Source organism: Rhizobium grahamii CCGE 502, assembly GCF_000298315.2.
GTDB lineage: Bacteria > Pseudomonadota > Alphaproteobacteria > Rhizobiales > Rhizobiaceae > Rhizobium > Rhizobium grahamii.
On record NZ_AEYE02000021.1, the window covers coordinates 57,213 to 114,883 of the forward strand.

Annotated in this window: 46 protein-coding genes and 2 pseudogenes (1 of these 48 only partly in view); 14 read left to right on the forward strand and 34 right to left on the reverse strand. The window is 57.6% G+C overall.

Annotation, left to right across the window (positions count from 1 at the left end; genetic code table 11):
• Positions 1-388 precede the first annotated feature (388 nt).
• Entirely contained in the window at positions 389-1,168 is a 780-nt protein-coding gene (locus tag RGCCGE502_RS17805; protein ID WP_341875037.1) for a helix-turn-helix domain-containing protein, read from the forward strand.
• A 95-nt stretch (positions 1,169-1,263) separates the two neighbouring features.
• Here the strand turns inward: RGCCGE502_RS17805 and RGCCGE502_RS17810 are convergent, their stop codons facing one another.
• The 4 genes and pseudogenes from RGCCGE502_RS17810 to RGCCGE502_RS17830 all read right to left on the reverse strand — a co-directional run bounded on the left by RGCCGE502_RS17810 (position 1,264) and on the right by RGCCGE502_RS17830 (position 4,355).
• Positions 1,264-1,521, reverse strand: a complete 258-nt coding sequence (locus RGCCGE502_RS17810; protein WP_040674961.1) for a DUF982 domain-containing protein — start codon at positions 1,519-1,521, stop codon at positions 1,264-1,266.
• 928 nt (positions 1,522-2,449) lie between these two features.
• The gene (locus RGCCGE502_RS17820; protein WP_040674965.1) at positions 2,450-2,779 is read right to left on the reverse strand and encodes a hypothetical protein; all 330 of its coding nucleotides are present in this window, start codon (positions 2,777-2,779) and stop codon (positions 2,450-2,452) included.
• Between the two features lie 267 nt (positions 2,780-3,046).
• A pseudogene (locus RGCCGE502_RS35430) lies at positions 3,047-3,628 on the reverse strand (sodium/glutamate symporter); the annotation flags it as partial.
• A 319-nt stretch (positions 3,629-3,947) separates the two neighbouring features.
• The gene (locus tag RGCCGE502_RS17830) at positions 3,948-4,355 is read right to left on the reverse strand and encodes a hypothetical protein (RefSeq protein ID WP_016555582.1); all 408 of its coding nucleotides are present in this window, start codon (positions 4,353-4,355) and stop codon (positions 3,948-3,950) included.
• 435 nt (positions 4,356-4,790) lie between these two features.
• Here RGCCGE502_RS17830 and RGCCGE502_RS17835 point away from each other — a divergent pair, with 435 nt between their 5' ends.
• Positions 4,791-4,991, forward strand: coding sequence for a hypothetical protein (locus RGCCGE502_RS17835; protein WP_016555583.1), 201 nt, complete (start codon positions 4,791-4,793; stop codon positions 4,989-4,991).
• Positions 4,992-5,058: 67 nt separating this feature from the next.
• On the opposite strand, the gene RGCCGE502_RS17840 is transcribed toward RGCCGE502_RS17835, so the two are convergent.
• Complete coding sequence (locus RGCCGE502_RS17840; RefSeq protein WP_016555584.1) at positions 5,059-6,276, reverse strand: MFS transporter; 1,218 nt, start codon at positions 6,274-6,276, stop codon at positions 5,059-5,061.
• Between the two features lie 321 nt (positions 6,277-6,597).
• Here RGCCGE502_RS17840 and RGCCGE502_RS17845 point away from each other — a divergent pair, with 321 nt between their 5' ends.
• Positions 6,598-7,908, forward strand: coding sequence for a phenylacetate--CoA ligase family protein (locus tag RGCCGE502_RS17845; RefSeq protein WP_141652367.1), 1,311 nt, complete (start codon positions 6,598-6,600; stop codon positions 7,906-7,908).
• Between the two features lie 71 nt (positions 7,909-7,979).
• Here RGCCGE502_RS17845 and ligD read toward each other — a convergent pair whose 3' ends face one another.
• The gene (ligD, locus tag RGCCGE502_RS17850; protein WP_016555586.1) at positions 7,980-10,607 is read right to left on the reverse strand and encodes a DNA ligase D; all 2,628 of its coding nucleotides are present in this window, start codon (positions 10,605-10,607) and stop codon (positions 7,980-7,982) included.
• 363 nt (positions 10,608-10,970) lie between these two features.
• On the opposite strand from ligD, the gene RGCCGE502_RS17855 reads away from it, so the two are divergent.
• Positions 10,971-11,351 (forward strand): GFA family protein, encoded by a 381-nt coding sequence (locus tag RGCCGE502_RS17855; RefSeq protein WP_016555587.1) that lies wholly within the window; start codon positions 10,971-10,973, stop codon positions 11,349-11,351.
• Between the two features lie 252 nt (positions 11,352-11,603).
• Here RGCCGE502_RS17855 and RGCCGE502_RS17860 read toward each other — a convergent pair whose 3' ends face one another.
• The 6 genes from RGCCGE502_RS17860 to RGCCGE502_RS17885 all read right to left on the reverse strand — a co-directional run bounded on the left by RGCCGE502_RS17860 (position 11,604) and on the right by RGCCGE502_RS17885 (position 18,173).
• The gene (locus tag RGCCGE502_RS17860; protein ID WP_016555588.1) at positions 11,604-11,960 is read right to left on the reverse strand and encodes a hypothetical protein; all 357 of its coding nucleotides are present in this window, start codon (positions 11,958-11,960) and stop codon (positions 11,604-11,606) included.
• A 137-nt stretch (positions 11,961-12,097) separates the two neighbouring features.
• Positions 12,098-15,097, reverse strand: a complete 3,000-nt coding sequence (locus tag RGCCGE502_RS17865) for a DEAD/DEAH box helicase (protein WP_016555589.1) — start codon at positions 15,095-15,097, stop codon at positions 12,098-12,100.
• Between the two features lie 460 nt (positions 15,098-15,557).
• Positions 15,558-15,839: a hypothetical protein gene (locus tag RGCCGE502_RS17870; RefSeq protein WP_016555590.1), complete on the reverse strand. Its 282-nt coding sequence runs from the start codon at positions 15,837-15,839 to the stop codon at positions 15,558-15,560.
• Between the two features lie 31 nt (positions 15,840-15,870).
• Complete coding sequence (locus RGCCGE502_RS17875) at positions 15,871-16,941, reverse strand: DNA topoisomerase IB (RefSeq protein WP_016555591.1); 1,071 nt, start codon at positions 16,939-16,941, stop codon at positions 15,871-15,873.
• Positions 16,942-17,115: 174 nt separating this feature from the next.
• A complete protein-coding gene (locus RGCCGE502_RS17880; RefSeq protein WP_016555592.1) occupies positions 17,116-17,463 on the reverse strand; it encodes a hypothetical protein in 348 nt (115 codons plus the stop codon).
• Between the two features lie 422 nt (positions 17,464-17,885).
• Positions 17,886-18,173 (reverse strand): hypothetical protein, encoded by a 288-nt coding sequence (locus RGCCGE502_RS17885; protein ID WP_040674971.1) that lies wholly within the window; start codon positions 18,171-18,173, stop codon positions 17,886-17,888.
• Positions 18,174-18,422: 249 nt separating this feature from the next.
• Between RGCCGE502_RS17885 and RGCCGE502_RS17890 the strand changes: the two genes are divergently transcribed.
• The gene (locus tag RGCCGE502_RS17890) at positions 18,423-18,659 is read left to right on the forward strand and encodes a DUF6894 family protein (RefSeq protein WP_040674974.1); all 237 of its coding nucleotides are present in this window, start codon (positions 18,423-18,425) and stop codon (positions 18,657-18,659) included.
• Between the two features lie 842 nt (positions 18,660-19,501).
• On the opposite strand, the gene RGCCGE502_RS17900 is transcribed toward RGCCGE502_RS17890, so the two are convergent.
• The 3 genes from RGCCGE502_RS17900 to RGCCGE502_RS17910 form a co-directional block, all read right to left on the reverse strand.
• Positions 19,502-21,001, reverse strand: coding sequence for a DegQ family serine endoprotease (locus RGCCGE502_RS17900; protein WP_016555596.1), 1,500 nt, complete (start codon positions 20,999-21,001; stop codon positions 19,502-19,504).
• 383 nt (positions 21,002-21,384) lie between these two features.
• A complete protein-coding gene (locus RGCCGE502_RS17905) occupies positions 21,385-23,439 on the reverse strand; it encodes a hybrid sensor histidine kinase/response regulator (protein WP_016555597.1) in 2,055 nt (684 codons plus the stop codon).
• Complete coding sequence (locus RGCCGE502_RS17910) at positions 23,423-24,928, reverse strand: ATPase domain-containing protein (protein ID WP_016555598.1); 1,506 nt, start codon at positions 24,926-24,928, stop codon at positions 23,423-23,425. Before RGCCGE502_RS17910 ends, RGCCGE502_RS17905 begins: the two co-directional genes overlap by 17 nt.
• Before the next feature lie 787 nt (positions 24,929-25,715).
• Between RGCCGE502_RS17910 and RGCCGE502_RS17915 the strand changes: the two genes are divergently transcribed.
• Complete coding sequence (locus RGCCGE502_RS17915) at positions 25,716-25,961, forward strand: DUF982 domain-containing protein (protein ID WP_016555599.1); 246 nt, start codon at positions 25,716-25,718, stop codon at positions 25,959-25,961.
• A 39-nt stretch (positions 25,962-26,000) separates the two neighbouring features.
• On the opposite strand, the gene RGCCGE502_RS17920 is transcribed toward RGCCGE502_RS17915, so the two are convergent.
• From RGCCGE502_RS17920 to RGCCGE502_RS17930, 3 genes are read right to left on the reverse strand one after another with little or no spacing between them, the layout of a single operon-like run.
• The gene (locus RGCCGE502_RS17920) at positions 26,001-27,044 is read right to left on the reverse strand and encodes a glutathione synthetase (protein ID WP_016555600.1); all 1,044 of its coding nucleotides are present in this window, start codon (positions 27,042-27,044) and stop codon (positions 26,001-26,003) included.
• Entirely contained in the window at positions 27,045-28,931 is a 1,887-nt protein-coding gene (locus RGCCGE502_RS17925) for a flavohemoglobin expression-modulating QEGLA motif protein (RefSeq protein ID WP_016555601.1), read from the reverse strand.
• A complete protein-coding gene (locus RGCCGE502_RS17930) occupies positions 28,928-29,749 on the reverse strand; it encodes an N-formylglutamate amidohydrolase (protein WP_051158696.1) in 822 nt (273 codons plus the stop codon). Before RGCCGE502_RS17930 ends, RGCCGE502_RS17925 begins: the two co-directional genes overlap by 4 nt.
• Before the next feature lie 715 nt (positions 29,750-30,464).
• Here RGCCGE502_RS17930 and RGCCGE502_RS17935 point away from each other — a divergent pair.
• The 3 genes from RGCCGE502_RS17935 (at position 30,465) to RGCCGE502_RS17945 (ending at position 35,468) form a co-directional block, all read left to right on the forward strand.
• Positions 30,465-31,637, forward strand: a complete 1,173-nt coding sequence (locus RGCCGE502_RS17935) for an efflux RND transporter periplasmic adaptor subunit (protein ID WP_016555603.1) — start codon at positions 30,465-30,467, stop codon at positions 31,635-31,637.
• Positions 31,634-34,795: an efflux RND transporter permease subunit gene (locus tag RGCCGE502_RS17940; RefSeq protein WP_016555604.1), complete on the forward strand. Its 3,162-nt coding sequence runs from the start codon at positions 31,634-31,636 to the stop codon at positions 34,793-34,795. Before RGCCGE502_RS17935 ends, RGCCGE502_RS17940 begins: the two co-directional genes overlap by 4 nt.
• Before the next feature lie 184 nt (positions 34,796-34,979).
• The gene (locus RGCCGE502_RS17945; RefSeq protein WP_016555605.1) at positions 34,980-35,468 is read left to right on the forward strand and encodes an RrF2 family transcriptional regulator; all 489 of its coding nucleotides are present in this window, start codon (positions 34,980-34,982) and stop codon (positions 35,466-35,468) included.
• 6 nt (positions 35,469-35,474) lie between these two features.
• Here RGCCGE502_RS17945 and RGCCGE502_RS17950 read toward each other — a convergent pair.
• From RGCCGE502_RS17950 to RGCCGE502_RS17965, 4 genes and pseudogenes are all read right to left on the reverse strand, one after another.
• A pseudogene (locus RGCCGE502_RS17950) lies at positions 35,475-36,435 on the reverse strand (mechanosensitive ion channel family protein).
• 79 nt (positions 36,436-36,514) lie between these two features.
• On the reverse strand, positions 36,515-36,922 hold the full coding sequence (locus tag RGCCGE502_RS17955) for a cupin domain-containing protein (RefSeq protein WP_016555608.1): 408 nt from the start codon (positions 36,920-36,922) through the stop codon (positions 36,515-36,517).
• A gap of 66 nt (positions 36,923-36,988) precedes the next feature.
• Positions 36,989-37,741, reverse strand: a complete 753-nt coding sequence (locus RGCCGE502_RS17960; RefSeq protein ID WP_016555609.1) for an SDR family oxidoreductase — start codon at positions 37,739-37,741, stop codon at positions 36,989-36,991.
• 57 nt (positions 37,742-37,798) lie between these two features.
• Positions 37,799-38,278, reverse strand: a complete 480-nt coding sequence (locus RGCCGE502_RS17965) for a carboxymuconolactone decarboxylase family protein (RefSeq protein ID WP_016555610.1) — start codon at positions 38,276-38,278, stop codon at positions 37,799-37,801.
• 129 nt (positions 38,279-38,407) lie between these two features.
• Here RGCCGE502_RS17965 and RGCCGE502_RS17970 point away from each other — a divergent pair, with 129 nt between their 5' ends.
• Positions 38,408-39,307 (forward strand): LysR family transcriptional regulator, encoded by a 900-nt coding sequence (locus RGCCGE502_RS17970; protein WP_016555611.1) that lies wholly within the window; start codon positions 38,408-38,410, stop codon positions 39,305-39,307.
• A 57-nt stretch (positions 39,308-39,364) separates the two neighbouring features.
• On the opposite strand, the gene RGCCGE502_RS17975 is transcribed toward RGCCGE502_RS17970, so the two are convergent.
• Genes RGCCGE502_RS17975 through RGCCGE502_RS18010 form a run of 8 tightly spaced genes read right to left on the reverse strand, consistent with a single transcriptional unit; the run spans position 39,365 to position 48,783 of the window.
• The gene (locus RGCCGE502_RS17975) at positions 39,365-40,144 is read right to left on the reverse strand and encodes a TIGR04290 family methyltransferase (RefSeq protein WP_040674941.1); all 780 of its coding nucleotides are present in this window, start codon (positions 40,142-40,144) and stop codon (positions 39,365-39,367) included.
• A 4-nt stretch (positions 40,145-40,148) separates the two neighbouring features.
• On the reverse strand, positions 40,149-41,183 hold the full coding sequence (locus RGCCGE502_RS17980) for a UDP-glucuronic acid decarboxylase family protein (RefSeq protein WP_016555613.1): 1,035 nt from the start codon (positions 41,181-41,183) through the stop codon (positions 40,149-40,151).
• On the reverse strand, positions 41,183-42,310 hold the full coding sequence (locus RGCCGE502_RS17985; protein ID WP_016555614.1) for a CgeB family protein: 1,128 nt from the start codon (positions 42,308-42,310) through the stop codon (positions 41,183-41,185). Before RGCCGE502_RS17985 ends, RGCCGE502_RS17980 begins: the two co-directional genes overlap by 1 nt.
• On the reverse strand, positions 42,307-43,398 hold the full coding sequence (locus RGCCGE502_RS17990) for a CgeB family protein (RefSeq protein ID WP_016555615.1): 1,092 nt from the start codon (positions 43,396-43,398) through the stop codon (positions 42,307-42,309). The genes RGCCGE502_RS17985 and RGCCGE502_RS17990 overlap by 4 nt, the downstream gene beginning before the upstream one ends.
• Entirely contained in the window at positions 43,395-44,525 is a 1,131-nt protein-coding gene (locus RGCCGE502_RS17995; protein WP_016555616.1) for a CgeB family protein, read from the reverse strand. Before RGCCGE502_RS17995 ends, RGCCGE502_RS17990 begins: the two co-directional genes overlap by 4 nt.
• 3 nt (positions 44,526-44,528) lie before the next feature.
• Positions 44,529-45,644 carry a glycosyltransferase family 4 protein gene (locus RGCCGE502_RS18000; RefSeq protein WP_016555617.1) on the reverse strand — a complete coding sequence of 372 codons (1,116 nt, stop codon included), beginning with the start codon at positions 45,642-45,644 and terminating at the stop codon, positions 44,529-44,531.
• Entirely contained in the window at positions 45,641-47,680 is a 2,040-nt protein-coding gene (locus RGCCGE502_RS18005; RefSeq protein WP_016555618.1) for an NAD-dependent epimerase/dehydratase family protein, read from the reverse strand. The genes RGCCGE502_RS18000 and RGCCGE502_RS18005 overlap by 4 nt, the downstream gene beginning before the upstream one ends.
• Positions 47,677-48,783 carry an NAD-dependent epimerase/dehydratase family protein gene (locus RGCCGE502_RS18010; protein WP_016555619.1) on the reverse strand — a complete coding sequence of 369 codons (1,107 nt, stop codon included), beginning with the start codon at positions 48,781-48,783 and terminating at the stop codon, positions 47,677-47,679. The genes RGCCGE502_RS18005 and RGCCGE502_RS18010 overlap by 4 nt, the downstream gene beginning before the upstream one ends.
• Before the next feature lie 468 nt (positions 48,784-49,251).
• Here RGCCGE502_RS18010 and RGCCGE502_RS18020 point away from each other — a divergent pair, with 468 nt between their 5' ends.
• Together RGCCGE502_RS18020 and RGCCGE502_RS18025 are read left to right on the forward strand one after the other, a co-directional pair.
• A complete protein-coding gene (locus RGCCGE502_RS18020) occupies positions 49,252-50,235 on the forward strand; it encodes an MDR/zinc-dependent alcohol dehydrogenase-like family protein (protein WP_016555621.1) in 984 nt (327 codons plus the stop codon).
• Complete coding sequence (locus RGCCGE502_RS18025; protein WP_016555622.1) at positions 50,235-51,272, forward strand: Gfo/Idh/MocA family protein; 1,038 nt, start codon at positions 50,235-50,237, stop codon at positions 51,270-51,272. Before RGCCGE502_RS18020 ends, RGCCGE502_RS18025 begins: the two co-directional genes overlap by 1 nt.
• A 62-nt stretch (positions 51,273-51,334) precedes the next feature.
• Here the strand turns inward: RGCCGE502_RS18025 and RGCCGE502_RS37340 are convergent, their stop codons facing one another.
• The 3 genes from RGCCGE502_RS37340 to RGCCGE502_RS18040 all read right to left on the reverse strand — a co-directional run bounded on the left by RGCCGE502_RS37340 (position 51,335) and on the right by RGCCGE502_RS18040 (position 53,179).
• Positions 51,335-51,493, reverse strand: a complete 159-nt coding sequence (locus RGCCGE502_RS37340) for a hypothetical protein (RefSeq protein ID WP_176705708.1) — start codon at positions 51,491-51,493, stop codon at positions 51,335-51,337.
• Positions 51,494-51,758: 265 nt separating this feature from the next.
• Complete coding sequence (locus RGCCGE502_RS18035) at positions 51,759-52,286, reverse strand: DUF1003 domain-containing protein (RefSeq protein ID WP_016555624.1); 528 nt, start codon at positions 52,284-52,286, stop codon at positions 51,759-51,761.
• A 698-nt stretch (positions 52,287-52,984) separates the two neighbouring features.
• A complete protein-coding gene (locus RGCCGE502_RS18040) occupies positions 52,985-53,179 on the reverse strand; it encodes a hypothetical protein (protein ID WP_016555625.1) in 195 nt (64 codons plus the stop codon).
• 719 nt (positions 53,180-53,898) lie between these two features.
• On the opposite strand from RGCCGE502_RS18040, the gene RGCCGE502_RS18045 reads away from it, so the two are divergent.
• Both RGCCGE502_RS18045 and RGCCGE502_RS18050 read left to right on the forward strand, forming a co-directional pair.
• The gene (locus RGCCGE502_RS18045) at positions 53,899-54,606 is read left to right on the forward strand and encodes a Crp/Fnr family transcriptional regulator (RefSeq protein WP_016555626.1); all 708 of its coding nucleotides are present in this window, start codon (positions 53,899-53,901) and stop codon (positions 54,604-54,606) included.
• Positions 54,607-54,934: 328 nt separating this feature from the next.
• Positions 54,935-55,231, forward strand: a complete 297-nt coding sequence (locus RGCCGE502_RS18050) for a PRC-barrel domain-containing protein (protein WP_016555627.1) — start codon at positions 54,935-54,937, stop codon at positions 55,229-55,231.
• A gap of 378 nt (positions 55,232-55,609) precedes the next feature.
• Here the strand turns inward: RGCCGE502_RS18050 and RGCCGE502_RS18055 are convergent, their stop codons facing one another.
• Positions 55,610-57,671, reverse strand: partial view of an error-prone DNA polymerase gene (locus RGCCGE502_RS18055; RefSeq protein ID WP_016555628.1) — the 3' portion only. The gene runs 1,202 nt beyond the window's last position; only the last 2,062 of its 3,264 coding nucleotides appear in the window; the start codon falls outside the window, past its right edge; the stop codon is at positions 55,610-55,612.

The following is a 57,671-nucleotide window of genomic DNA, read 5'->3' on the forward strand; positions in this document are numbered from 1 at the left end:
CAGTGAGCGGTCAGCGAGGTTCAGGGTGATGACGAGTGAAAGCCTGACGACAGATGACCCGTTGGACGGGCAGGATATCGACGAGAACGTTCTGTTGCTTGATCGCGTAGCCGGGGACGCACTATCGGTCGCTAGTCTCAGGTCGCCTTTGACTTCCTATGATTTTTCGACCGCCGGTCTTGCCCGAGGCGACCAGTTTGCCATGTGGCACGACAATTTCGCCCCCATGGTGGAGCTCTCTGAAATTGCTCCAAGGACTGCCACCTTTACCGGCCGACAAAAGCTTTGGGATCTCGGCAGTCTTGTGCTTGCCGAAATCGACACGGACCGCCTCGCTTTCTCAAGCCTGCCCGGACATGTTCGACGTGATCCCGTCGATCATTGGACAATGACCGTCCTGCTGAATGGAAAAACTCACACGCAAACGACCAGAGATGCCTTTAGCGGAGGTCCGGGCGAGGTCCAGATTCATTCTCTCGGTCGCTCATTTGACGGCGTGGTCGCCGAAAGGAGCAAAGTGCTGATTCTCTTCGTGCCCCGCGATCTTTCTTTTGAAATTGCGGCAACGCTTGGTTCGGCAGAGTTTTCGACAATAGCGACAGGGATGGGACGGCTGTTTTCTGACTATTTGGTCGACGTTGCTCACCGTTTGCCGATGCTTGCGCAGGCCGATCTCCCAAGCCTTGCCGGGGCTACCCGGGCGATGATTCTTGCTTGTGTTTCTCCTTCTACTGACCATGCGGACGCGGCTAAAGGCCCTATCGCAAACGTTCTCCGCGAACGAGCCCGCCGGTTGGTGCACGCCCGGCTGCTTGACCCGAAGCTCAGCAGCGAGCTGGTGCGGAAGGAACTCGGCGTTTCCCGAACGCGGCTCTACAACCTTTTCGAGCCCCTCGGCGGAGTGATGCATTACATCCAGCACCGTCGCCTACTCAGCGCTTACGCCGCATTGACCGATCCAAGTGATCGGCGTCTCATTTTTCAGATTGCCGAGGAGCGCGGCTTTAGCGACGGCGCCGAATTTGGGCGGGCGTTCAAGCGGACCTTTGGCTACAGTCCGAGTGAGGTGAGGAATCGCGGCGGCGGTGGAATGCCTCTCCGCTCTGACCTTGCAGACTGCCCGTCGGTGGAACGATTAGGACTGCTTTTGCGACGGTTGCAGGGATAGCAGCCTCGGCAGATCCTGTGGCTGGAAGCGCTCTCTCCTTGTCTAGGGCCAAGAGGCCTTTCCCTGCCGGCTTCTCCAAACCAGGTGCCGAGCAGTTAAGCCAAGACTTTTGCCTCCGCCGCAGCCGCAATAAATGCTTCCCTGGCAATTTCCGGATGTCTGAGATTGTTCACAGCCTCGATACAGCGCCGACGCGCAGCCTCATACTGGGCGCCTTCATGTTGTGGCCACCTGTGCTCCAGATAGTCTATCGCCTCATCGGGTCCGTGAATGAACTCCGGTGACCTTTTTCCAATGCGTATTGCCACGGGCGAGGTCCATTTTGCCTTTCTGATGTCTATTGCGGCACTCATGAGATCCTCCGAGTTTGACCTCCAAACTTCACCCAACCGTCTCGAGCAGGAGATGTTTCCGATTAACTTTGGTCGATGCTTTCCCGACTTTCGCGCAATGGCAAAAACCGCGTACATTTCGCTCATTTTGGTTTTTAATCGAGAGGGAACCTTCCTCTCCTTCCCGTTCCTCCGCAGCGCTCCGTTAGATACGCACAGGCTCATTGCGAACTGGTCTTCCACCCAGTGTAGGTCGTCCACCACCGCAGCGTAAATTTTTCATCCATATTAGGCTCTGACTTTCTGAGGATCGTTGCAACCAACCTCTGCGCGGCGCGTTCCTTCCGTGCGAAATCTGAGGATCCATCAATGAAAATCATCCTGTCTGTTGCGGCCGTAACCATGGCTTTGTCAGCTGGGGCGACCTTTGCCCAGCAGCAAAGCGACGCGCCGTCTCCTGCACCGAGCACTACCACCGGGGCGCCCGGATCCACTCCACCAGCTCAGCAAACAGTGACACCCTCGGATGAGGGCCGCACGCGCGCTGATTGGCGTAGGGAACGGGGTGATCGTCCGTTGGCGCACCCAAGGGCCGCGCGTTTTTACGTCCAGGATGGAGATGTCAAGATCAGCATCAAGTGTGCTGATGACGAACCGACAAAGGTTTGCGCCGACCTCATGTTGCAAGTGCTGGACAGATTAGCGGGGTCGTCATCGTCCGGACGTGATCGTGATCGTGACCACCGCCGGGAAAGTGACCGCGCCAGTGACCGCGATAGTGACAACGATAGTGATGATTAACGGCAAGGCATGTTACAGATCCGAGTCAAAGACCCTCAGCCAGCGTAAATGCGCAAAAGCCGAGCGCAAAAACCCGCCAGCGTTTCGCGCTGGCGGGCTTAAATCTGCTCACGTGGTCGCCTTGGTTGGCTGCCCGTAGCATTGCCAACTAGAAATTAAAATACACGCTCGCACCTGATCTTTGATGATGGGGGTAATAGTCGCGATAGCCGTACCGGGGATAGCCATAGGATCGGGGATAGCCGTAATACCGCGGACGGTAGCACGAGCCGTAATAACGGCAGTCGCGATAAGCGTAGCGCCGGTTCTTCCAGTGGCCATACGCATGTCCATTGGCATGGCCCTTGTATTTGACATGTTCGACGTCGACGGTTTGCAACGGTTCCGCATTCGGCACGACGATCGGCGTGGCGTTCAGCGGCATTGCGAAAGACGCAGCCAGAACCGTGGCTGCAAGTGCGGAAAAAAGCCTCTTCATCATCTGCGCATCCTTTTCAGACTCCCAGTCTGGGTTAATGAGCATTAACCTCCGATGAACGGCCGCTTCTGAAAAAACGGGCCGGAGCGGTGCTTGTGTAGAAGGAACTGGTGACGCAACGGTCACGGGTGTAAATCGCGTTACGTCATGTCGGCCGGCGCATTGTCGCGCTTCGGACTACGGCGATTATCAGACCAAGGACTCTTAATCGTCGCCCCGGCAAACGTCCTATGCCAAAGCCAGTTCATTGCACCTGGCTCCTGGTTGATGTGCCGCGATTTCTTCACGCGACACTCCGATCGTCAGTCCCTCGTCCTTGCGGCCGCTCAGGCGGTAGCGGGTGATGAGGAACTGGGCAATCGCGCCCCACCGATCAAACTGGCGACGACCAACCCAAGTGTCGCGTTGGCAATGCCGACCTCCAGGGCGTTCGTAAGCCCGAAACGGTTTGTGATGATGGGGGCCCAGACGATTGTGGTCCCTTGACCGCCGATGAGAGATGTTGATCCTGCCATCACGATCATTTTTCCGCTGATCCAGAATGCGACTGCCATCGCGTCGGGTTACTTGCTCGGCCTTCCGCCAGGAATGTCATTGTTGCTGAATCCCACTCCCGTTAAGAAATAAAGGAGCGGCATGTCGCGTGCAGCGGGGGTGAAATTTATCTCCACGGCGAAAAACTCGTAGGCAATAAGTGTTGCCGTCGCAGCCAGGAGCCCACCCGTGACTGCCTCTGGAATGCTCCAGTGGGCAAGGGGACGGGGATCATACGGTTTAGATTGGCACAAGCAAAAAAACAAGAATCGCAATTGGGAAGGACAATAGTCCCGGAACACCTATCACCGACATGTGTCGCCCCTACTGATAGCGCGGCCCCCGCCGCGTAAGTGGTTGTAAGAATCACTTTGGCACGCGCTTTTAAGTTCGACCAGCGCAAACAACAAATGTCGACGCGTGCCACGGTCAGAGTCTCGAGGCAACGACAATGGGTTTGATCGGATTGAGACAACGCCTCAGCGATCCCGGTTCTTTCGGCAAGATCCGCTTCGATTTTTGATCGTACCGGATCGCGGCGGCAGTCTTCGTATTTGCTTTACTGGCAGGGGCGCAGCGGTAAATCCGCCGCGCCAAGTCAGTCATTACGACAAGTAATGTGAAGCTTCACCTGCTACAGGCGATCGCGGAGCCTTTCGAACAAATCCCGAATGTCGTCGAGCGTGCGGTCATAGCGTGATTTTTGGGGAACCGGTCTCGCCCCAACGACAAACGCCACCGCGGCGGCTACGGTCGCAACAGCAACAAGACTGGAAACCGGATAGAGCTTCACTGTTGCTTCTGTCTGCCTGGCAGCTTGGCGTGCGCCTCCCTTCACAGCCTGCACGGCATCGGATACCTGCTGGCGGAGTCCTTCCAATTGCTTGCGCAAGGCGCCAATTTCCTCATAAGCGTCAAAGTCTGCACTTGGTGGAATGCCGACCGACGACGTGTTGGTATCGATGATCCCGATTGGCACTGGTTCGCCAATCTTGGCGCTGTCCTGCCCGAGCGTTGTAGTGTCGGTTTTGCGGGGTGGCATGTGCTTCTCCGTTGTGAAATTCATTACTATCAACTGGAGCAGTTCTCGATCGAGGCAAGCCGCAACGGAGCGGCTCCTAGGCAAAACGAAGATCTCGACTTGGACACCCTTTTAAAAAAGACTTTTCTCTCAATGGTAGAAAATGAATTCGGATCGAGAATGCGGCTGCCCTAGGGCTGGTGGTTGACAGCGGCGTCGGCTTTAACCGGCAGGGCAAATCAATTTTCCTGGTGCCAGCAAGGTCTAATTATCCGCTTGCCTATGTTGCTTGCGCGGTGGCAGTTGCCGCTTAGCAGCGCACACGAGCACAAACCTGATTACCTTCAGGGCGCCCGAGATTGACATATGGATCTCGATTTGCATTAGTTCGATCTAAATAACGACATCTTGGGTTCCATCACCTCGCATGGCGGGGTCCTAAGCATCGAGGGAGTCATGGGCATTTTTGACAATGTCATTTCCGGCCTGTCTGCGCTGGAGGCAAGCATTGCTGCGATCAATGCAAAGCCGCTTGAGGCGAAATCGGAACCGGTAACGCATACATTTGCGAGGTTAGTTCCACTGAAAACCAAGAGCGTCGCACGACGCGGTGTAAAGAAGGCAAAGTTGACCTCCAAAACGCTTGCCGCCAACTAGCCCTTAAGCAATCACGGTCGCCGGCAGGGGACATGCGGCCGGCCGCATCAGACGAGTTCCACATTTTCTATCTTGCAAGGGTGCCTGGCCCATGCCGCGGTTCCCGATCACTTGCCAACAACATTGAGATGCCCGCTGCGATCGCGGCAATTAGGGCTGCGGCGAGATAAATCCCGCCAAAACTCTGGGTAGAGGTCTTTATAAGGCCCCCGAGGAAGTTTCCCGTGGTGCCGCCGATTCCTTGGAGCACTGTACAGATGCCCATGACCGTTACAGCGACGTGTGGTCCGGCGCGGTACGCGACATAAGAAGGAAGCAAACCATAGATCGGATAAAAGCCGAGGGAGAAAGACGCCACGGCAATGATGGAAAGTTCTACCGAGGTGTCGATGTGCATGAGAACACCCCCCGCAACAAAGCAAGTGTAACACACGACCATGGCTGACCGCGATCCGAACCGTGACGCTACCGTGCCCAAAACAAATCCAGCTCCTATACCGACTGCTCCGATCGTTGCCCAGAGCACTGAAACGGCACCAACGGTATAACCTCGCTCCTCGCGAAGGAGCGGCGACAGATAGGTCAGATATGGGAAAGGCATGACACCGTTGAGAAAGCCAAGGACGAAGATGAGGAAAACCCAAGGTGTGATCGAGCGCAGTTTCGATGGCCAGCCTGCGAAGCCGTCGGTATTCCGGCTTGGAGGGTCCCCTGACAGACCGGCGCGTTCGAAAAGGATACAGGTGGCGACGGCAAGCGCGATGGAAATCGCTCCGGTTGTGTACCAAGCAATCTGCCAATGGCCGCTCCCAGCGAAGGCTGCAACAAGGGCACTGTTTATGACTACGCCATAGGAGGGCGCACTGGATATCAGGCTCATTACGAAGCCACGGCGATCGGGCTTGACGACCCGGGAGGCGATATCGATCATCGGTACGAACGTCGATGCACCTGTCGAGCCGGCCATCATAAGCAGAGCCGCGAGCACGTAAACATTACTGGCGACTGGAATGCTCAACAGGCATAGCCCACACAGCGTTACCGAACCTACCACCGTTCGCGCCGCGCCGATGCGATGGACGAGCCAAGTGCTGATCAATGCTGACGCTACCGATGAAAGCTGGACAAGTCCGGTCACCGTGCCGACAAATGCGTAGTCAAATGCCAGATCCCTTCTCATGTCGGGGATGATCTGCGGAAACAGGCTCAGGCCGAAACCGTAGCATGTGGCAACGCAAGCGATCATGACGGTAACCAGGAGGCCCTGAAGATGATTGCTCGCCATGACCGGGCCCTGCTTGAACGAAAACTGATCGTACCCGGGAAAACTGGCGTGTGGAAGTTAGACAGTGGCGCATTAGATTTGTCGAATAGGAGCGGCTCATGATAGCCAGTTGTTGTCAGGGCATCATCTACCAAGGGTCGTCCGCGTTGATGTCGGCACGCTGCCCGCAGTCGAGCTCATCAAAATCGAAATGGTCATAGCTTTTTTCTTCCGAGGCGCTTCTTTCGATCCGCCGGCAACAAATCGGGACTTTTGGCGATGTCAGGAATGCAGAGACTGACAACATTGGATCCTCATTTACTCTTGCGGCACGCAAATGAAGTGGAAGACCGTCTTGGCTGGCCAAGGCAAGAGCTATTGGCCTATCAGGAGCGTAAGCTGGCATCGGCGCTCCAGCATGCCGTCGGTTCCTCTCCTTATTATCGCGACACGATCGCCGCGCTCGTAGCGTCTGGCGCTGCACTCGAAGAATTACCCATTCTTACCAAACATGCGCTGATGCAAAACTTTGATCGGGTCGTGACCGATGCGCGGTTGGACCGAGCTTTGCTCGAGCATCATCTTGAGGGCGAAGACCCCGGGGCTCTGCTGTTTGGCGAATTTCGCGTGGCTGCGACGGGTGGAACGACGGGTGAAAAAGGAATTGCAATATTCGATGATCGCGCATGGCTTGAGGCGATCGCAAATACACTACGATTCCAGAAGATCGTAGGGATCGATGAGAAGACTCGTAGCATGGGTATCTTCGCATCGTCCGCGATCCACATTTCCTCTCGTATCGGAGCGGAGGTACGGGCGATCCGTCCACCCGCACCAAGGCTGAATGTCTTGATGCCAATCGAAGATATCGTCGCTCAACTGAATCTGTACAGCCCCGAAGTCGTTTCCACCTATCCTTCGTTCGTGCGAGTGCTCGGCAATGAACAGCGAGCTGGTCGTCTGTCGATCAAGCCGAGATTGATTCGTACGAGCGCGGAAACGCTGTCACAGGACGTACGAGATATCGCGGCCGAGGTGTGGGGAGCGACTGTTGCCAACAGCTATACCTGTACCGAAGTCGGCGCTATGGGGCACGAGTGCGAAATGGCCGACGGCCTTCATCTGGCCGAAGACTCCTTCGTTTTTGAGGTCGTCGACATCAACAATAAACCGGTTCCAAATGGAACCGCCGGTGCAAGGTTGCTCGTCACCACACTTACCAACCGTATCCTGCCCCTGGTTCGCTACGAAATTTCCGACATCGTCACCTTGGCGACCGAGCCCTGTCGGTGCGGTTTGCCACTCTGGCGGATCTCATCGATCGAAGGCCGCCGAGAGGAGATGCTGCAGTTTTCAAGAAAGGGAGGCGGCATCGTTGAGGTCCACGCTCATCGGCTGCGTTCCTCTCTCACGCGGACAGGCGGCGTTCGGCAGTTTCAATTTTCCCAATTGCCCGATGGCCTTGAGATCACGATTTCCCTGTTTGCTGATTTCGACCATCGGATGGTTGCCCAATCAGTTGAGGACTCTCTTCGAGAAACATTGGCGAACGCTGGCGCCGAGCCCCGTCGGATTGTTGTCAGGGCGGTTCAGTCGATCGAGCGCAATGGGCCTGGCGCCAAGGAGAGGCTAGTGGTGGCACGAGCTCCATAAGGAGGTGCCGGATATCGGCAGGTACATGAAAGACACAAGCACCAAGCGAGTTCCCCAGCCGGTCAGCACCCCTATATTGATTTGCCTAGCCTCTTTATCGCAGCTTCAAGCGGACGCTGCCCATCGCAGTAGTCCTTCCACGCTGAACTCTTCTTGATGAGCTCAGGGACCGTCCGCACTGTGAAACGCTTTGGGTCTAGATCGGATTTGACTTGCGCCCAGGTTAACGGCATGGAAACGGTTGCACCGGGCCGTACACGTGGCGACAATGGGCCGACCGCTGTCGCCATGCGGTCATTGCGGAGATAGTCGAGAAAAATACGCCCGTTCCTCAGGCTTTTCGTCATCTTGATCAGATAAAGATCCGGGTTGTCTCGAGCCAATTGCTGACAGACGTCATGCGCGAATTTTTTGGCCTCGCCCCACGAGAGCGGCTTGCGCTTATTGACGGCGAGCGGCGTGACCACATGCAATCCCTTTCCGCCCGTGGTTTTGCAGAAGCTGATAAGCCCGAGTTCTTCAAGGCGGTCGCGCATTTCGCGGGCAGCGGCCACGACGGTTGAAAACGGCACATCCGGTCCGGGATCCAGATCAAACACCAGACGACCAGGGACCTCCGGTCGGTACGGTTCGCAGTTCCATGGATGCAGTTCGACACCACCAATCTGCGCGATCGCCGCGAGGCCTTCGACTCGGTCGACTTGGAGGTATGGCTTCTTGTCGCCAAAAACCTTCACCAGCTCAAGCAGGTTCGAAGTCCCAGGCATTGCGTGGCGTTGGAAAAACTGTTCACCACCTATGCCATCTGGTGTGCGAATGATCGAACATGGCCTGCCCTTTATGTGATCGATCAGCCACCCGCCAACAGATTCATGATAGTGGGCCAGATCTTCCTTTGTAACCGGCTGGCCATCGCCTGCGTTGGGCCATAGCGGTTTGTCCGGATGAGAAATCAAGACACCCATCACCTCGGCCTTGGCTCCGCCTCGACGGGCCGTCCGCGTTTTCGCTGCCGGTTGCGGCTCGGGTGTTTCCGTCCGTTCCGGCGAAGCGGCGTTTTCCGCTTGGACCTCGATTGCCGGTTTGTCTTCGCGCAGACCCTTGAAGGAGGCCTGTCGAACAAGTCCGTCGGATGTCCAGCCGGCGAATTCGATCTCGGCAACGAGTTCCGGTTTTAGCCAGACCACTCCACTTTCGATCTTGGGCGCACCCAGGCCGGTAAACAGCGATTTCGATACCGTCTCGACCGCCTTCAGCTTCGTCATGAGAGCATCAACCGTTTTTGCGCCGTAACCGGTCCCTACCCGTCCAACGTATACAAAGTGCTCCTCCCGGTAGACGCCGACAAGCAAGGACCTAAATCTGCCGTTGGTAGTAGCGTAACCGCCGATGACAACTTCGTGGCCGGCCCGGCATTTGGATTTTGCCCAGGTATCGCTGCGTCCAGACCGATAAGGCGCATCCCGCTGCTTCGAAACAATACCTTCCAAAGACAATTTACAGGCGGAACGCAGCACGGCGTCGCCGCCCGTCTCGAAGTGCTCAACGAAACGCAGGCGGGGGTCTTTGCCAATCACACTTAGAAGAGCCTGCAAACGCTCCTTGCGCTCGACGAGGGGCGTCGAACGCAGATCGTCTCCTCCGTCAAAAAGGAGATCGAAGGCGAAATAGACCAGATTGCCGGTTTTTCCCTCCGACAAGGCGGCCTGCAGAGCAGCAAAGTCCGGAGCGCCGTTTTCGTCAAGCGCGCAGATCTCGCCGTCGAGAATGCAGTCAGGAAGTTCAGACGCCGCCATGGCAATCTCCGAATATTTGGCAGTCCAGTCGAGACCCTTTCGCGTCTTAAGGGTAACAGCGCCGGCCGCCACCCGTATCTGGATCCGGTAGCCATCGAACTTGATCTCGTGGAGCCAATTGTTGCCTGCGGGCGGCCTTGCCAATGTTTCGCAGAGCTGAGGCGCGATGAACTCGGGCAAGTCAGCACCCGATGCCTGTCGTCCGCCGCCGCCTTTCTTTCTTCGGTCGTCCGCTGCGAGCCCATGCTTGCTATCCCAGACAGCATCGGCTTCTACGGCGGCACTGGCCAACATGAACGGCTTGGGTTTGCGGCCTTTGCCATCCGCAATCTGCTCCATCGTCCGACCGGATGCCACGGACGTTGCGTTTTCCTCAAGGATAGCTTCCCCTTTCTCTTCGACCGAATAATCGTCATGGTGTTTGATCAGGAGCCAGTTCGTCCTTTTTCCGCCATCGCGGTCGTTTCGCATTCTCACCAGCACAAAACTGCCGTGAAGGCGCTTGCCGTATAACGTGAATTTGAAATCCCCTTTCTTCAGGGCGTCGTGTGGAGATTTGTTTCCCTCGGGCTCCCAGAAACCACGGTCCCATAGCATCACGGTGCCACCCCCATATTGGCCCTTGGGGATGGTGCCCTCAAAATCACCGTAGTCGAGGGGATGATCTTCGACTTCAACCGCCAACCTTTTATCATGCGGGTCCAGAGATGGACCCTTCGTGACGGCCCACGATTTGAAGACACCGTCAAGCTCCAGTCGCAGATCATAATGGAGTCGGGTCGCGTCATGCTTCTGGATCACAAAACGCAAGCGATTTGATGCCTCGACGAGATTTTTTCCGCTCGGCTCCTTCGTCTTCTGAAAATCACGCTTGGCACGGTATGTCGACAGCGTATCGGCCATGTTGAAATCCCTTCAATCGCGAACGGCCTGTTTGTTGCTCATGACTGTCATCGGTCTCCTGATCAGTCTTGTCGTGAGAAACAACGCCCGCAGTGACAATGAGTTTCCTGAGGCTGGAAGATGTCGCCATTTGGCTCTTGGACTCCATTGATGGGCAAACGCCGGGCAATTGAGGTTCCCGGCTGAAATTGAGCAGTCCCGGTTCGTTTCAGTTGCCTCGGAGGGACGGGGCACCGTGTGCCCCAAACTGTCATCTCCCGCGAACCCACCTCACGTCAGTCACCGGAACTGTGAAGGGCCTGCGGAGTTTTGTGGAAGTTCTATTCGGAAAGGCGACGAGGATTAAAGACAATGACGGAAGGAATGGCACGGCTAAAGGGATCATGTCGATGCGGGCGCATTACCTACAGCCTTGAGGGCGAGCCGACCCGTATTGGGATCTGCCACTGTACGGATTGTCGGCAGGAAAGCGGTTCGGCCTTTACGTTCTTCGGCGTCTGGCCTGCGTCTTCCTTTTCCACCTCTGGCGAGACCGACGTTCACAACGGCCGAAGGTTTTGTCCGACGTGTGGAAGCAGGATGTTTGCCTGCACTGATGATGAAGCAGAGATAAAACTCGGGACCTTAACAGACGCGCCGACTGCACTGGTGCCGACCTACGAGCTTTGGGTTAAAAGGCGAGAGAAGTGGCTCTCGCCGGTGGAAGGAGCCGATCAGTATGTCGAGGACAGACGGTCTGGTTGAAGGATTCTGACGCCTATTCGTTCAAAGGATAATGTGCTGCTTGGGTTTCCCCACAAGGAACTGTTCGGAATGATCTGAGGGGGATTGGACTGTGATTGGCCTTGGCCTGGCACCCGAATGGATCCGGTGACGAGGACTGACCTGCGGCACAAACCGGTCGAAAGGGATTCTTTCGGCCGGTTCGATGGACGCAGTCTGCCACCAGCAACTTCGTGCCCAAACAATTTGAGCGCGGGCCGAGCGTCAGTTAAATCACTGGATCTTTTCGGTCCCGCTCGGCGAATTGATCATCGTCTTGCCTCCGCCATTTCCGGTTGCGGTCGGGTCCCGGTCGATGGCTTGAGGGGGCCTTGAGCCTCCACCTGCGGGGTTGTCGTCAAACGTGCCCTTTCTGGACGGCTGTGCGTTGATCGGATCGTTCGAGGTCGATGCCGTCGGTTGCCGATCGGCGTCGATACTTTCGCCCCACCATTCCGCTGCGCTCCAGGCAACAAAAGCAAGGACCAGACCGCATACCAGAACCACAAGGACGGGTTTTCCGTAGCTTCCTTGCCTGGCCTCCGTCGCCGTCTCGGTGACCGTGTCCCTTCCGCCGCTATCCGTTTTCATTGAAATCTCCTCCGATCCGATGAACTGGTAACCCTTGGAGAGATCAGATGTTCCTTCTTGCACAACGCGGTTTTTCGCTCCGTATAGCAGATAATTCCGCGGCTCGGACTGGTTCGCCCCAACCTCGCACAAGCTCCTTACCGGCTGTCGAGGTCCAGCAGTTTCTTCAGAAGGGCCATACGATCCTCACCAGACTTGGTCTGCTCCTCAAAGATGAGCCTTCCATCCCGGACAAAACTGGGAAGCACTCGATCGAAATGCTTCTTGGCGCGTTGAGAAACCTTCCGACCGAAGGTGAACGCGAGCCCCCGAGGGCCGCCTTCGACGCTGCTGATGCCAAGCATCCGCGCCGCTAGCCTGACGCGCGCGAGGCGCAACAAAACGGCCACACTTGCTGGGAGTTCGCCGAAGCGGTCCTCGAACTCTTCCACGAGTTCCTCGATCTGGTCCCTTGAGGCCGCCCGCAACAATCGTGAATAAAGGCCGAGCCTCACTCCGGCGTCGCCGACATAGTCAGTCGGAATGGTGCCCGAGATTCCGAGATTGACTGTGGTCGAAGACTGGCTGCCCTCTTTCTTTCCTGAGACCGCGCGTTCCAACAGATCCTGGTAAAGGGTGATGCCGATGACCTTTAGATGTCCCGACTGCTTTCGGCCTTCGATCTCGCCGCCGCCCCTGAGCTCCAGATCATCCATACTGATCGAGAAGCCGTCACCAAGACGGTCATTGTTCACGATGGTCGATAGCCGCGATCGGGTAGCATCAGCTAGCTCCGCGTCGGGCGGAAGGACCAGGTAGCACATGCCCTGAACCCTGGACCGCCCAACGCGTCCACGCAATTGATGAAGTTGCGCAAGTCCGAACCGGTCGGCTCGCCACACGAACATGGTGTTGGCGCGCGGGACATCTAGCCCACTTTCAATTATATTGGTCGACAGGAGGACGTCACCGTCACCGTCTGCAAAATTCACCATGATTTCATCCATCTCGGCGGCCTGCATTTTTCCATGCGCAACCCGGATGGCAAGTTCAGGTACGATATCGGCAAGAGTTGCACGCAGTTCCTCGATGTCGTCGATTTGGGGCGTTACAAAGAAACTCTGGCCGCCTCTGCGATATTCGCGAAGAAGGGCGACGCGAACGGAGCCCTTGTCAAAATCAGTCAATACTGTCCTCGCCGGCCTTCGTTCTGCCGGTGGGGCCGTCAGCATACTTGTGTCCTGGATGCCGATCAGGGCGCTCTGGAGGGTCCTTGGTATCGGCGTAGCCGACATCATCAGGGTGTGTGTGCCGGGCGCCAGCTGTTGCAGTGCCTGTTTGTCCCGGACCCCAAAACGGTGCTCTTCGTCAATGACCAACAACCACAGCCGAGACGGGGAAATGTCCTTGGCCAATATAGCCTGTGTAGCAACGACGACGCTGATGTCGCCGGTTTCTAAGCCCACCCTAACGCGTTCCGCCTCCTTGGACGAGACAACGCGTGATAACATCGCAACTTCTATTCCCGTCCCGGCAAATCGTTTGCTGAAAGTCACAAAGTGTTGTCTCGTCAGGACCGTCGTTGGCGACACCACAATGACTTGTCCCCCAGCAAATGCGACTGCCGCCGCAGCTCGAAGCGCCACTTCAGTCTTTCCGAAGCCCACATCGCCGCAGACGAGTCTGTTCATTACCCTTCCGGAAGCAAGGTCGGTCTTGACGGCATCGATAGCCGCAGCCTGGTCGGGCGTTTCTCCATAGGGAAAACGGGAAACGAATTTTGCGTAAGGACCCCGAGGCGGTTCTATCACCTTCGCGGGAAAGGTCTGGCGCAATTCGGCGGCCTTCTTCAGATGCCGAGCCGCGTCGCGGATGTCTTTGTCCACCACTGCACGTTTCTTTTTCCACCCATCAGTGTGGAGCCGATCGAGGCTGATAGCTTCCGGATTGGAGCCATACCTCCAGATCTTGCCGAAGTCTTCCATTGGCACAAGGATCGACGCGTCACCATGATAGATGAGGCGCGCCGCATCGCGCATTTCGCCTTCAACCTCGACTGTTTCCAATCCTTCCAGTCTGCCTATCCCGTGCTCTTCATGAACGACCAGATCACCCAGTTTCAGCTCTGGCTCAGCGGGGGTAATGCTCGACGAGAGCTCCGTCGGAACGGCCCGGCCGAGGAAATCGGAAGATCCGAGCAAGGCAAAACGACGTCTTCGATCGATGAAGCCATGATGCAAGCCGCAGGAGAGCCTCAACAGGCTTCCCGGCGCAGCGCCATAGCCGTCAAACCAGTTTTCAATGGGCGTAATGCTGAAGCGAGCTCTTTGCACAAAACGCTGGATGGAGTGTTCGACATCGACTGTCTCTCCTGCCAGAACCACACTCCATCCCGAACGAATACAATCCCCAACGAAGGCCTGGAGTGCTCTGCCTGGACTGGCAGCTTGCCTGAACTCAGGCAGTTCTACTGCTTCGGTCGTGTCTATTGTAAACGAGCGCAGTTGACCGATGCACGACGTCCATGTCGCTTCATCGATATAAAGCGACTGCTCGAGCGCTCGCCCACCGAATGCCACATGCGCATGATGAGCGTCGGCAATGAATTCAAGATAACCCGGCAATCGACGAAACGTTTCCTTGGGGACGGCTATTCTGGCGCCTCCCAGAAAATCAAATGCATTTGGAAGTTCGCCGTAAAGTCGAAATAGGCGGTGGTAAGTGGCAGCTGCCGTATTGGCCGGGTTCCCTTCCCCTTCCTCCGGGGCGGAAACAGCCTCCGACGCAGGTCCAACAACCATCTCCTCCAAGGCCTTCTGCTTCCTCTGGCTGGACGGATCGTAAAGCCAAAGTTCCGATATCAAACCATCGCGCAAGTTAATGCGCACCGGGAAGCGACCACCTGCTGGGAAGATGTCCACAAGACCGTCGCGAAAGGCAAATTCCCCAGGCTCGTCGACGTTACCGTCCTCGATATATCCAGTACGATCCGCAAAGCTCATAAAGGCGTCGGTGTCAAAGCTTTCGCCGATGGCAAGGCGATACCAGCTGCTTCGGATGACGTCGAGCGGTGGTACCTTTTGCAGCATCGCTTCCAACGCCGTTACGAGAAGCTTCGGCTCTGCCGAATCCTCCAACCACACCCTGACGGCATCCATGCGCCGGCCCATACAATGTTTTGACGGTGGAACCCGATCGTAAGGCAGGCAGTCCCATGGTGGAAGGACAATGGCTGGAGCAACCGGGCTCAGCTCCAAGAGCGCCTGTCCAATTTTAGTCGCCGACAACTCACTGGGAGCAACATAAACAAGATCGTGCCTGGTTTCCTGCAGTTCTCTTAAAAGGCTAGCTGCCACGAAAGCTGCGGGTGCAGGGCTGTCAGCGTCGGAGACGCCGCCGGCGGCGACGGTAATTGGTGGGTCAACGTCAATCAACTATGCATTCCAATCACATGTCATTGAGGGGCGGGAAACCGTCAAGAACCGTGAATGTTCCGTCGATAGCGAAACGGCGACAAAATGCGTGCGATAGGAAGGAGCGGGGCCCCTTTTACCGGTGTGCAAATTGCAGTTTCCGACGCCGCAGATTGCGAGGGGTCTAATGAGCAAAAAAAATCGGTCAGGTCAGCTTTCCGACAAGCTCCGCATAATCCGAGAACGTGAAATCCCTGCCTCGCTGCGCGGCCTCGTTGGCTAGGACGAGCACGCGAATCGGAAACAAAGTGGCAGCTCGATTGGAGTCCGATAACTCATGGTCGTCGTCATCCTCGACGGCCTTTTCAGCGCGGCCAAGCGCGGCCGCGATATCCTGATGGGTGACAGCGCCCTTCGCGACCAAAGTACTGGAAAGCGCTGCGACTGCCATGATCAGCCCTTCGAGCTGTAGGTTTGCCGTATTCAAGGTCAGCTCCTTTCAAATTGATGGTTATATTTTAAGTGGCAGCTCTCTTTTGCAACCAACGAAATACGCGGATTTCTTCGGCATCCATCCATTCCAGGAGCCGCTCACTCTTTGTCTTCAAGTGTAAGACGTCCCGAAGTTTCCCCGCGCGGAAGTCCTGGAAAACCGCCGGGTGAATATACGAGGATCGGCAGACAGAGCGGGTGTTCACCAACCTGGCGGCCACCTGGTCAATTGCCTGGTTCAGTTGTGTCGCGATTGCCCTGTCGGACGCAGCAGCCTCGACCTGCGCAAGTGCAGCGACGGCCATGCAGGTCGCCCCCCAGGTTCGAAACTGCTTTGAGCTGAAATCCTCTCCGGTGACTTCGCGGATGTAGCCATTGACATCATGGGATGATACCGGCCGGCACCCGCCTTCGTCGCAAACATACTGAAATAGGTGCTGACCGGGCAGCTCCTGAAGTTTGCGCACAACATTCGCAATGCGACGATCGCTATGGGAAAGGTTCCATTCCTTTCCAGACTTGCCCTTGAACCGGAATTTGACGTTTCCACCGTCAACCTTCACATGGCTACGTCGAAGCGTTGTCAGACCGTACGATCGATTGGCCTCGGCATAAGCCGTGTTCCCGATCCGGATATAGAGGTTATCAAGCATCCAAACGACTGTTGCGAGGGCCTTGTCCATGGTGAGGCCTCGGGATCTAAGATCGAGATCCACCCTTTGGCGAAGGTCTGGCAGGCGCTGAGCGAAATCAACAAGACGTTCAAACTTCGCCTTTCCACGCTCCGTGTGCCAATCTGCATGATATCGGTATTGTTTCCGTCCACGTGCATCTGTGCCGATGGCCTGGAGGTGGGAGAATGGGTTCGTGGATATGACGACGTTGGTATAGGCTGGAGGGATGGCCAAGCCATTCAGGCGAGCGATCTCAGCGGCATCAGTAATTCGTCGTCCATCCGGCATATAGTAGAGAAACCCATTTTTGCCTTGGCGCCGGGTGATGCCGCTCTCGAGGGAGGACAAATAGACGAGGCCGGACGCAAGCCGAGCACTCGCAGCGGCAGTGGTCATGGCATCTTTGGAAATGATCTGGTCCATGAAACCGGTAACTCCGGCCTACCTCTCCCGGTTCCAGATCCAAATCAGAACGAAAAATGTTGATCAATCTTTCTGAGGGCGCTGACCCCAGACAATGTATCTCCGCCGCCCGCCGGCATCCAGGCCGGTACGCCCTTTCTAATGAAGCTCTCGTTCCCAGCGATGGATTTCATGTCATGGGCGACCAAGAAACGAGCTCCCGATTGCAAGTCCAACGGCAACGATGATCAGAAGGACGACGATGATGATTATGGGCAAGACGCGGCCTGTCTGTGGAGTCGTCCGTGCGGATCCCGGCTCACGCATGGCGACATCGTAGCTTCTCTGGATGTCAGGCTTCAGTCCGGAGCGGTCTTCCACGGCTTTGGCGGCCTGTTCCGGCGAAATCGGTTGTCCACCTGCCTCTGCGTCCGTCTCCATGGGTGCGGCGGCGGGATCAAATCCGGATCTGCGATCGCCACTCAGTCCTGACTGGATTTGCCCACGAACCTGGGCTCCGGTTGTTTCACGTCCTTTCTTCATCCGTTTTCTCCGTGTTCAGTTTTCGGCGCAGAAATGATGCGATCACATAGTCAGGCAGCGGTCGAAATGAGGCTGATTGGTCGTCTAACTCGTTTCGTGACAGCTCGGAGACCGATGCTACTGCATTGGCCATCCTTACCAACGCCCGTCCAACCGTAACGGGTGATGGAAGTTCCACCAAAATCTCGTCACCGGTTCCTTTAGGGGCCGCTTGTGGGGCCCATGCGATGTGACTTGGCGACGACGGCGGGGGATCCAACATGTGCTAGATTGAGGCTGCGAAAACACGTCGGAAGGACATGCGAGTCAAGCCGTGCGGTTTGCGTAGGGTACTCTCAAACACGATGGGAGCAGGGCAGTCGCTTTGGCGTACGAGCAGCACCATGCATTCCGAGATCTCCGACAGGTCTACCCCTGCCAGATCAATGTACCATAGGCTCGATCGGGTATTTGGGATGCCGACAGTGAAAAGTCGCGATCAAATTGACGGCGCTGCGAACTGCATCTTCGGCGAGGACCAAATCTGCTTTGGCGAGGTCTTCCGCCGCAGAAAGGAGGGCAGTGCCAACCGAACCCATGACCATTTCAAGCGCGTCGTCGCCTTCCTGCCGCGCCCATCCTGCGTTTCGATGAAGTGTCGTTGCGAGCTTCTCCAGAATTGCCCGGCGCTCTGCGGGAGCAAGCTCGCGAAATGCTGGCCTAGATTTCACGGTAATTCCCTTCTTGAAATCATTACGGTCGGCGGATCGAGCTGAATCCTCGGCTCGCTTGCGCTCGTGCCGGCACATGGGTCTCTTCCCAGAAACCTAAAGAACGATCCTCATCGATTCCGCGAGCGCCCGCGAAACTTTGTGGTTTCATGCTATGGTCACTCAACTTCTCATCCAACCTCAGGAACAATTCGAGGCGGCCTGCTTTACCGCAACTGCACCATGGTATTCGTCAGATTTGAGGGCAAAATGCAGCGCTTCTTTTTCAACATCCGCGACGGCGACGACTTTATCGAGGATCCGGAAGGTACCGTACTACAAGATCGCGAGAGCGCGATCAGCGAAGCAAAAGCCGTCGCACGCGAACTTCTTGTTGCGGAGATAAGCTCTGGGGCAACACCCGACGGAAGGCTTGTAGAGGTCGCCGACCACACCAAAACTACAATCGCGGTGATTCCGGTTCGATCGATCTTGTCTGATCCCTGACCAAAGCGCACATCCGGCACCGCCGCTCTGCGCCTGCAACCAGGGCTGAGGCCGGATCCTTGCAGGTTCATGACCCTTGGGCGTCCTGGTTCTTGGCCAGAAGCCGTGCCTGCCTCAAGCGCTCGGTCTTTGCTTCACGCTTTCGCCGCTCCTCATCGGCGGCCTGTCTCGCGAAGCGGGAGGTTTCCTCAAATGCCTCCAGCCGCTGCTGCTTGCTACTTCTTGAGGGTTTGCGGGTGTCACCTTCATTCATTCCATCGACCATTCTTTAATTTTCGACTCGGGCTGTCATCCGAGAGATCGCCGTTTCAATGTTTCGTCACATGATCGAAACGGTCTCCTTCACCGGCGTTGGCATCACATTGTGCTTTATGCCTGCGGTCCGCCGAGAAAGATTTGCTGAAGCCAATCGACACGGCTGCCTTCGTCTCGACAATTTTCCTTTCAACATGAAACGTCTCCTTTTGCTCGCGAAGAAAACGTTTTGAGGGGAAGAGTGTTCAGTACGCTAGCGTACCTGTGGAATCTCGGGGAAGGTCCTTATTTTCCCGGAAGCTGGCGTTGCGGACGAGATGCTGCGCGAAGTGTTGCAACAGAAGCATTCAGAAGAGTTAGAGTTGAAGCTGGGGTTCAATCATTGTCCCCGACGTTTTGGGCCCAGGTAGACCACGTTGGCCAATCTCTCGGGACCTGATGCATGTGCGGTCGTTGAGCCGCCATGCCGGAGCATTGGACCTTTCGAGGGCTGTGCCTTGCCTGTCTCGGCCATAAATTGCTGATCGGACGAACACAGGAAAGGGCTGGCGCGGCTAAGCGCCAGCCCCCTCCCTCCAATCTGCCAGTCAAGCCGCAGCGAATGGCACTGCTACAAAAGTCCTGTTATCGCCGCGCTGGATCAGCAGCAGCACAGACTTCTTTTCGGCTTTCGCAACCGCCGCAACTGCAGTTTTTGCTTCAGTGGCATCATGGATAGTTTTGTCGTTGACCGACAAGATGATGTCGCCGGGCTTGAGGCCGGCCTCAGCCGCCGTCTTTTCCGGTGAGACCTGAGCGATGACAGCGCCTTGAAGATCGCTCGACACACCGAGGCGTGCTCGCACCTCAGGAGTCAGGTCTGCGAGGGACACGCCAATTCGCGGACCGTTTGGCGCCACTTCTTCGGCACCCTTGGCCGCGGCAAACTGCGGCTTCCCATCGTCATTGCCGCCGATGCCTACCGAGAGTTCGACAGTCTTGCCGTCCCGCCAGAGTGTCAGCTTTTCGTTGTCACCAGGCGAAAGATCAGCCACAGCTCGCGAAAGCTCTTTCGGCGAGGCGGCCGTCTTGCTCCCCACAGCCGTGATGACGTCTCCCGGCTTCAGACCGGCGCGCCCGGCCGGAGAGTCCTTGGTCACATCGGCAACCAGCGCACCCTCCGGCTTCGCAAGACCGATTGCATCCGCGATATCCTGAGTGACAGGCTGTATCTGCACGCCAAGGTATCCATGGTCGATCGAACCGTCTTTTTGGAGCTTACCGACAATCATCGTCGCCTCGCCAGCCGGAATGGCGAAACCGACACCGACGCTACCGCCGTTCGGAGAGTAGATCGCAGTATTGATACCGACGACCTTGCCACTGCCGTCAACCAGCGGGCCGCCCGAATTTCCATGATTGATCGGCGCATCGATCTGGATGAAATCGTCATAAGGCCCGCTGTGCAGATCCCTGCCCCGTGCCGACACGATACCGGCTGTGACCGTCGTTCCAACGCCGAACGGATTGCCGATGGCGAGAACCTGGTCCCCCAGCCTCAGTTTATTGGAATCACCCCACGCCAATGTCGGCAACGGCTTTTTGGCATCGACCTTGACGACCGCAAGGTCAGTTTTGGGATCGGCGCCAACCAAAATACCGGCAAGCTCCGTCCCGTCATCCAACGTCACCTTGATTTTGCTGGCGTTCGCGATCACGTGGTTATTCGTCACAATGTAACCATCGGCGCTCACGATAAACCCCGAACCCAACGCTTCTGCCCGCTCGCCCGATTTCGGCTGGGGAGCTTCCCGGAGCTGCGGTATGCCCTCTTCATTGAAGAACTGCTTGAACTGCTCCTGCAACTGCGGACTGTCATCGCCATCGTCGGCGTCCGATGCCCTCATGGTCGTCACGATGGTCACGACAGCAGGCTTGGCGGCGTCGACGATCGAGGCGAACGAATTGTTATTCGCATTGGTGATCGACGAACTGGCTGGAGCAGCAGATGCCGACGATTGATATGCAAGCGGAACCGATGCGGCGCCTGCAATGAGCGCTGCACCAAGAAGAGCAGTAGATCTGCGGCGGCTGATGATATCTGACACGATCTTGATCCTGAAACGTTGCGTATCGCGTATCGCCCAAAAGTGCCAAACGCGTAGCTTAGATATGCATCCGATATTTTATATTTACAAATTAAAGGTATATTACCAAATCATTGCAGTATGTTAATGTATTACGAGAATTTAATATTTAGCGTTACAGGACTTTTGCCGTTTACGGCTAATCAGGTGGGGGGACATTGAGGTCGTTAGATCAGGGAGTCTTCAACCTGACGGCAGAGCGAACAGTTCACTGCCCCGCGGACAGGCCCAAGGAAAATCAACTCAAACAACGAGCAGCAAAGGCTTTCATGGGCTGAGATTGCGATCGCAAAGAACGCGAGGCCGCATGGCTCTGCGATCGCGTGCGGGGATCCGCCTCGACGTCAGGCACTCAACGCTTTGGCTATTTCCAATGCCAACTGGTCTTGGGAATATGGTTTGCTCAGCCTGTATGCGTCAACCTTCATGCCATTCGGCAGGTCCGCGTAACCGGTCGCGAGAAGGACGGGAAGATCGGGGCGAATTTCGCGAGCCGCCTTGGTCAGATCGGCGCCATTCATCCCAGGCATCGAAAAGTCGGTGATCATCAGATCAAAGTCCTGACCATCTTGAAGGACTTGCATCGCCTCCGCGCCTGAGTGAACTTCCACGACTTCATGGCCGAGATCGGTCACCATGTCTGCCGAGCTCATCGCAATTAGAATGTCGTCATCAACGAGCAAGATGCGCTTCGGTCCGCGATCGGTCGGAACCTCGATCGGTTGTGGCGGCGGTTGGTGCGCTCCCTCGTCTGCGGCCGGCGCCACGGGTATGAACAGTTCAGCTGTCGTCCCTGCGCCAGGCCAACTTTTCAGCCGAAAGTGACCCCTGAGTTGAAGTGCGAGGCCATGGATCATGGAGAGACCGAGACCAGTACCCTTTCCCAGCTCCTTGGTTGAAAAGAAAGGTTCGACCGCTTTACCCAGCGTGTCAGAGTCCATGCCGCAACCCGTGTCGGTTACCGACAGAACGACATAGCGGCCAGGCTCAAGATCACTACCTGGGTCGTCGACAGTCTCCTCCCTAAGGGCGACCGTCAATGATCCGCCCTCCGGCATCGCATCACGTGAATTGACGGCCAGGTTGAGAAGCGCGAGTTCCACCTGATTTGCATCCGCCAGAACTAGGGGCAGGTTTTCAGGCATTTTCCGCCGGAGAGAGACCATTGGCCCGATCGACCGCGTCAGGAGCTCCTCCATACCGGCAATCAAAGCCCTCAGGTCGACAGATTTGACCTGCAGGTCTTGCCGGCGGGCGAATGCCAGAAGCCGTTGCGTCAGAGACGCGCCCCGCTGTGCACCCTGTACGGCACCCTCTATCAGCCGAAGCATGCGTGGATTGTCACCAACATTCTTGCGAATGAGCTCAAGATTACCAAGGACCGCCATCAACAGATTGTTGAAATCGTGGGCCACACCTCCGGTCAGTTGACCAATCGCTTCCAGCTTCTGAGCCTGTCTTAGCTGCTCCTCCGCCTTTTCGCGCTGTGCGACCTCTGCCATGACGGCCGCATGGGCCGCCTCCAGCTCAGCTGTTCGTGCGGCAACGCGCTCTTCGAGGATTTCATTCAGCTTTTTCTGTTGGTCTTCGGCATTGCGCCGATCCGTAATGTCTGCGGACACGCCGACGAGCTTGACGGCTTTTCCATCTCGGTTCCGATAGAGCTGCGCCCTGATCTCAGCCCAGTGCAGCGAACCATCCGGCCAGATCGTGCGGTACTCGATTGAAAAATCCACGCCTGTGTCGATTGTCGCGGCGAATGCAGTTTTCACACGGTCGAAATCCTGGGCATGGATCGCCGAAAGAAGATCCTCAAACGCGAATTGGTCATCCGCCTGCCTGCCGAATATCCCACGGCATGTCGGAGATGTCGTTAGTGCATGGGTTGCGAGATCGAGTTCCCACGATCCGAGCCTGCCTGCCTGAAGCGCAGTCTGAAGCAGGCGCTCGCCTTCGTCGAGAGCCTCGATGCGCAGACGAGCCTCATATTGCCTGCGCCGGCCACGGATCGCGGTATGGGCCACACTAACGAACGTCGTCGCGTGGAAAGGCCGTTCCAGGAAGCTGACATTTCCGAGCACCTCCAGAAGACGCGCAGCGGCGGGATTTCGTTCAGGCCCACCGCCCCGCTGGGTGAACACGATGAACGGCATATCCGACCAGCTGGGCTGGCTTCTGATCCACGCGGCAAGCGGCCTCAAATCGGCGGAACGTAGTGCCTCTTCAGTCAGAACGACGAAGCCAGTGTCCTCGCCAATCCTGCCAAGCAGGTTTGGCAGGTCAATAACCGATTGCGACGCCAATCCGGCTTCGGCAAGCAATGCCTTGGCGATCTCGGCGTCACGGCCGGACGGAGTAAGCACGAGAATGGAAATCGAGCGGTCAGGAATCGTTATCATCCTCTAGCTGAGACAGCAGCTCTTCGCCTTTGCCCATATAACTTGGGATACCTCTCAGTACGCCCTGAAATTCGGAAAGCGGATCTCCCAGTGTCAGGCCGCTTTCGCTGATTGTAAATTCTCGGATCGTCTCTTCGTGTTTTCCCGTACGCTTTTTAATCACGGACACGGCGCGCCTAATTTTTCCGAGCGCCTCGAAATAGCGCAGAAGCACGACCGTATCAGCAAGATAGGTAACGTCGACCGGTGACTTCATGTCACCAACGAGTCCATGCTGAGCGACCGTCAGAAACGTCGTCGCGCCCTGTCTGTTCAAGAATTGCAGCAACTCATGCATATGGAGGATCAGCGCATTTTCTTCCGGCATTGCCGCCTGATAACCGTTGATGCTGTCCAGGACGACAATCTTCGCGTCGAAATCGGACACGCGATCGCGCACACGTTGCGCAAACTCGCCGGGTGATACCTCGGCGGCATCGAGCTGCTCTATATGTACGGCCCCATCATCCCGCATCTTTTCGAGATTGATGCCCAAAGCCTTCATCCGGTCAAACAGGAGGCCAAGTTCCTCGTCGAACACAAAAACCGCGGCCCGCTCACCCCGCTTGACAGCAGCGTCCACGAACTGAAGCCCAAACAGGGTCTTTCCCGTTCCCGCCGGCCCGATCAGAAGCGTACTGGAGCCGCGCTCGACCCCTCCCCCAAGCAAACCGTCAAGCTCGGCAACGCCACTTGCGAGCTTGGTTCGCTGAAAGTCCGTGCGGTGCTCGAGAGCACGCAATCTGGGAAACGCCACGACGCCGCCGGTCTTGATGACAAAGTCATGATACCCGCCCCTGAAGGCTTGGCCACGATACTTGACAATGCGCAATCGGCGCCGCTCCGACCCGTAGTCGGGAGCCATCTGTTCGAGGTGCACCACGCCATGGACGACACTGTGGACCGTCTTGTCCATGATATCCGACGTCATATCGTCGAGAAGCAGCACTGTCGCACCTGACTTTGCGAAGAAATGCTTCATGGCCAGGATCTGGCGTCGATATCGAAGTGAACTCTGCGCGAGAAGCCTGATTTCTGACAGGCTGTCGATGACGACGCGGCTTGGTCTCAAGCGGTCGAACGCCTCGAAAATCATCTTGGTAGTCTCACCGAGTTCCAGATCGGAGGAGTAAAGCAGACTCTGTTGCTGATCCGCGTCAAGCAGGCTTTCGGGCGGCACAAGTTCGAAAATCTCGATGCTGTCGCCCAGTTCAAGCTCATGAGACGCCGAGCTGCTACGCAGTTCCTCCTCCGTTTCCGACAAGGTAATGTAGAGACAGCGCTCGCCAATTGCAGCCCCTTCGCGCAAGAACTGCAATGCGATTGTGGTTTTACCTGTACCAGGCGAGCCTTCGAGCAGAAAGACATGACGACGGGTCAACCCGCCCGACAAAATTTCGTCGAGACCGGCTACTCCTGTCCTTGCCTTGTCCTTGCTGTCATTCGTCATTTAAAGTCCGCTCCCTCAGCCTCAGATATCATCAATGAAACTTTTCGTCCGTTCGTTTATGTAAAAGCGACAAAGCGCAAGAAAAGGGTATCAACGTAAAAGAGTTGATCAGCATATTTCTCGGTATCCCAAGCAGATCCAGGAACTTCACCATTTTCCGGTCATCGTGCTGAGAGATGAAAGTGCCCCAAGTTCTCTAAATAGCACTCCCCACAAAGCAGATGGCCCCGCCGTCGAGCAAGTTCCTGCGAGCGCTCGTCGAGGTTTCCACTGCCGAACAAGTTTTCGCGCGCTGCTTTAGGGCTGCCGCCGTCTCGGGTGCGAAGCTTCTTAATCGGCATCTCTTTCAAAGGCACTCGACTGCTGATGGTTGTCTTGGGAGCAGAGAGCGACTTTAAGCTCTTCTTCCAAAGGGACGGGCACGGACCAGCAACATAGGGCAGCCAAACGCGGTGGCAATCTCCCCGCCTTTGTTTCGTAGGGATGCGCCCTTGCATCCGATCGACTTTGCTTCCCCGATCGCTGAACATGGAAAAGCCGCTCGCGAGGTCGAGCTTTTACCACCTGCGCGCCACAAGTCCTTTCCTTGAGGTAAGGGTCAGGCGCGGCTGGGATGACGAGGTTTTTCCTTGCCGCCCGTTCCCAGGTGTCAGGTGTCAGGTGTCAGGCGGGGAACCTGGTTTCCATCGTCGCTGGGCGCGCCAGACGGCGGCACAGAAGGCCGCTGATGCGCACGATTGGAACCACTTCCCCCACATGCGCATTATGTGGCGCGAACGAGGTAAGCATGACTGAAATTACTTTCTGGAACAGGCCGGTCGTCATCGTGATCGGATCCGCAAAACATATTGTACGCAACACTCGGGAAGCCGCGTGGCTGCTTGCCGATAAATGGCCTGTTGTGGGCGGGAAATCGTTCATTCGGGCATTACGCGCCTGCGCTGCCAGCCTCGAGGGTAAGAAATCAGCGACATATGCCCGACTTGCCTTGATTGCCGCAGCCCGACACGCGAACCTTTCGGTCGAACGGTAGAAAGCGCAGCCCTTCCGGCTATTTCCATAGCCTCCTATTTCACAGGGTGGCGAGCGTGGCGTTGGTGATCTGGGCACCATAGCTTTGGCGGATGCTGACTTTTTTCTCGAGCGCTTCGATTACCAGGTCGGAAAAATTCACGTCATAAAGTTTTTCCAAATTCTGAAGTCCGCCCGGCGTGAAGACATTGATTTCGAGGATTTTTGCCCCGACGATATCAAGGCCAACAAGGAACATTCCGTCAGCCACGAGCTTGGGACGTACCATCTCGGCGACGCTCAGCATTTCTGCAGTGACCTTCACTTTCGTTGCGGTTCCGGAGGCACGAATGTTCGATCGAACCTCGCCCTTGGCGGGCACCCTCCTGAAGGCGGCATAGGCACCATCCTTTTCCAGGGGCCTTCCATTCATCAGGAACAGTCGTACATCACCCTCGACCGCGTCCGGAAGGTAACCTTGAGCGATGAGATATCCCTCTCCGCTGACAGCCTCGAAGATCTGATTGAGATTGGACTCCTTGTTGGATTTGATCTTGAAGACATGTTTGCCCCCGGACCCCTGGAGAGGCTTCAGGATGACACCGCGCTTCTGGCTGTCAATGAACGACCGGATTTCATCAAGGCTTTTGGAAATGAGCGTGGTCGGACGCACGCTTTCGGGGAAATCCTGGAAGTAGAGCTTGTTCTGGGCAGTGGCGAGCGCATTCGGGTCGTTCACCGTCAGCACACCGCGCTCGACAGCCAATCGTCCAAACATCGCCCCGACATTGACAGCCCATGCTCGTTCATCCGCATCCTCCGAGGGGTCGTTGCGCAGGAAAAGGACGTCGATATTGGAAACGTCGATGGTTTCTTTCGAAACCTCAGCCCGCAGTCCAGCGATGAAAGCATCCTGATCTTTTGTTTTCGACGGGTGTGGGATGACCGCGCGGACCAGCAGGCTGTCGTCAGGCCGAAGCACAAAGTCATCAGGCGTGACGTAACAGACGTCATGACCGCGCGCTCTGGCGGACAGCGCCAACGATGTGGTCGTGTAGTAAGGGGCCTCGCTCTCAATGGAATTTACGAAGAACGCTATTCTCATCTAGTTTTCCTTCGATTGAATGAGATCGATTGGTCTTAATCCCTGGCGTGCTTTCTCGAGTCTCTCACGGCCATCCTTGGTGGCGAGAAAGAGCGGATAAATCGCAGGCGGCTTGAGTAAGCCACGAGAAGCGAGTTCCTCCATCACGCTGAAGTGGCCGGATGAGATTTTTCCCATCCAGAACGGATCTAGCGCTGCCCCGCGTTTGAGATGGTCGAGAAGTTCAAGAAGGCCACGCAGGTAAATGGCGTCCTTTGCCAGCCCACCGCCCCGGTAGACACGCAACGTCAGGTTGAACGCTGCAGCCTTCGGAAATCCATACTTCCGCACCATCCGGTGGAAAGTCTGGTCAAATTTTGCACCGGACAGCATATCCGCACACGCAACCACCCGCGCCGCGATCAACTTGAGACGTCCCGCCGTCATTCCGCCGGCCAGATATTCGGCGAAGACTGCAAGACCTTCCTGCATGCCCTCATACCCTGCGAGCCCAGAGCGAAAGAGCCTCAGTCCCTGGCACCCACCGTTGACAAACGTCAGCAAGTGGACCCCTATTTCGTGAGAGAGAAGAGGCGCTACTCGGCGGGGATCCATCAAGGTCTTTCTCGAGATGAGAAGACGGTTGTTCGATACCATCAGTCCTGATGGCAAGTCGTCTCGGACCTCCACATCGACCTTGAAGTCAGGGAGTTTGTCCTGGTAGGCGGCGATCATCGACTGCGCCTGCCTTTCAAGGTACGCACTGTCGGCCGCCTGCAGACCATCGTCCAGGGAGGTCCTGTCAGAACGGTCATCACTGAGGTACTCCAGGATGCGTTGCGCTTCTTCCAGCAACAGCGGTTCAACTGGCCCATAGAGCGCTCGTCCGAACTCGATGAAGGCTTTGCGATTGCGCGCGGCAATCAATGATAACTGCAGATCCAGTTCCTGTTGCTTTTGCCTGTACAGCTCGTAAAGAACAGGGTCCTCAATCCGATCAAAGGCAATCGAAAAGAGGCGTTGCTTTGCGTTTTCGACCTGGACTGTCAGCGGCCGATAGAGGAAGTCTGGCTCTCCTTCAAAACCGTTGGCTTCGAAGCGATGGTAGGACTGGTCAGCATTGATCGGGGTCACTGCCAAAAGGACATCAAAGGCCGTCGCAATCTCATCGATGCCGCGGTCCACCCGATTGACCGCCTCGACCAGCGCCCGACGCCCAAGCGAACGGTAGGACGTAAGCTTGAGAAGTCCACGGGCCTCTATGAAAGCTGCGCATGCTCGAAGCCCGGCATCGAAAAGCGTCACGATAAGCTGGTCGCGCACCTCCGGAAAAATGTCTCCGGACTGGGGGGCCCGGTAGATCGGGGCGAACTCTGCCACCAGAAGGGCGCAGTCGGTAAGTTCGGCCAATTCCTCGTCAATCTTCGAGGACGTCATGCGCCGCTCTTCGACCTGTGGCGTTCGAAAGCGTGCAGCCTCGCTGGCCGCGACCGCCTTGGAGAAGGTTCTTCCCACTTCCGGCGCATTGCCTGATGACCAGACCGAGACCTCGAACGGTGGCAGGTAAGGTGCATCATCTGTCAGGAACCTGTCGCGCTCAAGCTCAGCAAACCGGACGACGACAAAGGCTCCGAACTGCTCGGCGGCCACTGTTGATAGTGCCCTGACGATCGGCATGACAAAGCTGGGGTCGGAAGCAATGAGGTATGAGGCGTTTGCCTGCACTACAGACCGGGCCACCTCTTCGTTTCGAGCGCCATCGATATACAGGAACAGAAAAGGCAATAGTCGATCGACGTGGAGACGACCGCCCTTTCCGAAATCTTTGCGGACGGCCTTGCCTTCATTGAGACAGTTCACAATGTCAACCAGCCACTCGATCTGCACATCGCGGATCGGACGTGTCATTGGCCATACCCCAAAATGCGTTCCAGCAGCGGTACCGCCCCGGCAAGGCCACGACGCAATTCTTCAAGGACGGCGCGATCAGGCTCGCCAGTCCATTCGTCCATGAAGATTTTCTTGAACTCGATCGCGATGGCGCAACCTGTCGCCGGGAACACCTCATGGATAAAACGTGTCTGTTCCCCCTTGCCCTGGAAGGCAACGTTTTCCCTCACGTCCAAATTCATGCCGTTTACCGAGATGGTTCGGAGGTGAGCGATCAAGGGGTCCACCACATGGGCCCACCGCTCTCTATCCATCGAGAACGTGCCGATATTGATGTCCGGCGCATCTTGTTGATTGGTTTCGACGTCGGGCGCCGTCCGGCGGTGATTGTAACTGTGAACGTCGAGGAGAACGAATTTGCCAAAGTTGAGCTCAACCTCTTTCAGGACGAAACGAAGCATCGCGTAGTAGCTATCGTGAAGGGCAAGCGATCTGGCTTTCTCGTCCTGTGGCAGGGGGTCTCGCCAGACGTTCAGCCCCCATGCCTGCTCCGGGCTGACGTAGACAGCACCGTCCCGGCCACGGTTGAGATCGACTTCGAAACGGGACCGGTGGCATACGACCTTGTTGGGGAGGTCATCGATCAGGAAGGCGGTGAACGGATCTTCTTCGCGCAGTCGCTCGCTGGCTGACAGCGCAAAGCGGTTCAACAAGCTCTTCCTGACGCCATCCCCGTCATGGATCGCTGTCCCGACCACCGGGGAGTCTGCCCTGCTGATCGTCCATAGCCTTCTGGACCCCAAATCCGTGGCGTCTCTGTTGACACTATCCGTCACAAATGTCCTCCCGCCAGGTAGCGCAAATGAATGCTGAAATTGGCGTTACAACGATCGCAGGTTCATGCTCCTGCAAGCTCCATGGCATGTGCGGGCAATTTGTCGTGCCCGAGAGCTTTCTGAGGTGACGCGATTGATTCATTTCATGACGGTTCCTCTAAGGGAACAAACGCGATTCGGGGCAATTTTGTTCAATCCGTCGTGCTTGCAGGTGATGGGACCCGCTTTGGATCAGGCCGCTCCACCAGTCGTCACCCTAAAACTGGAACCCAGCTTCGCCACTGCGGATGAGCAGCGACAACTGTCGGTAGATTTGCCGCCTTTGACATGATAGGTTCCGCTTGTACTTCGGCGTTGGCGTGCGTTCAGGGAAATGCCGTGTTCGATTGGGCAGGAAGTATCAGCATCTCATTCATGACGCCCGCCACGGATGCGCCAGCCCCTTCTCCACCGGGCGATCTCGTACGGTTGGCAGGCTGTTGGCGGGATCTTTGGTCCGCTGGTTCGGATCGGCGGCAAGAACCGGGATAATGCAGGCAGGAGCAATACACCGGCGTCGGGGCCGTCAGGAGAGACGCTACTAGAACGCCTTGGGCTTGATTGAGCATCGGTACCTCGGAAGGTTCGAGCAAGGTGGACGATGACCGCAGATTCTAATCGCCTGCAATAGACGTGCCTCTCGCCTAAGGTTCAACGACTTGCCGGAGAGCGGTCAATGAAACGTCCATGTTCCATTCGAGCAGCCGCCCTTTTCATCGTTCCCGTTGTCAGCATTGTCGTGCCTGACATTCTCATGGCCCAGTCCCGGCCAACAGTCGGCGTCATTGATGTTGCCGTCGGTGACGCATCTCCCCGGCACGAGTTCGTCGGACGAGTCGAAGCTGTCAATTCGCTGGACGTCCGCTCACGGATCGAGGGCTTCCTGGAAAAACGGCTGTTCAACGAAGGGCAGCTCGTCAAGAAGGATCAGGAACTCTTCCAGATCGATAGACGAGCACTGGAGATATCTCTGTCGGAAGCAAAGGCTGGCCTTGCAAGCGCCGAGGCAAGCCTTGCCGACGCTCAGCGGCGCGTGGAGCGAAACCAGTCGTTGAGCAGTCAAACCGTGCCGCGCGCCGTGTTGGAGGAAAGCCAGGCTGCTCGCGACAGCGCTGCAGCCAATGTCATGTCCGCCGAGGCACGCGTTGCCCAGGCTGATCTGAACCTGAGCTTCACCCGCATCACGTCACCGATCGAGGGCCGAATTGGCGCGTCGGAAGTGTCCGTCGGAAGTTTCGTGAGTGGCAGCTCGGTGCCTTTGGCTCGCGTGGTCGAAATCGACCCCATTCGTGTGGTTTTCTCAATCAGCGACCGGGCGATCCTCGACCTTCGCTCTGCAGCCGGAGGCATCAGCAAAGACGAGCTCGCTACCCGGTTTCAACCAACGTTGCGTATGTCCAACGGCCAGGAGTACGACGCTCGGGGCCGGATTGAATTTTTCGGAAACGAAATTGACGAGGCAACCGGAACACTCCCGATCCGCACGCTGTTTGCCAACCCAGAATCACTGCTGACGCCCGGTCAGTTTGTTACTGTCGTTGTCTCCGAAATGGAGCAGAAGCTCCGTCCCATGGTGCCATTGGGCGCTGTTCAGCAGGACAGGGAAGGAAAGTTTGTTTTCCTGGTCAATGAAGATACCACGGTTGCTCTCCGCCGCATCAAGGTCTCCGAGCAGGTCAGCGGCAACTGGATTGTCGAAGACGGCCTGAAGGGCGGCGAGAAGCTCATCGTCGACGGCCTTCAGAATGTCGCCGAAGGAGAAGCCGTCTCGGTCGTCCAGGCCAAGCCAGTGGAAATAGGTCAGGGTTCGCATCCTCCGCTGATGCCCCAGTCGGGATCGGCGCAATGAACATCTCCGCTCCTTTCGTAGCCAGACCCCGCTTTGCGATGGTGATCGCGATCGTCATGATCATCGCGGGTGCACTTGCATTGCTACAAATACCTGTTGCCCAGTTTCCGCAAATTACCCCACCCGAGGTGCAGGTGACGGCAAGCTATCCTGGTGCTAGTGCAAGCGTTCTGACAGACAGCGTTGGAGCTCCGATCGAGGATCAGGTCAATGGTGTCGAAGACATGCTCTACATGTCGTCGTCCAGCACCAACAATGGAACCTACAGTCTGACCGTAACATTTGCGGCCGGCACCGATCCCGCAATCGCGCAGGTCAATGTTCAGAACCGCGTTGCCCTCGCGACCCCCCGTCTTCCCGCAGCGGTCACCCAGACGGGCGTCTCGGTCAGGAGCCGCTCCTCAAGCATGCTGCTCGGTTTCGCGATCTACTCTCCCAAGGGATCCAGAGACGACGTCTTCATCAGCAACTATGCGACGATAAACATCCGTGATGCGATAGCGCGCTTGCCTGGTGTTGGTGAGGCCAGTGTCTTCGGACCCGCCTACAGCATGCGGATCTGGATGAACCCGGACCGCATGCAGGCTCTTGGGGTAACTGCGAATGACCTTGCCGCTGTCATCCAGGCCCAGAACGCGCAAGCCTCTACCGGTCAATTGGGATCCCCGCCCTCCTCGTTGGGCCAGCAGATGCAGTTGACCGTGCTGGCAACCGGCAGATTGGCAAGCGAGGCGGAATTCGGCGACATCATCGTACGCACGAACAGGGACGGCGGGATCGTCAGACTGCGTGATGTTGCAAGGGTAGAACTCGGGGCACAATCATACGATACCGCTTCCACCTTGAATGGGCAGCCAAGCGCGACAGTGGTTGTCTATCAATCGCCCGACGCCAACGCACTTGCCGTGTCCGCCGCCGTCTTGTCTGAACTGAAATCGTTATCAAGGCAGTTTCCCGAAGACGTCTCCTACTCGCTCGTCTTCGATACAACGGACTTCGTTCGGCAGACCATCGAGGAAATCTTCATCACGCTTGCCATCACCTTCGTTCTTGTCGTCGCCGTGGTTTATATCTTCCTGCAGGACTGGCGCGCAACCGTGATCCCGTCACTGACGATTCCCGTCTCCCTGATTGGCGGCTTCGCCGTGCTCTACGGGCTCGGGTACTCGGCAAACACGATCACGCTTTTCGCGATGGTGCTTGCCATCAGTCTCGTCGTCGATGATGCCATTATCGTCGTTGAAAATGTTCAGCGTGTCATGGGCGAGAGCGATCTTTGTGTCAGGGAGGCCACGCTTAGAACCATGGCTCAAGTGACTGGCCCCATTGTGGCCACGACACTCGTCCTGGCCGCACTCTTTGCACCGGTGACTTTTCTTGCCGGAATAACAGGAGAACTCTACCGGCAGTTTGCCGTCACGATTCTCGTTACCATCGTATTCTCGACGATTAACGCCCTGACACTCAGTCCCGCGCTCTGCGTGTTGATGCTACGGCCGCCTCGAAAAGCCGGCATAAGAGTGTTCGAGACGTTCAACGGCGGACTTGACGCAACGCGACGGTTCTATCTGGATCTGCTTGCATGGACGGTACGTCGTCTTTCGATTGTCGCCATCCTGTTGGCTGTCGTTGTCGCTGGAATCTTTGGCTTGTATCGGTTTCTCCCAACTGGTTTCGTTCCGTCAGAAGATCAGGGCTACCTGTTCCTGAACGTGCAGTTGCCTAACGCGGCTTCGCTTGACCGGACGCAGCAGACCATTTCCGAGGTCACCTCCATCCTCCAGCGCACGCCCGGTGTCGCAAACACGATCGGCATCGCGGGCGCAAGCCTGATCGGAGGCGGCGGCTCAAACTCGGGCATGGTCATCACTGCATTGAAGCCATGGAATGAGCGTGGATCTGATGAAAGCGTCTTTGCCATCATCGCGAAACTGCGCGCAGAGTTTGCATCGATTGCGACAGCATCTGTCGTTCCGTTCAACCCGCCTGCTATCCCCGGCCTCGGAACGACAGGGGGTTTCGACTTCCGACTGCAGGCAAGGACCGGTCAAAGCCAGCAGGAGCTCGCCGAGGTCATGCGCGGATTGATCGTCAATGCCAACAAAGTCGAGCAATTAAGTGGCGTCTTCAGCACATTCTCTGCCGACGTGCCTCAGGTGTATCTCGATATCGACAGGAAGCGCACCGAACTATACGGCGTCTCACCGGCGACCATATTCGCCACGTTGCAGGCACACCTCGGCTCGTCCTACGTGGATGACTTCAACATCTTTTCGCGCGTCTTTCAGGTGAGGCTCCAGGACGAGCCGGAATTTCGTACGCGCATCGAGGATATTCAGCGGTTGCGCGTCAGAAGTCAGAGTGGCGCCCTCATTCCGCTTCAAGCATTGCTGTCAATCTCGACGGTCTACGGCCCCGGGTCCATCAATCGATATAACCTCTTCCCGTCTGCTGCAATCAACGGACAGGCATCCGCCGGCACAAGCACGGGCGAGGCGCTGCTCGCCATGGAAACTCTCGCCGCAGAGAAGCTTCCACCCGGCTTCGGGTACGAATGGACTGGTTTGGCACTGCAGGAAAAGCAGGCGGGTGGGCAGACGGTCATCATTCTATTGATGGGAATGGTCTTTACCTACCTCTTTCTCGTCGCGCAGTACGAGAGCTGGAGTGTTCCTCTTGCGGTCATGATGTCCGTCTCTGTCGCCGTACTTGGTGCACTCGCCGGACTCGCATTTGCCGGCGTCGACCTCAATATCTACGCCCAGATCGGATTGCTGCTGTTGATCGGCCTTGCAGCGAAAAACGCTATACTCATCGTCGAGTTTGCCAAGGAGCGGCGCGAGCAGGGTGCGAGCATCATGAGCGCTGCAGTCGAAGGCACGTCCCAACGCTTCCGACCTGTACTGATGACCGCAATGGCCTCGGTGCTGGGGGTGCTGCCGCTGGTTGTTGCTACTGGCGCAGGAGCCGGGAGCCGGCAGGCCATTGGCATAACGGTGTTGGGTGGGCTGCTGCTTGGAACCATCCTTGGCCTGCTTGTTATCCCACTCCTGTATTTCGTTGTGCAGACCATCCGGGAGGCCGTGAAGCGTTGGATTTTCAAGAGGCAGGTCGACGAAGGCGTTGTTCAGAAGATCACCACTTCAAACCCGGATTAAGAGCAAATCAGAACTGCGGTCGGGCTTCCCAGTCCAGGGCGGTTGTACCTGCGCAACTGCGACTCGAAATTTTCCGCACCAGCTTGGGCCACGACGATTGTGCCGTCTGCCTAGTTTACACCAACCGCCAATAGGGATATTCTATGTCCTTAATAGGTGCAAACCAGCGTCTCCCGGATTATCAATGAATCTCAAGAGCCAAGTCGAATGGGCACTCCACTGCTGCGCCATTCTCGCAGGCCTGCCAGAGGGCCGTTATCTGTCCACCAAAGCGTTGGCGGAGTTTCACGGGCTTCCGAAGGAATACCTTTCGAAGGCCCTACAGGGACTTTCCCAGGCTGGCCTGGTGAATACGACCCTTGGCCCCACCGGCGGGTACCGATTGGCCAGGATGCCGGCCGAACTGACGTTTCTCGACATCGTCGAAGCCGTCGAAGGCAAGTCCCGCACCTTCATCTGCAATGATATCAGGGCGAACAATCCCTGCAGGCCGGCGGGCTTCTGCGAAGAGGGGCCTTGCGCGATCGCTCGGATCATGTGGGAAGCCGACGAGGCATGGCGCGAGAAACTTCGCAGCGTGAAGCTTTCTGACCTGGTGGAGACGCTCTCAAAAGATATTCCGCGGGATCTTTGGAAGAGCAGCTTTGAATGGGTGCTAGATCGCGCCGGATGATGGTTTTCAGGCGAGATTGAGGGGAAGGGGCTGAGGCGGCATTGCAAGATAAAAACCCTGCTCCCTGCAGTGGCGGTGAACACAAGCGATCACTGCGTTTCGAGCAGCCGTCCTTTCTGCCGGGCTTGCGACTCGAAACTGCAGCTCGGTCTCGATAGCAATCGCATCGATCCCCTTTAGTGCCACGACCGGCGGCGGATCCTTTATGATAGCGTTGCAGTCCTGAAGCGCGACGCGCATGAGCTCTTCGACGCGCTCGGGCTCGTGGCTAGCCGCAATTCTAATTGATAACGTGATCTGATGGCTTTCATCAGGTCGACTGAGATTGGTCAGGCCCACCTTGGCGAGAACGCTGTTGGGTAGGACAACAACGTTATGAGCGCCCGTGATGAGGGAGATGGACCGCCAGTTGTTTTCGATGACCCTTCCCTCGGTACCGTCGCTGAGAACGATCCAGTCGCCGATTGCAAACGGCTGACCCAAGGTCAACGCGACACCAGAAAACACGTCGCCCAGCGTATTCTGCAGTGAAGATGATGGCAACGACGCCGGAGGTTGCGATCAGCGTGCCGATTGGCGCCTTGAACACAAAGCCAAGTATGGAAAGCGCCACGCTGAGGTAGACAATCGCGACGATGAGGTCTTGCAGCAGTCTCGCTTCGCGAGGCCGCCGCTCAAGTACGATGTAAATGCGGACAAAGCCGATGAGCGTCCAGGCAAGGTGAGTCCACCACAAGACTCGGGCACAGGTTGCCATGACAGCGCTGAAGCCCGTGAGGTATAAGTCGTCGACACGATGCGGCATGATTCCGGCCACCGGCAGAACGACGGTCATGGCAGTAAAGAAGAGGATCTGGACAACAAGCCTGGCGGTCGGACGCCCACGACCCTGAAGATGCCAGACAACGATGCCGGCAATTCCCAGAAGATTGATCAGCAACAACGGCAGCACCAGGTGTTCCCCCACACAAAAGCCCGGGCCCTCCAAGGGAGCGCCCAAGGAAGGCGCCGAGGCTCTAGCAGGCCCGGCGCCCCGCTGTCTCCTATTACTTCTTCATGGGATAGGTGAGTTCCTTTTCGCTGGTATCTACCACGAAAACGGCAAGCAGCTTGGCAGTTTCTGTTTTACTGCCGTTTTCGCTCACTCCATGGCGATCACCGGGCATCTCCGAGAAGCTTTCACCCGCCTTGTAAACCTTGACCGGTCCATCATTGACCTGGCTACGGATCGAACCCTCGAGCACTGTTGCGTAGATGAAAGCCGTGCTCGGATGGGTATGCCCCTCTGAAAATCCGCCCGGGCCGTACTCTACGAGCACGCCCTTGATGCTCTTACCTGGAACGTTCGGAAGCTCATGCTCATACACGAGCGTCACTTTGGACGCCTCGCCGGCCACTGCAACGCCGGTGGCGGCCATCCCCGTCAGTCCCGCAACGAGAAGCGAAAAGGCCATAATGGATCTGATCACTGTCATTCTCCTGTTCTTTATGATTGCGCCACTGTTCGCGACGCAAATCGATCACTTGCGCTGAGCCGTGGCAAACCATTGCTCGAAGGTGATCCGGCCAAGCTTGGGATTGTCGTCAGAGACGAGTGAGCCTTCGTCTAGCCGGGCGCCAAAATAGCGAGCGTCCGTATCAGGCTCCACTTTCCGCCCGTCGCCAGTGACTTCGAGATAGCGGGTAACGAGCTCACTAAGTCGGAAACGCTCGGGACCTGCTATTTCCACCGTCCCGTTGACCGGGGAGGAAACGGCGACCTCGGCCATCGCCGCGGCGACGTCGTCAGACGCGATCGGCTGGACGTACGCTGGTGAGAGCCGCACTTTATCACCGGTCGTTCCGGATTGCGCGATGCCGCCAAGAAACTCCATGAACTGCGTCGAGTGGACAATGGTGTAGGGAATGCCCGACGCCTTGATCAGTTTTTCCTGCGCGAGCTTTCCCCGGAAATAGCCACTTTCCTGCAGTCGTTCGGTGCCGACGACAGAGAGCGCGATATGATGTTTGATACCGGCCGCCTTTTCGGCCTGAAGGAGATTACGGCCGGAGGTTTCGAAGAAATCGAGCACGGCCTTGTCTTCGAAAGATGGCGAGTTGGCGAGGTCGACGACAACATCGCAACCGACCAATGCCGCAGCCAAGCCCTCCCCTGTCACGGTATTCACGCCCGTGTTCGGAGAGGCCGCAAGGACGTCATGTCCTTGCCTTCGCAACCGTTCCACAGTCTTGGAACCGATCAGGCCAGTTCCGCCAATAATGACTATTTTCATGGGTTTCTCCCGGCTTGCGGCCGCGCCGCGAATGTTGGGGGTCTGGGGCAAAGGGGCTTAGTTCAAGCCCGCCTTGTCGAGACCGTAAAGTTTGTCGGCAGAACCCGGAACTGTCTTGAACGCAATGCTGGCACGGTTCCAGGCATTGATCACCATGATTGCAAAAGTCAGGTCAGCGATCTCTTTCTCTGAAAGCTGGCCTCGAACGCGCTCGTAAAGCTCGTCGGGAATTCCGCCCTCCGGCAGTCTTGTTACAGCTTCAGTCCAGGCGAGTGCTGCCCGTTCGCGCGGTGCAAACAGGGTTGATTCCCGCCAGATGGCGACGTGATAAAGGCGCAGCTCCGTTTCGCCATGCAACTTGGCTTCCTTGACATGCATATCGAGGCAGAAACCGCATCCATTGATCTGCGACGCCCTGATCTGCCCGAGATCATGTAGCTTGGTTTCGATGACGCTGTCCTTCAGGCTCATGCTGAGCTCAGAAAGCTTCTTGAACAATTCCGGGGATTGCTGTGCGTAGTTCAGGCGCTGGGTCATGTCCGTCTCCTTATTTAAGGATATTTGTTATCCTTATGGATATAAGATATCCGTAATTGCTGGACAGTAAAGCGCTAACAGTCTAATCTGGAACATAACGCTTATGTCGAACGGTACGGGTCAAGAGAAATGGATATCGTCTGCGCGCTGAGGACATTCCTGAGGGTCGCCGAAACGGGCTCGTTTTCTGCGGCCGCGGTCGACCTCGGCCTGACCCAGCCAGCCGTGTCCCGGCAGGTTTCGGCACTTGAAGAGCACCTCAGCATCCGGCTTTTTCATCGTACCACGAATGCGCTCGCCCTGACCCTCGAGGGTGAGCAGGTCATCACTATGGCATTGAAGGTGGTCGACGCGGTGGACACACTAAACGAGGCGTCGGGTGCCGAAGCAGCCAACGCAATGGGCCGTGTGCGCCTCGCATTGCCAGCGCCACTTGGTCTTTATGTGAGCGATCGCCTAGCGCCGCTTCTCGAACTGCATCCCGGCCTGTCGGTCGAACTCCTTTTGCGGGAGGACCCGTCCGATCTCATTGGCGAGGGCATTGATCTCGAGGTGCGCCTCGGCCCTGTCTCCGACAGCAGCCTCATGTGCCGGCGGATTGGCTGGACAACGGCCTTTCTTTGCGCAGCCCCCTCCTACGTCGAACGCTGCGGAGTTCCAAAGGCTCCAACCGAGGTCAGCGACCACGAATGTATCTGCTATAGCCGTGCTGGAGATGGCCGATCATGGTTATTTTCAAATGGCTCGGACGAAATGATTGTCCGTATTTCACCACGACTGGTAGCCAATAGCGCTCTTGCCGTACACCGCGCCGTGATGAACGGAAGTGGACTTGCCGTGCTTTCGCATATTCTGGCATGCCCCGATATCGAGGCGGGCCGGCTGATAAACGCCATGCCTGACTTTCCACCCGCACGACTCCCTATCAACCTTGTTTACCCGTCGCGAAAAAACCTCCCCCTGCGGGTTCGAACCGTTCTCGATTTCCTGGTCGTGGCCATCAGGGAAGATCCATTGATGGCGGCCTGATCTCGCCCCCGATGCACCGCGGAGTTGCGATGTCCTTGCGAGGCTGCCGACAGGGGTCTAGGTCTTGCCTGCCACAGGCCCGAAACTGGCCGAGATCGACTCCACCGCATAATGGCGTTGCCCGCGCCGGCAGAGATAGACTTCTCGTTCAGGATTTTGCTCGATCACGAAACCGGCGCTTCGCAGCATCGCTTCAACCGCCGCCTTGTTGGGGATGAACCAGTTTGTCGGATCCGAGGCGTAGCGCTCCTCAACGAAGAAAAGCTTCGGATAGTCAGGCTGGTCGAAGATCGACCACTCGGAAAAAGGGTAGTCCTCCTCAAGGGCCGGCAGGCGCTCGTCACCTCGCTGGAGGCACTGGAACAACAGGGTTTGACCGACAACATGCTCGTAGAGCAGGTCGAGCGCCAAGAGCGGGTGGCGCAAATGGTAGAGGACCCCCATGAAGATGACGAGGTCGAAGCTTTCGCCGAGGGTGCCGACGTCGTAGACCGACATCTGCCGAAACTCGATGTCCAGTCCCGCTCGCTCGGCGGCGAAACGCGCCTGGCGCAGATAGTGCTCGTCCGCATCGATGCCAAGCACCCGCCCGGCATTGCGACGTTTCATCTCCTGACTGTAAAAACCGGCATTGCAGCCGATGTCGAGGACGCTGCGACCATCGAGATCCATTGGCAAGACATGCTGGAAGCTCTGCCATTTGAAGCGAGGATAGTCGCCAAGAAAATGGTCCGGCGCCGTCTTGACGCCGCCAATGTCGAGATTGTGGAACCAGGGAGCGAGTTCGGCAATTTCCTTCTCCAACACGCTCCGGCTGGTTCTGCGACAATTATCCATGCTCCTAGATCCCGACCGAGGTGGTCGCACCGACTGCTTTGGCCTTCATGAGCGATCGCCGTTTGCCAGGAACCTGTTTATCGCCGAGCGTCGCCACGAACCAGGCAGCCGTCTGGCGAAGACCGTCGGCAAGAGCAATTTTTGGTTCCCAGACGAGGAGGTCTTTTGCTCGCGCGATATCCGGCCGACGACGCTGCGGATCGTCTTGCGGCAGCGGACGGTAGACGATCTGGGTGGCTCCAGGAACGATCGCGACGACCATCTCGGCGAGCTGGTTGATGGTGAACTCTCCGGGATTGCCGAGATTGACCGGATGCTGCGGATTGGGCTCGACGTTCATCAAGGCCATTAGACCGGCGATGAGGTCGCTGACGAAGCAGAAGGAACGGGTCTGTTCACCGCTGCCGTATATCGTCAGAGGATCACCGGAGATCGCCTGGACAAGCAGGTTGGAGATGATGCGGCCATCATGGGGTTGCATGCGCGGGCCATACGTGTTGAAGATGCGCGCGACGCGCGCATCCACGCGCCCAGCACGCAGCAGGTCGAAGCAAAGGGCTTCGGCAGCCCGTTTTCCTTCGTCGTAGCAGGCCCGCGGTCCCGTGCAGCTGACATTGCCGCGGTAATCCTCGCGCTGCGGATGTTCGGCCGGATCACCATAGACCTCACTGGTGGAAGCCTGCAGGAATGCGGCATTGTGTTCTTCCGCAAGTGCCAGGAGATTGCCGGTTCCGGCAACGCAGGTCATCATGGTGTGGACGGGATCGGCCTGATATTGGGGAGGCGACGCTGCGCAGGCCAGGTTGTAGATCTGGTCAAGCGGCTCATCGACATTGCGCAAGTCGCATATGTCAATTTCGATGAGGCGAAACCCCACATGGTTGGCGAGCGGTCGCACATTTGCCGCAGACCCGGTGATGAAACTGTCGACGCAGAGCACGCGCTCACCGCGGGCCAGCAACGCGTCGCAAAGATGCGACCCGACGAAACCGGCACCGCCGGCAACCAGGATGGTTCTGCTCTTGCCGTTCTGCTGCATTACATTCTCCTCACGCTGTCAAACTTTGGATAAGTTGTCATTGTTGCGGGTGGATCTTGATCAAGCATCGCAAGCGCGCTTGTCATCTGGCGCGCGCGCGCAAGGCCGGTATGGTTGGCCAGAACTTCCCTCCGCGCTGCTTGCCCAATCCTCTGGCGCTTCTCATCGTCCATCTTTGTCAGAGCATTGACGACATCATCGCTCGTGCGGGCAATGACCAGCGCTTTGCCATCAGGCAGAAGATCGCTGAGGCCGCGCCAATCGTCGCTGATGATCGGGACGGCGCAGGCGCCCGCCTCGAACAGGCGCACACTTGGCGACCAGCCTGCAGCCACCATGTCAGCGCGCGTCACATTCAGCGTGAAGCGTTGCCGACTATAGAAAGATGGATGCTCGGATGGCGGCAGATGGTCGATGCGCTCGACATTGGCGGGCCATTCGATCTCGCGGGGGTATTGTGGTCCGGCAACGACGAAGCGGTGGTCGGGCAGGCGACGCGCCGGCTCGATCAACAGCCTTTCAAGCGTCGGCTGCCGGTCCGCACTATAGGTCCCTAGATAGCCGAGATCCCACCGCAGCGGCTCCTTCGTATTGACATATCGGTCGGCATCGACGGAGCAGTAGAGTGCAAGCGCTTTTCTTGCCCCATAGCGATGCTCCAGCCTCTCCAGTACACCGCCACCGGAAAAGGAAAAGTAGATATCGAAGAGCGGGATCTGCCGCCGCGCGACATAGGGCTCCTCGCCTTTTTCGAGGCAAGCAAGCGTCACCGGCGTATCGATATCATAAAAGCACAAGCGCCTCGGCCGAAGCCGGCCCAGCCGGTCGATAAGTTCCTGGCCTTCGGGGACATAGGAACCGACAATGACAGCATCGGCTTCGTTCAACCGCGCCCCATGGGCCACAATCATGGCATCGATCGCATTATAATAGGCGAGCGTGCAGAAATCGGGAGACGGCAAATCCCGCTGGCTTGCATACCAGGGCACGTCCCTTTCCAGAAAGAGGACGCTGTGGCCCGAGGCTGCAAGCCCGCGTATCAGCGCGCGAAAGGTGGTCGCATGGCCATTGCCCCAGGAGGAGGACAGAGACAGGCCGAGAATGACGATATCGCGCGCTCTCGTCATGCGGCAGCTCCCGTACGGGCGCGCAGCTGGGCGCGAAAGATGCTGTCGACGATTTCGGCCCGCTGCGTATAGGTATGATTGGCAAGGACACGGGCCATCGCCTTCTTACCGATCGATCTCGCCCTCTCCGTTGTTAGATCTGCGAGAAGATCGACCACGTCCTTCCCATCCCGGGCAACGAGGACCTCCTCGTCCGGCCTGAGGAACAACTCGATGCCCTCCCAGTGATCGGTGATGAGACAGGCGCCGGCGCCGGCCGCTTCAAATACCCGGGTTGCCGGCGAGAAGCCGTTCTGAGCCATGCTTTCGCGTGAAATATTGAGGACGGCCTTCGGTGTGACGTTGAAGGCATTATGCTCGCCGGTCGCCACATGGCCGACCCGTTTGATGTTGGACGACATCGGCTTGTCATGCCAGCCCGAACCGCCCAGCAGGAAGCGTGTCTGAATCAGGCGAGAGGCAGGTTCGAGAAAGAAATCCTCAACGCGCGCCTCGCGGTCGGGAAGACGGTTGCCGAGGAAGCCGAGATCGGCGCTGAAGCGCTCGTCCGGCGCCACCGGGTGATGGGTGTCGGGGTCGAGAGCGTTATAGATCGGAATGCACTCGCGTGCCCCAAGTCCCCCATAGGCCTGCACCACGGGATCGCCGCCGCCATAGGTCAGGACAAGGTCGAGGGTGCCGAGTGCCTGTCGCAAAGGGTGTCCGGCATCGCCGCGAATCTCGAGCAGCGTAGCCGGCGCGTCGACATCCCAGAAGATCTTGAGCGCACCTGGTCGCGCGTGGACAAGAACCTCTTCCAGCAGACGTTCGTCCTCAAAGCCGACGCCGCTTGCCTTGACGACGATATCGGCCTCGCCTGCACGGGCGGCGACGGTCTTCAACGAACCGATCGTCCCTTCATAGACGACGACTTTGCACCAGTCCGGTGGATCGATGTCCCGGTTCTGCTGCCGCTCGTAGACATCGGGCTCGTAGAATGTGATGTCGTATCCCCGCACTGCGAGCGCACGCAGCAGGCCGCGATAGTAGGTGGCGGCCCCGTTCCAATAGGCCGATACGAGACTTGAGCCGTAAAAGGCGATCTTCACTGTGCAGCCTCCCCTGCCGCGAGCTGCTGGATAACGGAGCGGCTGCCGACATCGGCCAGAATCGTCAGAAGCTCGTCGACGCGGTGGCGACAAGTGTGGCGCGATCTGACCGTTTCCAGTCCGGACTTAGCGAGCGTTGCCGCAAGATCCGGATCGGAAAGAACTTCCTTCAGACGACGCTGCATCGCTGCACCATCCTCGGCCACGAGGTAGTCGGTGCCGGGCCGGAAGAGCTGCTCCACGTCGTTCCATGGCGCCGAGATGAGCGGAATTCCGCAGGCGAGCGCTTCGAAGACGCGGATGGTTGGTATGCCTGGCAAATGGCTGACATAGGGTCTGCGCGGAATATGGACCGTCACCCTGTTGCGCGCGAAGGCCAGGGGCGCCTGCGCATTGGCGATCCAGCCGCCATAGGAAATTCCGCCGTCCTTAAGGGCAGACAGGGCATCAGCGGGATAGCGCACGCCACGGACGGTTGCTCGAAGGCCAAGCTCTTTGACGGGGCGAACAAGGAATTCCAGGATCTCTTCGGACCGTTCGTCATCACCCCAATTGCCGATCCAGATGAGATCACCGGTCTTGTCAGCCCCTGGCATGGGCCGGAACAATGTGTCGTCGGCAGCCTCATGGAAGGTGAAAACGGCCTTGGCCCAACCGGCCTTGAGATAGCGCTGCCTGAGGGTTTCGCCAAAAGCAAGCACAGCGTCATAGCCATCGAGCGACAGGCCGGACATATCCGTCTCGGCCGATACCGCGCGATGATGAGTGTCATGAAAGAGCAGCGTGAAGCGGGCACCGTTACGACGAGCCCGGCCAATGCGGGATATGAGCTCAGGATCTGTCCATTCATGGACTATCACCACATCGGCGTCAGCAAGGGCTGCTTCATGGTCGAAATTTTCCGGGTAAATCTGCGCTCGCAACCCGGGAAAGGTGTCGGAGAACGCCTCGATCGCCGCCGGGCCCTGGTCGGCGAGAAGATTAAGCCGGCTCCAGGAATCATGCGGCTCGAGCGCCATCGTCACATGGCCGCGACGGCCAAGATCACGCATCAGGCCGCGAAGGAAATGCGCATTGCCGTGGTTCCAGTCGGACAGCAGCGAGTGTGTGTAAAAGACAAATTTCATGATCTACTCCGCTGCGCTTGAAGCGCGTTTCCGTTCAAGAAGATTCGAGTAGAGGCGGGCCATGGACGACGCCTGCACATCAACCGTCAAGCGCTGCGCGCGTTCCTGCGCCGTTCGCACAAGGCGACCGCGAAGCCCGACATCAAGCAACAGGCGGTTGACCGCCTTGCTAAAGGCTGCTGGACGATGTGGTTCGGCAAAAACCGCCGCCCCGTCCCAGAGTTCCCGATAGGTCGGGATGTCAGCGAGTACCAGCGCGGCGCCGCAGCGCGCCGCCTCAAGGGGAGCGAGGCCAAAAGGCTCGTAGAGCGACGGCGAGACGACGATCGCGGCCCGCCGCATGAGCGCCATAGCATCTGCGTGCGGCAGGGCGCCGTAATTGCGTGTGTGCGTCATCGTCACGCCCTGCCCGTTGGGCCCGCGATCGGCACCGACCGTCAGGAGAGGGCAGGCCATCTGCGCGGCAGCCGCATTCAGCACCGCGCCGTTCTTGCCCTCGTCCCACCAGCGCCCCGCCGCAAAAGCAAACTCCTCCTTGCGACCGGCGATGAGAGGCACGGCGCTTGCATTATAGATCACGGTCAGATTTTCGAAGGGACCGTACGCCGCCTCCAGCATCGCTGCATGGCTGCTGCTCGGTGCAACGACAGCATCGGCCCTCTTGAAACCGCGGGCGTTGAGTGCCTGCTGCCAGCGCCAATCGACAGGCACCGCGCTGGCGCGGACCGCCGCAAACCAGGTGACGACGCAGGAATGGGACACGGCGACGACAGGCATGGCGAGGTCAAGCCGGGCTGCCTGGGACGGAAGATTTAGGTGCAACAAATCAACCCGCCTTTGCGTGGCGAGCGCAGCGATCGTCGACGGAACGGTCGTCAGCGCGCCCTCCCCCGCCACCATCCAATCTAGCGGCTCGTCGAGCCAATCGAGATCGCCGATCGAAAGCGCCTCGTCCCGCTGTTGCCCAGTCGGCGGTGGACCGAGACCGACGAAACAGGTGTGGATCCCCTCCCGCCGCAGCCCGACGGCGAGATCCATGGCATAGCGCCAGACGCCGCCAACCGCGTCGAGGGTCATCATCATGCGCTGCTGCGCAACCATCGGCGAGGCCTGCCTCATGCCGGCACCTTGCGGAGATCTTCAGTCAGGGGCCGGTCCGCGAAGCGATTGCCAACGATCCACTTGGCGAGTAATTGCAGCCCCTCGCGCCAGGTTACGCGGGAATGCCAACCGACGGCCGCCTGAAGCTTGCGGGTGTCGGCAACAAAGTAGGACTGGTCGCCTGCCCGCCGGTCGCCGAAGGAGGTCGACAGCGGTTCACCGATGATGGCCTCGATTGTCCGCAGCACGACAAGCAAGCTGACGGCATTGGAAGGACCGCCCCCGAGGTTGAAGGCCTGCCCTGCCACGCGGTCGATATTGGCAAGAACGGCGCGATAGGCAGCGACCGCGTCTTCGACATAAAGAATGTCGCGAACCTGTCGGCCGTCGCCATAGATCGCAATCGGTTCACCACTGAGCGCGCGCATGAGAAAATGGGCGACCCAGCCTTGATCTTCCGTGCCGAACTGGCGCGGGCCGTAAATACAGCTCATCCGCAAGACAGCGGTCGGAATTCCGAACGACTTGGCGTAATCGAGCACGTATTGGTCGGCGACGCCTTTCGAGCAGCCGTAAGGGGTGCAAAAATCAAGTGGCCGGTCTTCGGCGACGCCGCGTAGGCGCACGCTCTCATTGGCCGGAATATATCGATCGTCCCCCTCGCGCATGGTCAGGTCGTCGAGCCCACCATAGACCTTGTTGGTGCTGGCAAAGATGACCGGCGCTCTTCGGCCGGCTTTGCGGACGGCCTCCAGCACGTTTATTGTTCCTCGGGCATTGGTCTCGAAGTCGTCGATTGGTCGACTGAGGCTGGTGGTAACGGCCGTCTGGGCGGCGAAGTGAAAGACGGCTTCGGCATCATCAAAACCGGCCTCGATGCTGCGCAGGTCGCGGATGTCCGCAAGTAGGGGATGAACGCGCTTTCCATGCCGTTCGGTCAGCCATGCGAGGTTCTGATCGACGCCCGGACGTGCGAGATTGTCAAGAACGATCACGTCCTTACCGTCCTTGAGGAGACTATCGGCAAGGTTAGAGCCAATGAAGCCGCTGCCGCCGGTAATGACGACGGGCGCAGCACCCGTGGCAAGATTGGGGCTTGCAAGGCGGCTGACTTCATGGAGCCGTGCGACGCCGCCCTCGATCAGCAGGCGAGCAAGCAGCTTCGGTTGGTTGTCGTGCGAGACGGCACCGAGATGATAATGGCGCGGATCAAACCACAGGCCCTCCTGGACTGGGACATCCGGCGGCACGTCCCGCCACGAGTACCAGTACATCCGGTCGGCCGGAACGCTCAGCGCCTTGATGAAGCGGCGCGCCTGCTCCATCTCGTCGTTTCGCCACGTTGAGTAACCGGTTTCGGTGATCCAGATTTCGGCGGCCGGTTTGAAGCGATCGAGGATCCTGCGCATCTCGCCAAGATGCATGTCCCAGCCGCCCCAGGTCCCCTCTTCGCTGTCCCAGGTGCCCGGGAAGCCGTGGAAGCCGACTGCGTCGACGACGCCAAGCACGCCGCGCTCGCCCATCAGGTTCAGCCAATAGGGATCAAAGGGACAGGGACCACCCAGCACCGGCTTGAAGCCGCGCTGTTTTGCCCAGTGGGCAGCGCCGCCGACCATCTGGCAAAACAGCATGAAGTCACCGTCTTCGCGCCAGTCCCAGTCGAGCAGGTTGTTCGGCTCGTTCCACAATTCCACATGCGTGAAATGCCGGCCGTAGCGATCAAGAATATGGTCGAGAAAATCGGCATAGGACTTCAGGTTGACCGGCGCTCCGGAGGATCGGCCGGTGCGCGACAGGGAGGGCGGCGTATAGTGGAGGCATGGCAGAAGGTCGATGGCTTGGCCCAGCTTCGGGATCAACCAGTCGAACCAGGTCTGGCCGCCGGGGGCCAGATATTCCGCCCAGGACAGGTGCGTCCGCAGGAAACTCGCCCCGCTTGACAGAATATCCGGCAGGATCTCCTCGGTTCGCTCGAATTCGCCTGGCCGGAACCATTCGACAAGGCCGTATTGTCTTGGTTGTTGGCAGGGCGGCGTTGGAGAGGCGCTCATCATGACACCAGCCCCCTTGCTTCCAGTTGCCGCTTCATCTCGGCGCCACGGTCAATGGCGCCGGCGCGCTTGACCCAGTCGGCGAAGGGGCCAAGGGAGTGTTCCAGCCGGAATTGCGGCTCGAACCCGAGGAGCTCGCGCGCCTTGGAGATGTCAGCAAAGCAGTTGCGGATATCGCCCGAACGGGCCTTGTTCATGATGTCCGGGACGATTTCCGGGACATCCATGGCCTCGGCAAGAAGCGAAGCGACCTGCGCTATCGTATAGGAATTGCCGCTGCCTACATTGATGACATGGCCGGCAGCCGCCTTCTGTTCATAGGCAAGGCGGAAGGCGCGCGCCACATCCCTGACGTGGATGAAGTCGCGGCGCTGCTCGCCATCTTCGAAAATCATCGGCGGCTGGAGATTTGCAAGCCGCGAGGCGAAATTGGCCAGAACGCCGGTATAGGGATTGGAAAGGGCCTGACCTGCTCCGAAGACGTTGAAAAGGCGCAGTGCCACCGCGTCCACTCCATAGGCCTCGCCATAGATCAGCACCTGGCGTTCCTGGGCGAATTTCGTCAGAGCATAGATCGAGGCAAGATCGACAGGCTTTTCCTCGTCCGTTGCGACCGGCACGAGATCATTGCCGTCGGGACCGAGAAGGTTCCACATACCAGCCTTGATGCGGTCGCTCCTGCGGCGAGCAAAGCCGATCCGCTCGCCCCTAGAGGTACGGTACCGGCCCTCGCCGTAAACGCTCATCGAGGAGGCGACAACGATCCTCTTGATCGGTTTACCAATCATGGCCTCGAGCAGGACAGCTGTACCGAGATCGTTGCCACCTACATATCTGGCGATCTCGTACATGGATTGTCCGACACCGACCTCGGCAGCCAAATGAATGACGCCGTCCATGCCGTCGAGCGCCTCTGTAACCGCAGCGCGATCGCAGACATTGCCGCGGATGATGTCGGCCGCCTCCGGCATGCTGGCCTCGGCGTCCCCATGCACCTGATCGATCAGGGCATCGAGGATGCGGACCTCGTAATCCGCCTTCAAAAGTTCTTCGGTAACATGTCGGCCGATGAAGCCGCAGCCGCCGGTGACGAGTATTCTTGTCATGGCTACCTCTGCACATTTCGTATCTGTGACAGGGCGCCCAACAACGCTTGGCGGTGAATGTTCCTCATCAATGACATCTTTGTCATCTATAACTTCATCAACCCCAGCATCCTGCCGTCAGTCCGCCCGGACCGGGTGCTTGCGCGCTTGGACGCCAGCAAATTGTGTGATTTTGAGGTCATGTCTAGGAACAGGCTGCCAAAAAGCCCGTGTGAAGAACCCCTTGATGCCGGTCTCCCGAAAGCCGAGTGCCACTCCAGCATCTTCAACTTCATGATCTTCAACTTCTTCCGGAACAGTTTGACGTCTTGTCAGTTCGGGGGGCCTTGATGCGTCATAAAGCTGTCTGCCGTCCGGGCGGAAATAGCGTCCGCATCGGAAGATGCCTGTGCGACCTGTCAAAAGAGCCCGTTGATCGGGAACCAGAGTGGCTGGAACAGGCAGCCAAGTTCAAATGAGGAGACCGTTATGGACATGTCCGGAGATAGACGCGCGACATTGATGGCGGCAATCGTGACCGGTCCTGGCACGATCAATGTCGTCAAAGGCGACCTACCTCTGCCAACTGGCCGGCAGGTTCGCATCCGGCTGGAAGGCTGCGGCGTATGCGCATCGAACCTGACGCCGTGGTCGGGACCCGATTGGATGCAGTTTCCGACAGAGCCCGGCGGCCTTGGGCACGAAGGCTGGGGGGTGATTGACGAAATCGGCCCCGGCGTCCACGACCTTCGCATTGGCGACCGCGTGGCTGCCCTCAGCTACCATGCCTATGCCAGCCATGACATCGCCGATGAAGACATGGTGGTGCGCCTGCCACCCGAGCTCGATGGACAACCCTTTCCCGGCGAGCCGCTCGGTTGTGCCATGAATATCTTCAGCCGCGCAGTTATAAGCGCTGGCCAGACCGTTGCGATCATCGGTATCGGTTTCCTCGGCGCACTCTTGACCCAGCTTGCCGTCGACGCCGGTGCACACGTGATCGCCATATCGCGTCGCCAGGCCTCGCTCGACGTCGCCGAGCGACTTGGGGCTGCTCATAGAATCCTGATGGACGATCACTGGCGCATCATTGAGGAGGTCCGTTCGTTGACCGACGGTCGTTTCTGCGACCGGGTGATCGAAGCTGTGGGCAAACAATGGCCACTCGACCTTGCCGGCGAGCTGACGATGGAGCGCGGGCGTCTGGTCGTCGCCGGTTACCACCAGGATGGTCCGCGGCAGGTTAACATGCAGATGTGGAATTGGCGCGGCCTCGATATCATCAACGCTCATGAGCGCGACCCTAAGATTTACGTCGCTGGCATCCGCCTGGCGATCGAGGCGATCGCTTCAAAACGCCTCGACCCGCTGTCGCTCTACACCCACAGCTATCCGCTGGATCGGCTCGATCAAGCTCTCAACGACACGCGGGACCGTCCAGGAAATTTCCTCAAAGCGCTGGTGATCTACTGATGAACGGGATGATTTCCAACCATATTGCCAATCGAGACATAGCAGGCCAGGCCAGGCCGTTGCGGCTTGGTTTCCTCGGTGTCGGCTGGATCGGCCTCAATCGCATGCGCGCCCTGACGCAGAGCGGGGTTGCCGAGGCCGTGGCGATCGCCGATCCTTCGCCGCAGATGATCAAGGAGGCAAAGACGATAAGCCCTGAGGCGAGACATGTTGCAAGCCTTGGCGATCTTCTCACCGAGAACCTCGACGGCGTTGTCATTGCCACACCGAGCGCAAACCATGCCCTGCAATCCATCCAGACCCTGGAGGCCGGCATGGCGGTGTTCTGCCAGAAGCCACTCGGGCGAACCGCCGCAGAGGTGCGGGCCGTCGTGTCGGCCGCAAGAGCGGCGGATCGGCTGCTGGGGGTCGATCTGTCCTATCGGCATACGCGTGCAATGCAGGCCATTCGTACGATCGCCCAGAGCGGGGAGTTGGGCAAAATCTTTTCCGTCGACGTGACGTTTCACAACGCTTATGGCCCGGATAAGGCCTGGTTTTACGATAGGAGCCTCTCGGGGGGCGGATGCGTCATCGACCTCGGCGTCCACCTGATCGATCTGGTCTTGTGGATCCTGAACTTTCCCGGGATCATCGACGTATCGAGCCGGCTGATGCGCGAGGGTGAGGTGCTGACGAGCCCGTCGGACGCGGTCGAGGACTACGCCCTGGCGACGCTGGAACTTGAGGGCGGCACCACTGTGCGCCTTGCCTGTTCCTGGAGACTGCAGGCCGGTCGCGATGCGGTGATCGAGGCACAGCTGTTCGGCACCAATGGCGGCTGCGCGTTTAAAAATGTCGAAGGCTCCTTCTATGACTTCACTGCCGAGCGCTATCGCGGCACCCAGCGTGAAACGCTTGTCGAGCCTCCGGACGACTGGGGCGGCCGTGCGGCCATCGGGTGGGCGCGGCGGCTTCATCGCAACAGCGGCTTTGATCCTGAGTGTGAGAGCAGTATTGGCGTCGCCGAAGCTATCGAGCGCATCTACGGAATTTGATCGGCAGAACAAAAATCGGCGAGCGGGTTGGGAACAGCACTCCTCCACCGAAGTTTGACGCATCATCGAAGAAACGCCAGATCGCTCATGCCGCGACGCTTTACATCAAGACGGAAGAGGAAGGCCAATCCGAGCGACCTGATTGCCAGGAGCAGCTTGCCGCACTGGATCATCAGCGCCCTGCGGGCAAGCGGCGTCAGACGTTTCAGTAAGCTTGCCACCTTCCGTGATGACGAGATCCTCAGTATTCAAGGGATCGGCCCGCGAGCACTCTTTCTGATCCGCCAGGGAATGGTTGATGCAACGGCGACGCCAGGCCCGGGAACCGACGACCGGGAAAGCTCAATCGGTTAAGACGCCCGACGGCCTGCTGAAACGATCATTTCAGCGACCGCCGAACTTCGAGATAGTCAAGTTAGCGTGCCGGTTTCGCGTCGCCGTTTAACGCCGGGGGCGGCTGCCGCGGCACAGCGATGAGCATCACGACTACTCCCTCGACTTCTCTTCCAGCACATCGAGAACGCCCTCAGGGGTAATGTCTTCTCGTAGTTCCGCAAGCTCCTCTTCTTCCTTGAGATCGACACCGAGCTTGTCGGCGATGGCGGACATCACGTTGAGAAGCTGGGTCGTCTCATATTCTGCAAGCAAAGATATCTGGAGATTGAGGTCAGCGCGTTTGTCGTCGGCTTCCGACATTCGGTTCTGGCTTATCATGACGAATGTCGAGATGAAGATGGCTTCGACCGAGGCGACCATGGCAAGGACGACGAGAGAGGGATCGAATGCAGGCAGAACCGGAAATAGCCCGACATTTAGGGCAATCCACAACCCGAAAACGAAAGCATGGATATAGACGAAGGTCATCGAGCCTGCAAAGCGCGTGATGCGTTCGGCAAGGCGATCTTGGAGAGACGCTCGTCTGGCCTCTTCCTTCCTGCGTTCGAGAATCGCCTGAATGTTCCGGTCCAGGCGACTGGAAATGGTTGCGGTATCAGCGGCGGCTTGTTTGGGCATGGCGTCAACTCCAGTAGATACCTACCAACATCGATCGGCGATCTCTGTTCCGCAGAGGCCAGTGCTGCAACTGTCGATATTGTTGGCGCTTCTGCAGGCGAAGCATGCGGCCAGCTGGTAATCGAGTTCTGCGCTGGCCTTCATTCTCTTCAGCCTTGCCCACTTCCCGCACCACCCGCGTGTCCTCATCCATGTTTTATTTTCAACGAGCGGAAGGTTCGAGAAGGGTGAGGGATGGCGAGCGTTTCATAAAACGCGGAATGTCGTGTGCCTTAACGCGATTGATTGCGAACTCCGCAAAGCCAGTTCCGGCCCTAAGGCGCGGAGTTCAAGCGAGGTTTCCTCAACCAGTTCCAGAAACCGTCCTGCGAAGCGCTGCACATGAACGTGCCAAAGTCGCCGCTGCAGCATGGGAAGCTTAGGCGAACTCGCGCAAGAGCCCGAGTCGGGCGATCTGAAAAGCAACCATCTTAAGCAGGCTGCGAGGAAGCCGTGCAGACATGACTCCGGCACGGTTCGCAACCATCCTTGTCTCCGCCCTGCTCTTCTAGGACTGCAACGGAGGACGGTACGCGTCAACGGCGGGCTTTACGCATTTAGCTAGACGAGAGACCAGAGCCGTGCCCCCATGTACTATGCGCTTGCCGAATATTTTTCGAGAAAGAAGGTGATACCGAGCCGGTGAGGACGGATCTTCGTCATGCAGCAGCCTTTGAAGAGCGGGTGACGGCAAGATGCCGTTTGATCGCTTGATGGATATCGGTGACTGTGTCGAACAACTGATTGTCCAGATCGATGACATGGAAACGAACGGCAATAAACCTCAGCCGGCCCTCTCCAGGGACAGCGATGCCGACCTCTTGACCACCAAAGATAACAGCTTGCCTTTGCATAAACGCCCCGCGCGAAGAACTTCGGCGCACCATTAGCAAGATCGAATGAAAGATTTACGACGGGCAACCAACGGTAGTAAGTAAAATGCGCGCGCGGCCGCCGAAATGCCGAAACGACATTTTGAACAGCGCGTGCCGTAGAGGTCTGAACGCTTAAGCCGACCAGGATCCGCCCGGGACAGCAACATCTTCGGCCGCCAAAGACGGACGCGACCCGACGCTCCCCACGTCGGGCCGCGCAGGCAGCAGCTTGGGACGATCCCTGACCGCGACGCTGAGCCTGTAGAAGGACCTGTTTCACTGTATTGCCCGTAGCCCAAGGCATGGGTCAACGTCGCTTGAGGGCCGGGAAACCTTGAAATCAGGAGACTAGTGAGTTCCTCCTGAGTGCTATGGCCCTGAAGAAAGAGATCGATAGCTGCGCTGCAGAGGGTTCTTGATGCCTGTTCGTCCGGAGCGGCCCCGTAGTGGTTGTACCAAGTCTTAACCGACCGAGAAAGCACCGCCATGTCAGCATCTTGAATACGCCCGTTGATCATTGCCAACCTTTCGTGCTCACTAAACGCGACGGATTGTGATGATGGTATATTAGAGGTCAATGGAAAACGTGTGTACGCCATCGTACTTGAATGAAAAAGTGCGGAGCCTATTCTCGCATCAGGGACAGACCTGTTGCTAATCTGAACCGGAAACAAAAGTCAGCGAGCTGGGGAGCTTCGATGCCGTCGCAAGCAGACATCAACAACCGAATGCTCAAGGCTCTGACAGCTGACGACTTCGATCTTCTCGCGAAGCATTTGGAAGCTGTCGAACTGCCTGGCAACTTTCTGATGGCAGAGCCCTACAAGGCACTCGATTTCGTTTATTTTCCGGAAAGTGGAATTGGATCAGTGATGGCGGTCGCCGCAACTGGACAGATGGCTGAGGCCGGGATGTTCGGCCGAGAAGGGTTTGTTCCGACTGCTACAATCATAGGTGATGATCTCGTTCCTTATTTGATTGAAATTCATGTGCCGGGAACGGGATATAGAGTGCCAATTGAAGCAATGCGTCAGGCAACGATGAAAAGCCCGACTCTTCAGGTCCCGATGATCAAATACATGCACGTCTTTGCCACCCAGGTGGCGTACACGTCACTGGCGAATGCGAAGTACGACGTGGAACAACGCCTCGCGCGCTGGATTCTAATGTGTCATGACCGGCTTGGCTCTGACGAAATGGCCATTACCCATGAGTACATCGCTCTTATGCTCGGCGTACGAAGGCCAAGCGTGACCACGAGCTTGCATATACTTGAAGGCAAGCGTCTTATTCGTTCCAGCCGTGGCTCTGTGATGGTAAGGGATAGAAGAGGGCTGGAGGCCCTCGCCGCAAGTTCCTACGGTGTTCCCGAACTGGAGTTCGAACGGCTTCTAGGAAAAACGTGAAGGCTGGGCTTCTAAGGCTACATCCGCCGACCCAGCTTCTTTCCAAAATCATCTGAACGACGGCCCGGTGCCTTTCACGACACACCAATAGGAAGTCCGCGGGCTATGCCAAGGTGAACAATTCTCAGAGCTTAACTTAACTCCCGGTGTTGAATGCCGGCTGGGTAATTGCGGAATGATGTCATGCATAGACTCCCTTCCCCGCCGGCGGTCGCGATATGCTGGATGGCGTCGCCGGCCAAATTGACAGGCGTCGTCCGGCGATCGCTGTTGGAACAAAAGGGCTCGATAGAGGTTGGATGAAATCAACGAGGCGGAGGCGCAGAGGATGGATCATACTAATCACGTTCGGCTTGGCACTGCGGAACTTGTCGCTGACAATCTAGAAGGTGCAACCGTCTATGGCTCGAATGATCAGAAGGTCGGCAAGGTAGATCACGTTCACGGCACCGGCGAAACCAGCACGGTCATCATCGATGTCGGCGGGTTCCTCGGCATTGGCGCAAAGCCAGTTGCGGTTGCAGCAAATCAGCTCGATTTCATGAGAGATGAAGATGGCGAGGTCCACGCTGTGACGTCCTGGACCGAAGACCAACTGAAGGAAATGCCTGAGCACAGGGACTAGTAGAGAAGCCCGTCCACGAAGGGCTCTCAGGCGTTTACATCGCTGTCCTACTGCCCGAAGCGGCTCTTTGGTAACAAAAACGAGCCGCGGAGAAAGCACCATGCGATCAGGGGGTCTGCTTCACGTAAATTTTGGCGTCAAAGTCAACGGGCTTCGCTTTTCTAGGTTTTTTCAAGACAAGCTCGACTACACCTTCAATAGAATGCATTTAGCGCAGGACTCATTGCCGACACTCTCCGTTTCCACGAAAGTCAAAGATGCTGAAAACTCATCAGACAAACGGGTGCCAAGTCATACCTGCCCATCACGCGACCTGAACTCGATCAAAATGACTTTCTCGTAGCTACAGGGACATGCGATTTAGGTGCCACGGTTAATTTAATGGAAGTTCCTGCTCTTCACCTTCAGTGTGTCAATATGGAGATCGGGAATGAAGATATCCCTGGGCTGGATTGTCGTCCGTGGCTTCCCCCTCGAATCCAGGCTGCCCGGCGACCCATGTGTGAACTCATCCCCTCGTCCGGTCGGAATCCTCACCGACATATCGAGGTCGACCAGCCCCGACAGGTCGCCGCTGAGGTCGAAGAGCTGCTGCGCAACGAGATGAACAACATCTCCTTCTCTCTGAACGCGACCATTAATAGCCATCATTGACGAACCCAGGACCACGCGGCGCCGCTTCTCGAACAGACTCGGCCAGACTACAATATTGGCCGGACCGGTTTCATCTTCGATCGTTATGAACATGACGCCCTTCGCAGACCCCGGCTTCTGCCGCACCAGCACGAGACCGGCCGTCATCAGCCAATGGCCATCTCTAGCATTCATCGCTTCGGTGCAGGTGACGATCCGGCGATCTGTCAAATCCTTCCTCAGAAACGCGATGGGATGTTGGCGCAATGTCAGACCGACATGGCCATAGTCTTCCACCACGTTGTGACCTTCGGTCATCTGCATCAGTCCGACTTCAGGTTCCTGCTGCTCTGCGATCGCTTGCATCTGACGTTCGGCTGCAGCGGCAAAAAGAGGCAGCGGCTCATCTCTCAACGCTTTTATAGCCCATAATGCATCACGACGTTCAAGCTTGAGGGACGGAAGGAAGCTATCCGCCTTGGCAAGCTGGACAAGAGCTTTTGAAGGAACACCTGACCGTCGCCAAGCATCGTCGATACTCTCGAATTGTGCATTCATCCGCGCTGCGACGATGCGGGCGGCATCGGCAACAGCCAATCCCTTGACCAATCGCATGCCGAGCCGGACGGCGTAACGTTCCGAACTGTCAATGCGCTCGAGGGTGCAGTCCCATCGCGAGTGATTGATGCAGACTGGTCGAATTTCTACGCCGTGATTTCGCGCGTCGCCCACGATCTGAGCCGGGGCGTAAAATCCCATCGGCTGAGAATTCAACAGCGCAGCGCAGAAGACGTCCGGGAAGTGACACTTTACGAAATTGGACGCATAGGCAATGAGCGCGAAGGATGCCGCATGGCTTTCGGGAAAGCCGTAGGAACCAAAACCCTCGAGCTGAGAGAAGGTCTTCTCGGCAAATTCTGCGGTGTAGCCATTGTCGATCATGCCGTTGACAAGCTTGTCCTTGAAGCGCGAGACGCCACCCGTGAATTTGAAGGTCGCCATACTCTTGCGCAGTTGATCAGCCTCGCCGCCGGTAAATCCTGCGCATACCATCGCGACCTTCATGGCGCTCTCTTGAAACAGCGGCACGCCGAGGGTCTTTCCCAGCACAGCTTCGAGCTCGGGCGTCGGATACTCAACCTTTTCCTTGCCCTCGCGCCGCCGCAAATATGGATGGACCATGTCACCCTGAATGGGACCGGGCCGGACGATCGCGACCTGCACGACAAGGTCGTAAAAGGTGCGTGGCTTCATGCGGGGGAGCATGGCCATCTGGGCGCGAGACTCGATCTGGAAAGTCCCCAACGTGTCGGCCTTGCGGATCATCGCATATGTCGCGCTATCCTCCTGCCGGATATTTGAAAGATCGAGATCTTCGTTCTTATGCACCCGGATGAGGTCGAACGCCTTGTTCATGCACGTGAGCATGCCAAGTGCAAGAACGTCGACCTTCATGAACTTCAGTGCCTCGACATCATCCTTGTCCCATTCGATGACTTGCCGGTCCACCATCGAAGCGGGTTCAATGGGAACGAGATCGTCCAGTCGATCATGGGTGAGGACGAAGCCGCCAGGGTGCTGGCCCAGGTGCCTCGGAGCGCCCATCAGCTGTTGAGCGAGCTTCAATGTCAGGATCAGGCGCCGATCCGCCGGGTTGAGGTTGAGATCCCTGACGTTGCGATCGCTCACTTCCTCTGACCAGGACCACATGCCGGCCGAAAGTGCCGTGATAACGTCCTCTGGCAAGCCGAGCGCCTTTCCCACATCCCTAATGGCGCCTTTGGCACGATACCGGGTGACGGTTGAG

What these genes read in the sequence shown, in the direction of transcription:
- RGCCGE502_RS18050 (WP_016555627.1), top strand. Translation starts at nt 54,935, where the DNA reads ATGGATCATACTAATCACGTTCGGCTTGGCACTGCGGAACTTGTCGCT.
- RGCCGE502_RS17985 (WP_016555614.1), bottom strand. Translation starts at nt 42,310, where the DNA reads ATGACGAGAGCGCGCGATATCGTCATTCTCGGCCTGTCTCTGTCCTCC.
- RGCCGE502_RS18035 (WP_016555624.1), bottom strand. Translation starts at nt 52,286, where the DNA reads ATGCCCAAACAAGCCGCCGCTGATACCGCAACCATTTCCAGTCGCCTG.
- RGCCGE502_RS17955 (WP_016555608.1), bottom strand. Translation starts at nt 36,922, where the DNA reads ATGGCCTTTTCGCTTCTCGTTGCGGGACTGACGGGGATGGCCGCCACC.
- RGCCGE502_RS17995 (WP_016555616.1), bottom strand. Translation starts at nt 44,525, where the DNA reads ATGAAATTTGTCTTTTACACACACTCGCTGCTGTCCGACTGGAACCAC.
- RGCCGE502_RS17975 (WP_040674941.1), bottom strand. Translation starts at nt 40,144, where the DNA reads ATGGATAATTGTCGCAGAACCAGCCGGAGCGTGTTGGAGAAGGAAATT.
- RGCCGE502_RS17855 (WP_016555587.1), top strand. Translation starts at nt 10,971, where the DNA reads ATGGCACGGCTAAAGGGATCATGTCGATGCGGGCGCATTACCTACAGC.
- RGCCGE502_RS18020 (WP_016555621.1), top strand. Translation starts at nt 49,252, where the DNA reads ATGGACATGTCCGGAGATAGACGCGCGACATTGATGGCGGCAATCGTG.
- ligD (WP_016555586.1), bottom strand. Translation starts at nt 10,607, where the DNA reads ATGGCCGATACGCTGTCGACATACCGTGCCAAGCGTGATTTTCAGAAG.
- RGCCGE502_RS17840 (WP_016555584.1), bottom strand. Translation starts at nt 6,276, where the DNA reads ATGGCGAGCAATCATCTTCAGGGCCTCCTGGTTACCGTCATGATCGCT.
- RGCCGE502_RS17880 (WP_016555592.1), bottom strand. Translation starts at nt 17,463, where the DNA reads ATGAAGAAAGGACGTGAAACAACCGGAGCCCAGGTTCGTGGGCAAATC.
- RGCCGE502_RS17805 (WP_341875037.1), top strand. Translation starts at nt 389, where the DNA reads ATGACCGTCCTGCTGAATGGAAAAACTCACACGCAAACGACCAGAGAT.
- RGCCGE502_RS17920 (WP_016555600.1), bottom strand. Translation starts at nt 27,044, where the DNA reads ATGAGAATAGCGTTCTTCGTAAATTCCATTGAGAGCGAGGCCCCTTAC.
- RGCCGE502_RS18045 (WP_016555626.1), top strand. Translation starts at nt 53,899, where the DNA reads ATGCCGTCGCAAGCAGACATCAACAACCGAATGCTCAAGGCTCTGACA.
- RGCCGE502_RS18025 (WP_016555622.1), top strand. Translation starts at nt 50,235, where the DNA reads ATGAACGGGATGATTTCCAACCATATTGCCAATCGAGACATAGCAGGC.
- RGCCGE502_RS17935 (WP_016555603.1), top strand. Translation starts at nt 30,465, where the DNA reads ATGAAACGTCCATGTTCCATTCGAGCAGCCGCCCTTTTCATCGTTCCC.
- RGCCGE502_RS17940 (WP_016555604.1), top strand. Translation starts at nt 31,634, where the DNA reads ATGAACATCTCCGCTCCTTTCGTAGCCAGACCCCGCTTTGCGATGGTG.
- RGCCGE502_RS17945 (WP_016555605.1), top strand. Translation starts at nt 34,980, where the DNA reads ATGAATCTCAAGAGCCAAGTCGAATGGGCACTCCACTGCTGCGCCATT.
- RGCCGE502_RS17970 (WP_016555611.1), top strand. Translation starts at nt 38,408, where the DNA reads ATGGATATCGTCTGCGCGCTGAGGACATTCCTGAGGGTCGCCGAAACG.
- RGCCGE502_RS17810 (WP_040674961.1), bottom strand. Translation starts at nt 1,521, where the DNA reads ATGAGTGCCGCAATAGACATCAGAAAGGCAAAATGGACCTCGCCCGTG.
- RGCCGE502_RS17860 (WP_016555588.1), bottom strand. Translation starts at nt 11,960, where the DNA reads ATGAAAACGGATAGCGGCGGAAGGGACACGGTCACCGAGACGGCGACG.
- RGCCGE502_RS18010 (WP_016555619.1), bottom strand. Translation starts at nt 48,783, where the DNA reads ATGACAAGAATACTCGTCACCGGCGGCTGCGGCTTCATCGGCCGACAT.
- RGCCGE502_RS17915 (WP_016555599.1), top strand. Translation starts at nt 25,716, where the DNA reads ATGACTGAAATTACTTTCTGGAACAGGCCGGTCGTCATCGTGATCGGA.
- RGCCGE502_RS17910 (WP_016555598.1), bottom strand. Translation starts at nt 24,928, where the DNA reads ATGACGAATGACAGCAAGGACAAGGCAAGGACAGGAGTAGCCGGTCTC.
- RGCCGE502_RS17835 (WP_016555583.1), top strand. Translation starts at nt 4,791, where the DNA reads ATGGGCATTTTTGACAATGTCATTTCCGGCCTGTCTGCGCTGGAGGCA.
- RGCCGE502_RS17925 (WP_016555601.1), bottom strand. Translation starts at nt 28,931, where the DNA reads ATGACACGTCCGATCCGCGATGTGCAGATCGAGTGGCTGGTTGACATT.
- RGCCGE502_RS17820 (WP_040674965.1), bottom strand. Translation starts at nt 2,779, where the DNA reads ATGAAGAGGCTTTTTTCCGCACTTGCAGCCACGGTTCTGGCTGCGTCT.
- RGCCGE502_RS17960 (WP_016555609.1), bottom strand. Translation starts at nt 37,741, where the DNA reads ATGAAAATAGTCATTATTGGCGGAACTGGCCTGATCGGTTCCAAGACT.
- RGCCGE502_RS17980 (WP_016555613.1), bottom strand. Translation starts at nt 41,183, where the DNA reads ATGCAGCAGAACGGCAAGAGCAGAACCATCCTGGTTGCCGGCGGTGCC.
- RGCCGE502_RS17830 (WP_016555582.1), bottom strand. Translation starts at nt 4,355, where the DNA reads ATGCCACCCCGCAAAACCGACACTACAACGCTCGGGCAGGACAGCGCC.
- RGCCGE502_RS17890 (WP_040674974.1), top strand. Translation starts at nt 18,423, where the DNA reads ATGCAGCGCTTCTTTTTCAACATCCGCGACGGCGACGACTTTATCGAG.
- RGCCGE502_RS18005 (WP_016555618.1), bottom strand. Translation starts at nt 47,680, where the DNA reads ATGATGAGCGCCTCTCCAACGCCGCCCTGCCAACAACCAAGACAATAC.
- RGCCGE502_RS17905 (WP_016555597.1), bottom strand. Translation starts at nt 23,439, where the DNA reads ATGATAACGATTCCTGACCGCTCGATTTCCATTCTCGTGCTTACTCCG.
- RGCCGE502_RS17875 (WP_016555591.1), bottom strand. Translation starts at nt 16,941, where the DNA reads ATGGACCAGATCATTTCCAAAGATGCCATGACCACTGCCGCTGCGAGT.
- RGCCGE502_RS17865 (WP_016555589.1), bottom strand. Translation starts at nt 15,097, where the DNA reads ATGGATGCCGTCAGGGTGTGGTTGGAGGATTCGGCAGAGCCGAAGCTT.
- RGCCGE502_RS17965 (WP_016555610.1), bottom strand. Translation starts at nt 38,278, where the DNA reads ATGACCCAGCGCCTGAACTACGCACAGCAATCCCCGGAATTGTTCAAG.
- RGCCGE502_RS18040 (WP_016555625.1), bottom strand. Translation starts at nt 53,179, where the DNA reads ATGCAAAGGCAAGCTGTTATCTTTGGTGGTCAAGAGGTCGGCATCGCT.
- RGCCGE502_RS18000 (WP_016555617.1), bottom strand. Translation starts at nt 45,644, where the DNA reads ATGAGGCAGGCCTCGCCGATGGTTGCGCAGCAGCGCATGATGATGACC.